We start from the raw sequence: 46,745 nt of genomic DNA, 5'->3' as shown, positions 1-46,745 counted from the left end.
GGTTTTTAGCTGGCATTTTTGTAGAGATTGACTAAACTCATTTTTTATTATACCCTATTTAAAGGTACAACAGCTTACCCAGCAGATTGACTAAGACTTGATACAGTTTTTTCTCATCGCTATGTACAAATTGGGGCAGATTGGGTTCTCGCTCGACAATTAGTTTCAATCTTTTCGATTGGGCTTTAACTTGCAACATTTCTTCAAGAGAACTCAGCAATTTTTTTAGGTCAAAGTCAGAAAGATAGAGTGTTATCTGTCCGCTCTCTATTTTGGATAAATCTAAAATGTCGTTAATCAATTCCAATAAATGTGTGCCACTACGATTGACGATCCCAAGATCTTGTTGGAGTTCGGGAGTCAGAACAGGATCATAACTCATCAATTGCGTAAATCCCAAAATAGCATTGAGAGGAGTACGGAGTTCGTGGCTCATATTGGACAGGAACATACTTTTGGCTCGGTTTGCTGTTTCTGCTGCTTCTTTAGCTTGCTTAAGTTCCAACTCGGCTTGTTTACGATCGCTAATGTCTATTAAATATCCCAACATTTCCACTGGTCTACCTGCACGATCTCGAATTAGTCTGAGTTGACCGAGTATCCAGCGATAAACCCCATCAGAGCGACGAAGACGGTATTCATGGAAATAAAAATCATTGACGAATAGATTGTCTAAGCCATTAAGCACTCGTTCTACATCATCTGGGTGTAAGTTATGCACCCAAAATTCACCATCTTCTAAAAACGCCCTGCTTTCATAGCCCAATACATCTTTGATATTTTCGCTGATGAACGTTGCTGCATAATTGCCACCAGGTTTACAGCTAAAAATAACGACGGGGCTGTAGTTCAGGAGAAAGTTGAGGCGACTTGTGGTATCTCGCAAGGCTTGCTCAGCTTGTTTCAGCTCTGTCACATCCTCCTGAACCGCAACATATACGGTTCCATATTCAGGATGGTCAAACCTAGACGTATGAACTCTGCACCAAAAGAGAGTTCCATCTTTTTTCTTATTGTATACTTCATATTGTGCTTCTCCCTTCTGATCAATTTCAGTGACAATATCTAGCACGCTTGCGTCTGGTGTTAGCTGTTGATCGACATAATTCAAGACACCAACGGGTTGACCTGCGAGTTCGCCATCTGTGTAGCCAAACATAGAGTCAAATTTGGGATTGGTGTAGACGATCGTGAGGTCTGAGGCTTTAATTAAACACACTCCACCTGCCATGTTGTGGATAATAAGACTCTGAAGATCTAGCGTCTTTTGAGCTGCTTTGCGATCGGTAATGTCTTGGATCTGAGCAATAAAATGCAGTGGATTTCCCTGTTCATTTTGTACTAGCGAACCATTAAGAAGAATCCAAATTATATGTCCTTGTTTATGGAAATACCGTTTTTCCATTTGGTAAGTTGAAATTGTTCCTGCTAATAGCTGATGTACATAACTAAGATCCAGGTCTAAATCGTCAGGATGGGTAAGGTCTCCGAAAGTTAACGCTAACAACTCTTCTGAGGAGTAGCCAATAATTTGACATAAGGCAGGATTGGCTTTAACCCAGTACCCATCAAGTGAAACGATCGCCTTTCCAATAGACGCATTTTCAAACGCAGTGCGAAACTGCTCTTCACTATTTCTTAATGCCACCTCAATTTGTTTCCGTTCGGTTTCAACCCGCTTGCGATCGTGGATCTCCTTCTCTAAGGCTTGATTTGCCGCAATAAGTTGAGCTGGACTAGGTAAAGCTAAGGCTGATGGAATTAAAAACACTAGCTCAAATGCAGTATATATAGAAATCAGAGCAGTAATAGCTTTAAGTCCTCCCGAAAGCCAATAAGTAGGAAACCAAAGCGTCCAAATTTCCATGATATGAGTTGTACCACAGGCAATTATGAAGAGGCCAAACAGCAAAAAAACTTTCTGAAATGGAGTATCTTGGCGCTGTCGCACAAAGTAGATTAGCATGATGGGGATGGAGTAGTAAGCTAAAGCAATTAAACCATCGGATAAAATATGTAATCCTACTAAATTTGTTTGCCAGAGATAGCAGTGACCATGAGGAATGAATCCTCCCGTCTCAAAAAATTGTGTAATCATACCTAACCTGGATTATTCATGAGTGCTGAAGTGCTTAGCGATTGAGTTCTGCCATTGCCCGCTTCATCGTCGAAGTCTTACCGGGAAAAACGCTTTTGAGTAGGGAGATGTCAAATTGCCAACCCAGCAGCACGAGACATCCGATCGCAATGAGGAGTAGACTTGCCCTGTAAGAAATGTGGTTGTCCATAAACCGGCTGCTTGGGAAAAAAGGTTGTCCTGATGTTACGCGGAACGAAGAAAGGCAATCACGGAGGGATTATCCCTACCTGAACAAGTCAGATTTTGTAGCGGCTGTGCCACCGTGCCAGTCCTCGAACTCTGCGATCGCAGAACTTCTTTGTGCGTCAAGTGAGTTTATAACCTAATAATTCAACTATACTCTTATTCATAGGCTTATAATCCTCTGGTAAGGAAGTATGGAAAGCAGTAGGATTCTCGATAAAACTAGCGATAGAGTTAGCGATCCAGCTACCAACTACCGAGGCAATATTTTAATTGTTGACGATCTCCCTGATAACCTGCATCTTCTCAGCCGTACTTTGAAGAGACATGGTTATAAAGTTCGCAGTGTCACAACAGGCGCAATGGCGCTCCGAGCCGCCCAATCGCCATCGACGGAACTAATCTTACTTGACATTAAATTGCCTAATATTGATGGCTATGAAGTTTGTAAACAATTAAAATCTGACGAGCAAACCACAGGCATTCCAATAATTTTTTTGAGTGCTCTCAATGAAACTTTTAATAAGGTTGAGGGGCTTGCTGTGGGTGGGGTAGATTATATTTCTAAACCGTTTCAAGCCGAAGAAGTAATAGCTCGTGTCGAAACTCACCTAACCATCCGACGGTTGCAACAAAGCCTCCAAGAGCAGAATTTACGTCTCTTGAGAGAAATGGAAGAACGCCAACGTCTCGAAGCATCCCTCTTTGCCGAAAAAGAACTCGCTCAAGTGACTCTCCAATCGATTGGTGATGCAGTTATTACTACCAATGCTCAAGGTAAGGTGCGATTTTTCAATCCTATCGCTGAGCAACTGACAGGCTGGAAGGCTCATGAGGCTAAGGGACTCCCCCTGTCTACAGTCTTTGAAATTGTCAATGAAGTAACGCGAAAGCCAGTAGAGAATGCGATCGGCAAGGCTCTGTTTGAGAAGCGCATTGTGGGCTTAGCTAACCATACTATTCTCATTGCCCGCGATGGGACTGAGTATGCCATTGAGGACTCAGCAGCACCGATTCGAGACCGCCAAGGTCAAATTATCGGGGCAGTAATCGTCTTTCATGATGTTACCGAATCGCGCAATCTTGCTCGTCAACTCTCTTGGGAAGCCAGTCACGATGCTCTGACGGGTTTAATCAACCGTCGAGGATTTGAGCAGCTACTAATTGAGGCGATCGCCTCTGTTCAAGATAGCAATCAGCAGCACGCTCTCTGTTATTTAGATTTAGATAAGTTCAAAGTCGTTAACGATACCGCAGGTCATTGTGCTGGCGATGAGCTACTGCGCCAAATCACTACACTTTTACAAAAGGGAGTCCGCGCTAATGACATACTGGCTCGCTTGGGAGGTGATGAATTTGGTCTTTTGCTTACTAAATGTCCCCTCTCTAAAGCAGCTCAGATTGCGGAAAACCTCAAAGACATAGTGCATCAGTTTCGGTTTATTTGGGATAGCAAAACCTTTATCATCGGGATCAGTATTGGAGTTGTTGCCATTAACCAAGCCAGCCAAGATTTGAGGGAGGTTATGGGGGTGGCTGATGCAGCTTGTTATGCTGCCAAAGACAAAGGTCGCAACTGTGTTCATGTTTATCGTCTAGACGATGGCGAACTAATATAATTAGACAATGTGGTGAGAGGCACTAGATTTCCAACATCCGCCGTGCGTTACAAACCAATCGTTTTTGTCTCTACTCCCAAAAGATTGCCTCTATTACCTCTAACCCCTCATTAAAGCATTATGAAATTTTGTTAAGAATGCTCGACGAAAACGAAGAGAACGTGGCTCCCAATGAGTTTATTCTCACCGCCGATCGTTAGGGCTTAATAACCAAGAGCGATTGTTGTTGGGTAATCGAAACTTTTTGATTGAATTATCATAATTTATCGGGGCTAAAAGTTGTTAGTAAAGACTTGTATACGATCAATATTTCTGGCGCTAGCAGTCGAGTTTTTTTTTAATTTTTCTGGTTCCATTTTATCCCGTTTTCGATGTTGAGGTCGCAATCTCTAGTGTGAGTAACCGCACTTTTTTAGGTATTCCGATCCTCAGAGTTTTGCGACTTGTTCGATGTCGGTTTTTTGGGCGATCGCACCCTGTTCCTTCAGAATTACCACGGCGAACCGATCATGGTAAAAGCAGCCCAATAATAAGGATGCGACAAATTTCGATCGCCCCTGGCGGCCAACTCCGACGGTAAAGGCAGAGCTTGATTGTTGCCCGATCGTACCAAATAACCATCTTGCAACCGTACTTCACCCCGCAACATAGCCAACTGCGCTTGTCGCAAAGCCTCAGCCTTAATCGGCGCTGTACGCAACTGCTGGTAAAACTCAGTCATCAGCCCCAAAGTACCGACATCGCTGACATACCACAAACTCGCCAAAGCCGATTTTACCCCCGCGTGCACCGCCAACCCCGCAAACCCCAACTCAGCTTGTTCGTCTCCCACCGCCGTAGTACACGCACTCAAAACCAACAACTCCACCTGCGGGTTAGATAGCTTCAACTGATCCAACTGATTCAACCGCAACTTAGTATCCCAAAACTGAATGTAAGAATTTTCCGCCCCCCCAGGCTGAAAATCGCCGTGAGTAGCTAAATGAATAATTTTGTATTGCGATTGATTGCGCTTGTCCTTCAAATTTGCCAAAGTAAAAGCTTCGTTGAGAAAAGACGAACCCGGCCAAATCTTGCCCACAATTGTCGATATTTCCAACGGCACCGCAGGCAAAGGATTTTGATCGTATTTGGCAGGAAAATTCGACGCACCCATTGCTAACACTTCAGAACCCTTAACATCGGCATAGCGAGTATCAGTTAAACTCAAACTCGGAATCAGCCCCAAACTGTACTTTTCTACCAAAAAGTGCTTGCCGTCGTAAAGAGCAGCCAAAGGCAAAGTTCGCAAACCGGCATCCATCGAAAACACCAAAGTGTCAATCTTGTTAGCTTCCAATTCCGGTTGCAGCGGTGCAATTAACCACTGGTAAAGTTCCTCGGCAGGTTGCTTGTAGTCAGCAGCATTCAATCTCCTGGGAGATCTGATAGCATTAGTGAATTCTTTAGCAACTTGCAGCACTGTTTCGCGGCTTGCAGGCACGCTTTTAAAAACACTTTTGCCGTCTGGCAATAACAACACAAGTTCTAAATGTTTCTCTTTCGCCCACACGTAAAGGATGGCGGGTTTAACCCCAGTCAACCGATTGACGCTGCTGAGAGTATCTCGAATACTTTGCTGCGTCACTGACTTTTGACCGAGATTGCCCCCAAAGTAACGTTCAAATTCCCGTCCCTGAGTTATATCCCTTTGCTGCACTGCGTCGATCGGATTTATTTGCGCGATCGAACTCGATCGAGAAATCTCAGGAACCCTCACATTCCCAATACTTCCTGTACTCACCCCACTCGCAGGCTTCTGTGCAGTTGCCGCCCCGCTGCCGTTTTCTGTCGCCGTCGGTACACCCTGATGGTCTGTTAACACCGACTGCGACAGCAATACCGAGCCTGCCGCAGTCTCGCTCGAACCCGCCTCAACAGACGCACCAGCAGGTTCTGGCGAGACATTTGTGGTACTGCTCTTCGGCGTAGACGCTGCGGGGGCGAGACTCACCTGAGTCACAATTTGTTGAGAATTTGTGGTAGTTTTCAGTTCCACGGTGGTAGTTGGTGCCGGACTCGACACGATCGCCAGCGGCCCGATAGTAGTTGACGAGGTGGCAGTGTTCGACTTCCAGTTTCCCGTCCCAACAGTCGCCGCCGTGCAGGTTCCCGACGGGCAAGTGCTTTGAGAGAGCGTCAGCGAACCCGATCGAGCCAGCCCGTCTGTAGAAATGCTGACCTCGGCGCGATCGGCAGCCGTTCCAGTTCCCGCAGCCCGAAACGCTCCCCCAGCCTCGATTGCCACATCGCCGCCCGTATTGCCACGAGCTTTGATCGAAACAACTTCAACGTCTTTCTGCCCGGTAATCTTGCTCGAACCGGCACTTCCCGACTGCGAACTCGAGTTGATCACCCCTGTAACGATCCGGCCCGGCGCTGCAATCGAGATATCTCCCCCGCTTCTGGAACCAAAAGCATCGATGTTGCCGGTTGCTACCGCAGCGGCGCTGTCGATGTTGATATCGCCTGCCCCGGAAGCCGATCGAGATGAAAGCGTACCAGCGCTCAAGTTGCCTTGAGTGCTAGTGATGTTAATCCCTGCAGTCGAGGTAACGTCTCCGACGGCTACAGTACCGCCCATCAGAGCGATCATGGCGTTATCAGTTCCGACGATCGCACCCGTTCCCACGATCGCGCCGGAGCCCTTGGGCGATTGAATCGTCGTCGGATCTTGAAATGTCACCGCCACTGGCGTTGAATTCGGCGTTGAATTTTGCGTTGGAGAAGCAATCGAGATCACACCGCTACCGTCAGAACGGCCGATCGTGATCGAAGCAAACCCATTCCGAAAAGTGTTCAATTCAGCAGCCGTCAATTTCAAAGCTTCTGTATCGCCAGAACCTTGAATTATAATATTTTGACTTGGATCAGCCGGTTGCAGCACAAGATTGCCGTTGCTGGCGATCGAATTGTTGCCACCCGTCAAGTCAATTTCGTTGCCGGTTAAAGTAATATTTCCCGGTGTTTTCGAGCCACCAGCTTCGATCGCCCCTGCGGTAACTCCATTGAGGCCCGTCAGCGTCACATTCCCTGCGTGAGCGGCCCTGGTGTCGATCGCCCCTGCCGTCACCGTGCCCTCTGCAGTAACGCTAACATCTCCCGCCTCCGAGCCTGGCACTTTGGAAGAATTGACAGAAGAGTTGATGGTGCGGGCCGGAACAGTGCGTAGCTGAGCAGTTGTGACATTGCCCCTTGTGCTGGCGAGGCGAATTTCCTCACCGTTAGTAGAAATATTGCCAGTTCTGATATTGCCGTCAGCTTTGAGAGTAATTGAGGCATTGTCGGCCCCTGTCAAGGAATTTGTGGTAGTGATTGTTCCCAAACCCGCCGGCGATTGAATAATTAGCGGATCATAAAATGTGAAATCGTTGGCAATCAGAATTGAACCGATACCGTTGCTGCGGCCGATCGTAATTCCAGCAAACCCATTTTCCAAACTTCCGAGTTCGTTTGCCGTCAGATTCAAATAAATATTAGTGCCGACATCTCCAGAACCGCCGATGGCAATATTTTGACCGGGACTCCAAGGTTGCAGTACCAAAAAGCCCGTACCCCTGACTGAATTTTTGTCGCCTTTAAAATTAATTTCATCACCAGTCAAAGTAATGTTTCCCGACCCCCCTGCGACGAAGCTCACTCCCAGAACATTCCGAGCCGTCACAGTTACATTTCCCGTCGCTTCCCGACCGCTGGCATCAAGTTTTTGGGCCGTTACGTTCATGCCTTCAAGCAAAATATTCCCGCTGCTGCCGCTGCTGGGATTGGATGAAGAAATATTGTTGGCAACAGTCACACCCGGACTAATCAAACTAATATTTCCGCCGTTACTCGACAAATTGCCCGCAGTAATTTGACTTCCAGAAATGGCGATCGCACCGCCAGCCGTGCTAATTGTATCTCCAGAATTCATCGAAAAAACACCCGCGCCACTGCGATCGGCATCTGCTCTCAATGTTACCGAACCAGTAGTTGCTTGAAAGCTCAACTGATTGTCCGCCAAATCAGCAATTGTAATATCATTGAGCGCTTCGAGAACCACATTGGACGTAGCCGACAGACTTTCCAAAGCTCTCGCCGAAATTGTCAGCGAAGGCTCAGAATTCTTTTCCGATCCAGGTGGCGTTCCTGTTGCCAAAATATTATTGTTGGCAATAATTGCCGCATCGCCCGCAGCTTCTGGGGAATCTGTAATTAAGATATTGTCTGGATCTAGCAGCAAAGTCCCCAAACCGTTTGTCCCGGAAGTATCGACAGTACCGTTAAAAATCAATCTTTGCTTGCCCGAAACTTCCACAAACCCCCCAACACCTGCGGTTCCCGTTGCAGAAACGCCATTCGCGCTGATGCTGCCTAAAAATGCTGTTGTGTTGTCCGCCCAGACAAAAACTCTACCGCCGTTGCCTGATTCAGTTGCGTTGGCTGCGATCGAGCTTTGGCCATCCACGTAAGTCATCCTGGCATTCGGCACAGTTCCCTCGCCGCGGTAATCTCCCCCGATCCGCACCGTGCCGCCGCCGTCGGGTCCCGAAGCCTCAATCTTCGCTCCAAACAGCCCTACCTTGTCGCCCAACACGTTGACAGTTCCTCCCGCGCCCTCCCTGGCAGACACCTTCGCCTCACCCGATAACAGCGCAGTTCCAGCACCTGCAGGCACTGTTTGACCACCTGTGAGCACGACTTCACCTTGAGCGTTCGTAGTTATACCCGTAGCGTTAGCCACGCCGGGGCCCGAAAGCAGCCGAGGTAAACTCTGGGGAGAGAAGGGAAGAGTTTCCGAACCCGACACTCCCGCAGCCGGAGAAACTTCTAAACTTAGCAAAAGTCCGTTTTGGCTCAACCGCACCAGATTTTCGCCCGGGACAGCCGCCACAGTAATTTGACCGCCCGGGGCGGAAAGTTGCCCTGTACTGATGACCGTACCGCCCAGCAAAGTCAAATTTTGCCCTGTGCCGACAGCCAAGTTACCGGCATTGACAATACTCCCTGGCTGTGAGCCAAAAACAAAAGCATTCGGCGTTCCGACTAGGGCTGCGTAGTCGTTCGCCCCTGTACTGTTGAACCAACGGTCGTCAAAACCGATACCGCTAGCGGTGGTAGCAAAAAAAGACCCCGACACATCGAGTCGGGCATTTGCTCCGAAGATGATGCCTGCGGGATTCATCAGCAACAAGTTAGAATTGCCCCCGCTAACTTGAATTAGACCGTTAATTAAGGAAGCGTCGCCACCGACAACGCGGCCGAGGATATTTTTAACGGTTGGGTTGGAGATGAAATTAGCAGTTTCGCCAGAATTCAGATTGAACCGAGTAAAACTGTGGAACAAATTTGCTCCGTCTCTGGAGGTAGTGCCGCCTTTAATGTCGTAGCGAGGAGGCGACCCTGTACCTGGGGCGCTGACAGCGGTTCCGGTGCCGTCTGGGGCTGGAATAATAGATTGTGCGGCAGCAATTTGAGATTGGGGATAAATTGCCACGAGTACCCATCCGTTGCTGTTTTCTTTGAGGAAAACCAGGTTGGGGAAAAAATCTAATATCAAAAATCCAGCCAGGGGAATTGCTGCCAGAATCGACCGCACAGCACGTTGAGCCTTCATAAGTTTGCCTCGGTCTAGACCTTAATTCGAGTTTAAAATTGAGATTTTAGGTAAAAAAGAGTCGATCGCACCCCAATGCTGACACTTCCTAACGCGAACTCTCGATCGCAAATCTTAAATTTTAAGTCTAAATTTGATTGTGTCACCAACATAGCAAAGACTGACAGTAAGTGTCGAAACACAGGAATTTTCAACAGATAAAATTATGAGCGATCGAATTGTCCGTCTGATTGGTTTAACTGGGGGCATCGCCACCGGTAAAACCGCTATATCTAATTATCTGGCAGATGCCTGTGGATTTCCGATTTTAGATGCCGATATTTACGCGCGCGAAGCTGTGAACCCCGGTTCGCCAATACTTGACTCTATTGTAAAACGATACGGCGCGGGTATTTTGCTCCCGGACGGCAATTTAAATCGGTCCGAGTTGGGAAGTATTATTTTTTGTAACGCAGACGAGCGGCAGTGGTTGGAACAACAGATTCACCCTTACGTGCGCCACCGATTAGTTGAGGAAACTCAAAGCTGCATTGCTGCATCGAGTTTGGTATCCCAGCACACACAGAATTTAGGTACAAAGACTCAAGAAACCGGGTTTTTTCACCCTCATCAAAAGCTAGAACGAAGTATTGTTGAAAAAAAACCCGGTTTCTGCGCCCCGACTGACACGTTGACTTTGGTTTTGGTAGTGCCGCTGCTGTTTGAAGCTAATATGACTGACTTGTGTACCGAAATTTGGGTGGTGTACTGTTCACCCGAAGTGCAGTTAGAACGACTAATGCAACGAGACGGCTTGAGTTACGATCGAGCTAATGCCCGCATTAACGCCCAGTTGCCACTAGCTCAAAAATGTCAACAAGCTGATGTTATTTTGGACAATTCGTCCACCCTCGACGCGCTATTCCTGCAGGTAGATGTGCAAGTCAGTCGCTTTGAGATTTGATATTTGAGATTGACTCCACGATAGCGGTTTTAAAACCAGGTTTTTTTACTTTCTGCGGGCCAGTTCGATTTGAGAGTTGAGATTGAAGATTGACTCCACGATTTTGTGAACGGGCTTTTTCCCCCAACCGCTTTCGACTCCTCCTTCGGAGTGGCGCGTAAGCCCTCTTGTCACAAAGCAAAATCAGAAAAGTCAGAAAAGATCAGAAAAAATAAGAGCTTCACAATTTATTTAAAAATACAATAGCAACCATTTATGAAGTTAATGTAAAAAATTAGGCATTGCCCGCTTTAAGAAATCTCATTCACCAAGATATTTATATGTAAGATGCTGAGGGCGCGCCTCGGTACTCTTATGTTGTGTCTTTAATCCCCGGGTTGCCGCGTCACATCAATAAATTATGAACTTAATCATAAAAGTAGTAAAACTTTACAATTAGCGGTTTTTGTTTCCTTGTTGGAAGACTGTTTCAAGAGAATTCCAGGGGTGATACCCTTTTAGATTTTAGATTTTAGATTGGGGAATGATTTATAACTACCAGGGTTGGGAATATGGCCATAGAAGAGTAGCATTATTTTTTGGAACATGGTCTTGAATTCGGCTGGTTGCCCGCCAGTAGCAGAGAACTAGAAATTACCAGCGAACAAGCGAGCTAGAGTATGGATTTCACCAGCTTTTAACCACAAATAAAAAAAATTGTAGGGCCCATCACTTACTAATGGATGATTTCGTCACAATTATTTTTTTTATCCTGATAGCAGAGTAGAGACTGCGTATCAAGAGGGGGAAAATACAAACACCAAAATTTATGATGCGCGTTTACTCTTCCATCCTGATGTCAAGCCTTTTACTGAGCGGCACCGCAGTTAACGCTCAAAGCTTAGAAACTCGATCGACCTTTTTTGATCAAGACAACCCTACTCCAGATATTTTAACCACTCTAGCTGGCACTCCGACCTTTGACGCAGATACCGGTAAAGATGAGCCGCCACCACGAGGCGCCGGGAGATAAAGCCGAAAAAAGCGATAATTGCAGGGAATTAAGGGGATGATGGGAGAATATAAAATTGGGAGAAAAAGAGAAAAATTGAAGATTTCGAGCCCTTAATTGGGGAATTACGTACTGCGTACCAAAAAACCGATTTTTTAGCCGTATTTGACGACTCCAGACATAATTTTTGGCTATTCCGGTTTTTTTGCCCAATATCCTCAAAATATCAGACACCACAAACGGGCGCGAAATGTTGCACTCAAAAAATAAAGGTAAAGCGCGAGTAGGCATCTGGCGCTTTACCTTTATTTTTTAAACTTTTACACCTTTAATCTTCTTCCGCAGCTTCGCCACCAACAACGACATCGCGAATCCGCAAACTCGGGCCGCCACAGCCGACGGGCAAACCGCTTTGCCCTGCCTTGCCGCAGCCGCCGGATTCATCCCAGTAGAAATCGTCGCCGATCGCCTCAATATCGGCTAAAGTGCTGAAAACATTACCCGAAAGAGTAACATCCCGCACCGGATTGTCTAGTTTTCCGTCGCGGATCATCCAAGCTTCGCCGGCACTGAAAGTAAACATTTCGCCGTTAGTCATGCCGCCTTGCCAATTGCGCGCATAAACTCCTTCTTTGATACCAGAAAATAAGTCAGCAACTGGCGTGTCACCCCGTTCGATCCAAGTATTCGTCATGCGGACGATCGGCGGATAATGATAATTCAAACAGCGAGCATTGCCAGTAGGCGTTTCTCCCAACTTGCCCGCCGTTTCCCGCGAGTGCAGCCGCCCGACTAAAGCGCCGTCTTTTATTAACTGAGTAGTAGTCGCGGGAGTGCCTTCGTCGTCGTAGAAATAACTGCCCCGGTGTCCCTCTGGTGCTGCACCGTCAAAAATTTGCAAGTTTTTGGGGCCGAACTGGCGCCCAAGGGTCATAATTTCCAAGATGTCTGGATTTTCGTAGGCCATGTCGGCTTCGGAAAGGTGTCCGAAGGCTTCGTGGACGAATAATCCGGTCAAAATTGGGTCGATGACGACGGTGTAGGTGTTGCCTTGGACGGGGGGTAAGGCTAGGGAATCTACGGCTCTCTGCGCGGCGCTGCGAACTTGAACATCGAGATCGGTTAAGTCTTCGTAAGCTTTGCGGGAACCAGTGGTTTCGCGGCCTGTTTGTACGGTTTCCCCGCTGCGGGCCGTGGCGGCAAACCGCATTTCCATGTCTGCCCAACCTTGTTCGAGCATGGTGCCTTCGGAGGTTGCGAGGATCATCCGCTGGGTGCTGTCGCCGTAGCGCACGGAGATTGTGGCGATGCGGGGGTCAATGCTGCGGAGGATGGCCGCGTAGCGATCGCACAATTGCTTTTTGTCAATTAGGGGAACCAGACGGGGGTCTGTTCCTGTCAGCGGCAGCAAGCAAATGTCTTGTACTGGGGTAACAGGCGCGAGAATCGTTTCTTCTTCGCCGATCAGTTTGGCCGCGGCGATGGCTTCTTCGATTCTTTCGGCGAGGGTGGAAAGTCGGTTAAAACTTGCAAAGCCCCAGCCACCTTTGTGACAAGCTCTGACTTGGCCGCCAATTGAGACTCCTTCGCTGAGGGTTTCAATTTTTTCGCCCCGCAGCAGGATGTCGGTGCCTTCGGCTTCTTCCAGTCGAATTGCCAGATAATCGACTTGGTTGCGATAGCGTGCCATTAAGTCTGACAGCAGATTTTTCGAGTCGGCGATCGAGGTGGGCATAAGGAAAGCACGGTGTTTAACTTACTTCATTTTGCACTTTTGTCAGGGCGATCGTGCAAAATATCGCCCCAAGCGCGGAGATTGCGACTTATTGGTACGGTTCTGCCAATATCGTTAGTTGATAAATGTGGATATCCTGTGAGTTAGGAGGAAGGTGCAAGAAATTATGCGGGATTTTTTGATCTTGCTGGTGCTTGACTCCTAACTCCTGAACTTTCCTATACATAAATACTTCACCCTTCAGGCCTCCGAAGGTGGGTTTATAACTGTGAATACTTACTTTTTACCGACAATAAGCGAAATTTTAGCCTCCGAAGGCCAAGAAAATGACCTCAGTCTCTTTGATGCTAAGTTGGCGGGAGAAAACAACCGCCATCGGTGTCCTGGAAGCCGTGGGGCTTCTCGGCTGAAAGCTGAACAGGAATGGTACGGGGCGATCGCAGCTTTGAATCAAATGCTTGATCGGCAAAAAGCAGGACAAAAAACAGATGCCGATCGACAATTTGGTCGATCGACAATCCCCAATTCCTGTCAGGGATTAGTTTTGTCGGGCCCGTCTTCCGTTTTGACTGACCCAGCTTTGGCTTCGGGCTTTACCAATTGGATTTTTACCAGTATTCCCGACAACGATGCTGCTTTGTGGTCTTTTCGTGCTAGACAAACTTTAGCTTTACTGCCGGCGGCCCAGGTGCAAACATCACCGCCTGCGGCAGCCCCGGCTTTGGCTTTGGCGAGTGGCGATCCTTTGGCGAACGAGCAGTTTTGTTTGGTTTTAAGTGCTAGTTTTAGCCTGGTGATGGTTTTGGGTGAAAATTCGGCAGGAATTCCGGCTTTTCTATTTTCTTTCGATCCCCAAGTAGTGGCGAAAGCGTGGGAAGTTTTGCGGCGCAGGGTGACTGAAAGCGAATGTTTGCTTGCCAATTCTGACGGCAGCTTCAATTTACCAGTTAGCCAATTAACTAATAATTCTACTAAATTAGACGCGCTGTTCCAGCAGTTTTCGCCTGTTGCTCCAAATTATCAAACAGTGATGCAGTTCAGCCGCCTGCTGTTGAATAATTTGCCGCTTGGGAAAGAGGAAGCAGGCCGGGTAAAGGATGAAAGAATTGATGATGGTTTGAACCAGAGACATCAAAAGTTATCGGCTACGGATATCAACTGCAAATCTCCAATTCCTCTGGCTACTAAAGAGGTGGAATTGCTACAGGCGATCGCCCACGAAGTCCGCACTCCTTTGGCTACTATTCGCACGCTGACTCGATTGCTGCTGAAGCGACCCAAACTCGATGCCGTAGTGGTCAAGCGTTTGGAAATGATTGATGCTGAGTGTACCGCTCAGATCGATCGCTTCAGTTTAATTTTCCGCGCCGTGGAATTGGAAATGTCGCAAGCTAAAAATTCTGGTGTGCAGCTAACAGCAATGTCCCTCGGTGAAGTGCTGCAAAATAGCATTCCCCGCTGGCAAAAACAGGCGAGTGTTCGCAACCACACTTTGGAAGTTATTGTGCCGAAAAAATTGCCTGCGGTAGTCAGCGATCCGACGATGTTGGATCAGGTTTTAACTAATTTGATTGAGAATTTTACTCGAACTTTGCCCTCGGGGAGTCGCATTCAGGTGGAGGTGACGTTGGCGGGCGATCAGTTAAAGTTGCAGTTGGAATCGGAACACATACCTGAAGGTAATGGCGCATCGACTTTTGCAGCTAAGGCGAATGGTCCTTTGCGATCGATCGGGCCTTTGTTGATGGTGCAGCCGGAGACGGGAAGTTTGAGTTTAAATTTGAGTGTGACTAAGAATTTATTTCGGGCTGCTGGCGGGAAGTTGGTAATTCGCCAGCGGCCCCAAAAGGGTGAGGTGATGACGGTATTTTTGCCGTTGCAATAGTCAGTTGTCATATCATTTCCGGTTACACCGGAATGATGTTGACGGTTGACGGTTGACGGTTGACGGTTCACTGTTGACGGTTGACGGTTGACAGTGAACAGTGAACTGGAATTTACTATTCCGATGCTAACGGATTTGATATCAGTTGTTGGTTGTCAGTTGTCGGTTGTCCTATCAATTCCGGTTGAATCGGAATGATTTAACCGCAGAGGACGCAGAGAACGCAGAGGAAGAGAAGAGAGAGATCAATAATATCGCTTAACAACGGACAACTAATCTTTAATCAATTAAAATCTCAATGACAAACTTGGTTCCTTCTCCCAGTGCAGAAATACAACTCAGTTTTCCGCCGTGTTTTTCTTCTACAATTTGACGCGCGATCGCCAGTCCCAACCCAGTCCCTTTGCCCACGTCTTTAGTGGTAAAGAGATGGTCAAAAATCCTATTTTTTACCTCTTCCGACATTCCATTGCCGTTATCGGCGATGGAAATTTTTACAGTTTCACTTTCTACTTTTGTCCGAATAGTGATTTGATTGGGATGGGCTTCAATTTCGGCAAAATTCCGTCCTTGATTGGAGTCTTCTAAGGCATCGATCGCATTCGCCAGCAGATTCATAAATACTTGGTTTAATTGTCCCAAATAACATTTGACTTTGGGAATATTGCCGTACTCTTTAATGATTTTAATTTCAGGATGCTTGTCGCTAGCTTTCAGGCGATGCCGTAAAATCATCAAAGTGCTATTGAGTCCTTCATGGATATTGGCCTCAACTTTATTGGCGGTATCGGCGCGGGAGAAAGTGCGGAGGGAGGTGCTGATGTTTTTGATGCGCTCGCACCCTATTTTCATGGAACTCAACATCTTGGGTAAATCTTCTACTAGATAATCTAAATCTATTTCCTCTGCTTTCTCAATCAATTCTGCTTCCGGTTGAGGAAACTTTTCTTGATAGAGCCGCAAATAATCAATTAAATCTTGGACTCCAGCATTAGCTTCGTTAAGGTTCCCGGCAATAAAACCAACGGGGTTGTTGATTTCATGGGCCACCCCTGCCACCAGATTACCTAATGCTGACATCTTTTCGCTTTGGATCATTTGCATCTGAGTTTGCTGAAGTTCATTCAAAGTCTGCTGCACTTGGTGATAGAGGCGGGCATTCTCTAGAGCGATCGCCGCTTGACTAGAAAGAAAATTCAGCACTAGGAGGCGATCGCGACTAAACACCCCACTGGTTATCCGATTTTCTAGATACAAAATGCCGACCAGATTCCCCTGATTTAGAATTGGCAAACCCAGCAAACTCTCTGGTTGGTGGTGCTCTAAATAATCGTCAATCACAGGCAGATCAGTTTTGAGGCGATCGATGACAACTGCTGCTAGGGTGTTTTTGACATACTGGATGAATTTAACGGGAACGGTGGGATTGTTCTCTAGGGGTTCCGTTTGCAGGCTAATGTGTTCCCCGGTAGCCATCGCCCGCACTTGCCATTGTCGATCTTGGCAGAGCATCAGTGCACAGCGATCGGCTCCAGAGTTTTGTAACATGGTTTGGGTGACAATTTGCAGCAACTCATCGAGGTCGATCGTGCTGGAGATGACTTGGGAGATTTGCAGCAGGGTTGAAAAATCTAGAGCCTGGTTGATGGAGGTGCTTGAGGTACTGTGGGAGATGCTCGAATGAATTGAGTAGGTGGGATTGGTGAGTGTGGATAGAGTTTCTAAAATAGAGACGGGTTGGGCTGCCTGTAATAAGATGGGGCGCAGCAGATCGGGATAACGTTTTTCTAGGTCATCGGTTTTGGCTTTTGCTTTCCAGCGGGCGTAGCAGTAGTAAGCTTGCTGCATATAAACCTGAGCGACTTTTTCTTTGCCCCAGTCGAGGTAGAATTTAGCGGCGAGTTCGTTGGCTAAGGCTTCTTCTTGCAGGTATTCGTTATCTTTGGCGAGGGAGATGGCGCGATCGTAGTATTCCATTCCCTGCGCTAGCTTGTTCAAGATACGGTAGCGTTCTGCTTCGATTAGGCACCACTTATGTTGATTATTCATCGGGGCATAGTGCGCCCATTGTTTCATCTTTTTCTGGTTGCCAGCCACTCGCTTTAAACGATCGCGCCGTTCAGACTCGCTAGCCTGTTGGAATTCTGCTAAACAAGTCAATGAATCATAAAAATAGAAAACAACTAAACCGGGCGATCCAATTCCTCCGTCCTCATACTGTCTAGCTTGTTGAAGGGTTTGGCGAGCCTGGGCAAAGTCGGCAAACAAATATCTGAGCGTGGCTTGATTTGTGTAAGCGAAAAACAGTCCCGTCTTGTCGCTGCTAGCCTGCTGTTGTGCCTCCCTCTGGCTCAGGCAATAAACCTCACCCTCTAGCGCCGTCGCCTCTGCCTCGCCCAATAAATTGAGTGCTGTTTGATGGAAAATTTTGCAGTAAAGCTCACCCTTTTCTTGGTTGATTTTGGCGATAGATTCAGTATAAAATTCTAGCTTTTGACTCACTTCAGACAGATTATGTCCGGCATAGTAAGAGTTGGCACACCAGATCAGTCCCGCCCAAGCCGCATATTCTGTATCGCCTGTTTCTAGTCCGGTTTGATAGCTTTCTAGAAGCGGATCGAGCGTATCTTTGAGGTGGTTTTTCCAATGGAATACAAAATAGTAAATGATGAAAACTACCCTGGATTTAATTTCTTTGGCATCAAATTTATCCAAGAGCTTGAGAGCCAATTCACCAAACTGGTAGCCGGTTTGAATATCTCGCACCACACCACACAAAATTAGCCCATACCAGGCATAGGTGAAAGCAGCCACACTGGTATTGCCATACTTCACAAACAGATTCACCTGGCGAAATACCAGCAGCGGCAGCAAATCTGGGGCGGCAATGTAGGCTGCTGAGAGGGTTTTTGCCAAAATTTGCGTCACCGCCATTTTATCCGGGGCGGTCATCGCTGGTTGGTTTTCTAGGGTTTGGATAGACTTGCCGAGTAGGGCAATTTTAGTTTCGGCTAGACCCAGCAAAACCTGTGGTGTGGTGGGCTGGGCTGGAAACTTGATGCCTAGCTGTTCGACTAGCGACAGAGCCGTTTTGAGCGCGCCTAGGAGCTGCCCCTGCACAATCAACGCCTGAATTTTAATTTCATAGACAGTGACTTGTTCCAGGAGCGATCGCGTCTGAGCCACGACTTGATTGATCGTCTGCTGCATTTGCTCGAAATCCCCGGCCAAATAAGCGGCTAGAGCAAGCTGGTTGGCGATTTCTAAGCTAAGCGAGTATTGACTTTGCCAAGCATCGGAGTTTAATAGCTGCTGGCTAGTGAGCAAATAGTCTACTGCTGCCCGATAGGCTGTTGAGGCGTTAGCTTTTTGACCGGCCTGCAAATTTAGCCGTGCAATCGTCTCTCGCTCAGTCGATTCAATCAGCTTCAGCCCCTTGTTAAGCTGGTTGACGATCGCAAAAAGTTGCTCGTCGTCTCCTGTTGCCGTATTCGCCAGCAGCAGTCTGCCAATTTGCAGGTGAACGCTTTGTTTTTGTGATTCGGGAATCAACGAATAAGCAGCTTGCTGGATGCGATCGTGTAAAAATTTATAGGGAACTTCAATATGACGATAACGATTTGTCTCGTGTGATTCATTCGATTGAAAAAATTTGTAAGTTTCACTAATAGGCAAAATCAACGCTTCTTGTAATGCTCTCCATAAAGCCACTGCTGTTTCTATTTCTGACTGTTCAGAGACGATCGCCAAAGTCGCCAAATCAAATTGATTGCCAATACAAGCCGCTAGTTTGAGAACATCTTGCGTGTCTTCTGGCAATTTTTGCAACTGCAACGCCATAAACTCAACGATATCATCCGTCAGTGCTAATGATTTTACTTTGGCAATGTCGCAGTGCCAATTGCCCCCATCCCAGTCAAACTGAATCAGCCCATCATGGTGCAGCATTTTCAGGAATTGCGCGCTAAAAAATGGATTGCCTTTGGTTTTTTGATAAATTAGTTGAGTTAATGGTAGCGCGATTTCTGGCGAACAGCTAAGCGTATCGGCAACGAGTTGATTTAAACTCGTTTCACTCAGTGCGGCTAATGTAATCGTTTTGATTGCAGCTTGTGCTTTCCCAATCTCCTCTAGCGCCAACATCAAAGGATGAGCGGCAGAAACTTCATTGTCGCGATAAGCTCCAATTAATAATAGATATCTGCCGTCTGACTCGCTCATCAACAACTGCATCAATTTCAAGGATGCCGAATCAGCCCACTGCAAATCATCTAGGAAAATTACTAAGGGATGTTCTTTTGTGGTGAATACTTGGAGGAATTTTTGAAACAGTAAATTAAAGCGGTTCTGTGCCGCCGTCCCAGACAGTTCTGTTGCGGGTGGCTGTTGAGAGATAATTTGCTCTAGTTCAGGAATTACCTCAATAATTACTTGCGCGCTGTCACCAAGCGCAGCTAAAATTTTGGTTTTCCAAGCTGCTAATTGAACCTCGCTTTCACTCAGCAATTGACCCATTAATTCTCGAAATGCTTGCACAAAAGCTGAGAATGGAATATTGCGATTAAATTGGTCAAATTTGCCTTTGATGAAGTAGCCGCGCTGGCGAACAATTGGTTTGTGAACTTCGTTAACAATGGCAGTTTTGCCAATGCCTGAAAAACCCGCCACCAGCATTAACTCGCGCTTTCCCTCGTTCCCAGGAAGAGTCTCGGAACCAGAGATGCGATCGAACGCTGCCAATAATTGGGCAACTTCGACTTCTCTACCGTAGAGTTTCTCTGGTATGATGAACCGATCGCACACATCCCGCCGCGCGATCGCAAAAGTTTTTATTTTACCACTTTCTTTTAGTTGACGCAAACAAAATTCTAAATCAAATTTCAGCCCCAAAGCACTCTGATAACGGTCTTCGGCATTCTTCGCCATCAATTTCATCACGATGTCGCACAGAACTTGAGGAATTTCTCCCCTTTTTTTTTCGCCAAGCAGCGGGGGTTGTTTGGCAATATGAGAGTGTACCAATTCCATCGGATCGTTAGATTGAAACGGCAACTCTCCCGTCAGCAACTCGTAAAAGGTGACACCGAGAGAGTAAAAATCCGTCCGGTAGTCAATCCCGCGATTCATCCTTCCCGTTTGTTCGGGAGACAAATAGCCTAGTGTCCCTTCGAGCACGTTGGGACTCATCAGAGTTTGAGTTTCTCGCGGCAGCAAAGATGCAATACTAAAGTCAATGAGCTTGATTTGTTTAGTCTCAGGATTAATCAGAATGTTGGCCGGTTTAATGTCTTTGTGAATGATGCGGTGGCGGTAAAGTATATCTAATGTATTGCTTAGGTCGATCGCAATGTGGAAAAAATCAACCAGAGATTGCACCGTTTTTCCTTTCCCAGTCCATTCCTTCAGAGAAATGCCCCCGAAGTCTTCCACAATCAGCGCATAGCCGTTGCGGTAGGGTTCCAAGCTGTAGGTTTGGATGATTCCGGGCAAATTCAGGTTTTTGGCGATCGTGTATTGATTGCGAAAATGCACGAGTTCGCTGAAGCTGGGATACTCGTTCCGCAAGACTTTGATGGCGACAGGTTTTTGGTCGCAGAGGCGAGTTCCGCGATAAACTAGGGTGCGAGTGCCTGAGTAAACTCGATCGAGAATTTGATACCCAGTTAGTTCTATCATAGCAATAATTATTTTTTTATAAAAATATTTGGTCTTACTATTATAATCTAGTGCAAATAAGATTCTAGCTTCGTATTAATACTTAAAAATATAACAAATTTCGCAGCCCGCGAACAGCTAACCGTTAACGGTTAAGTAAATTCACTTAACCGTTAACAGTTAACCGAATTCACTTAACCGAATTCATTCTGGCTTTCAAGGCATCTCGCGCTTGTTCTCGATCGTCAAAATGGACTTTTTCGGTGCCCAAAATTTGATAATCTTCGTGTCCTTTCCCTGCAATCAGCACACCATCTCCCGGTTTAGCGTCCATAATAGCAGTGCGAATTGCAGCGGCTCGATCGCACATCACGATCGGCTTTACTGTGGCGGGAATTCCTGCTAAAACATCCTCCAAAATGCGATCGGGATTTTCCGTGCGCGGATTGTCGGAAGTAACAACAGCTAAATCGGCTAATTCTGCAACGACTTTACCCATGATCGGGCGCTTAGTGCGATCGCGATCGCCACCGCAGCCAAACACACAAATCATCTGACCCGGAATAAACGGCCGCGACGCCTTCAACAAGTTCTCCAAACTGTCTGGAGTGTGCGCGTAATCGACAATGACGCTAATATCTTGGTCGGGACTAATCTGCACCCGTTCCATCCGTCCCGGTACTCCCGAAAACTGAGATAATTTCTCCACAATTGCGGACAAATCTAAACCCAATTCCAAAACAGCACCGACAGCCGCCAACATATTTGATAAATTGAACTGACCGACTAAAGGCAAAGAAAAAGCAGTTTCGCCCTTGGGAGTGTGCAGCATTCCCTTAACTCCATTGGGCTGATATTGCAAATCAAAAGCATACAAATCGGCCGTTTTCAGAACAGTGCTGTAACTCCAAACTCGGTCAGAATTTAAACTTTTAACTATCCGCTGCCCGTAGGGGTCGTCAATATTAATAACAGCGCGATTTTTGAGGTAATCCGAACCAAATAAAAGCGATTTTGCCTCAAAATAATCCTCCATATCGCGGTGATAATCGAGATGGTCTTGAGTCAAATTTGTAAAGACAGCAACTTCAAAACTACAGCCCAAAACTCGCTGCTGTGCTAAAGCGTGGGAACTGACTTCCATCACGCCGTGTTTGCATCCGGCTGCTACAGCTTCTGCTAATTGCTTTTGCAGGTCAACCGCAAAAGGTGTGGTGTAAAGTGCAGTTTGTTGGAATCCCGGCCAGCGAGTATAAAGCGTACCGAAAATCGCCGTCGGCAACTGCATTTCATTGAGCAAAAATTCGATTAAATGAGTTGTGGTAGTTTTGCCGTTAGTCCCGGTAACGCCGACAAGTTTTAATTGGCTAGCTGGATTGCCGTAAAATGCGGTTGCTATTTGACCGCAAACTTGAGCCATATCGGCTGCTGCGATGACGCAACTACCCCCGTCTTCGGAAGGTGTTTTCTCGGCTGCTTGGGTGGAAATTATGGCGGCAACTGCACCGCTGGCGATCGCACTTTGCCAAAAATCTCCCCCATCTACCCGAGTTCCCGGCATTCCCAAAAACAAATCGCCCGCCTGACAAGCGTGGGAATTAGTGGATAAACCCTTGACTTCGGCATTGAGGGCGGGATGTTGGGCGTCAAAGGAAATGCTGGGAACTGCTGCTAATAATTCTCTCAATTTCATCTGAAAAACTCCTCACTTGGATGTCTTGAATATGACTGGCGGAACACATTGTTTGAGTCACTATCTACAAGCTTTTGCTGTTCGCGATGCAAACTCTACGGGTTTTTCTGTGCGCGGTGCACAGCCTACAAGCCTAAAATAAGGTGCAGCGCAGCCCGCTGCCCGGATTAATACCTGAGTTTTTGCGTAAATCGTATTATTGTGACCGATCACTTTGCAAATATTTCTGTAACATTTGCTCCAATTGGGCGACACTACAGCGGGGAGAAGGACGGGGTAACAGTTCTTCAGCGGAGAATGCAGCCTCGCCAACAGAATTTTTTGGCTGGGGCTGCACTTTAAACAAAACTGGAACTTCGTACTGATAAGCTTCAAACCAATCGTCGCGTTCAGTAATATTTCTGATTTCGAGTTGAAACTTGAGGCTTTCAATCAGTTCTAGTTTTTCTTGCAACCCTTCGCACAAGTGGCATCCGGGTTTGCTGTACAAAATCAATCGCATCATAACAGTAAGATTAAACTAGATCTTAAATTATCGAACGTGCGATCGCAAGTTGGCGAACCCAACGCGAGTAAGACGCAACTCACGGCTTTATTGGTCGCAATGCGCGATCGAAGTTATCTTAGCATTGGCGGCGAACAGATTGCCGCGCTTGACAATTAAAACACTACAACCCCATCCCTCTCTTTCTTCTCTTCCTCTGTACTCTCTGCGCCTCTGCGGTGAAAAAATAAATCTAGTTCACAAATGAAAGAGTTAAATTTATTCACACCACCTAATTGTCTAATAATACTTGACTAATAAATCAATTTTGAGTATAGTATATAAATAGCCCTACAGCAAGGAGGCAGTATGGACTGCACCGAATACGCCGAAGCCAAGCGAAAAGCCGCTAAGAAAATTAGCGCCGACATTCGAGAACGCTGGAACAATCGCATCGTCACGCGAGGATTGCACTTGATGGGTGAAGCGGGGGCCGTGCAGTATTTATCTGATTATGGGCGCGGCATCGGTACGGCCAAAGTTATCGGTTTTGCACTGTGTGCGGAGTCGGAAGGATACCCGGAAATGGCGATCGGCTTTTGGAAAAGAGCGTTTGAATTGGAAATCGGAGAAAAGGCGATCGCACTCAATACTCCAAACAATTCTACCGCCGATTTTGCCCCTGCTAAAAAATCAACTTCCGCCCCAATAATAGAAACTTCCAACAATCCCATTGTTGCCGAATTGCCGCATTTGCAGCCGGGAAGGATTGTGACAATGCAGCCGGTGGACGCGCCGAGTGAACGTTCTTACTATATCGAAAATCCCGATTATTGGGGACAGCCAAAACGCGACGGCAATCGAGTAGTGGTCATTGCGACGCAAGATAAAGTATACTACCAATCGCGATCGACTAACCTGCGGCAGCAGGCATCGGTTGAGATCGATCGCACTTTAATCGACACAGCCGCTAAAATTGGCACCTTTGTTTTAGACGGGGAACTATATTACAAAAGCTGTACGGGCAGCGAACACCGCACCGGCGCGCAAGCTGCTACAGTTAATATTGAAAGCGGTTTTGCGACAACCCAGCCCAACGCAATTTATGCCATTTTTAAAAGTTTGTTTTTCAAAGGCAATGATTTAACTACCGTGGCAGAATCCGAACGAATTGCAGCGGGAGTTGAAGTTGGCGAAATGCTGGCGAATTTATCCCCAGGCTTTGAAGTTGTACCGACATTTCGCACCACCGCCGAAAAAATCGTCCTGGCAAATCAGCAGGAATCTGAAAATAAAGAAGGCGAAGTTTGGGTGTTGCACACCTGTCACTATGTCGGCGGCAAAGATGTTAAGAAATATCCGATGGTGAGGACTAAATACTGTCAAGAACACGATTTGTTTATTGTGGGTTTGACGGCGACAAAAGTGGCGGGGCGACCGTTTAGCGCGGTCAAAGTAGCCCAAGAAATTGATGGCAAATTAGTCCCTGTAGGAAGCGTGGGAACCGGGTTTAGCGGGGAGGAAATGCAGGAAATTGCCCGACTCTACGAGGCGAACCCCAAAAATGTCAAAATTAAAGTGCGATCGCAGGGTTTGACGGAAAGTGGCAAATTATGGCACGCACGATTTCTGGAGTTTTGTTAAATCTGTAGGGAAACGGCAGTGCCGTTTCCTTCCCAGAATATTTGAGTTCCAACACATAGTATCAGATAAAATCAGCGGAGTAAAAATCAATGGTTATCAGCAAAAACAATTTCTACATTTCTCCAGAAGAGTACCTAGAAGGCGAGCGAGTAAGCCCTATCAAACACGAATACAGACGCGGATACGTTTATGCAATGACAGGGGCAAAAAAGCCTCACATTATTATTGCGAGTAATTTAGTTCGGCTGCTGGGAAATCATCTTCTGAATACGCCATGCTTAGTTTTATCGTCAGATATAAAAGTCCGACTGGAAGAGGCAAATTGCTATTACTATCCTGATGTAGCGGTGACTTGCGACGAAAGGGATACCTCAACTACTGAAGATTTCATTTTATATCCATCTTTAGTTGTTGAAGTATTGTCGCCCTCAACAGCAGCTTTTGACAGAGGCGATAAATTTGCCGATTACCAAACTTCTCCGATTTTGCAGGAATACGTGCTCATCACTCAATCTGAGATTAAAATAGAGTGTTTTCGACTCAATGCTGAGGGAAATTGGGTTTCTCAGACTTACCGACAAGGAGAGGAATTAGAGTTAATGAGTATAGATTTTCGCTGCCCGATCGCACAAGTTTATCAAAAAGTCCCCGGCATTGTATTGTAATGTATGAAACAAAATTTTTAGTAGTAATCTCCTCTCGTCTGTACTTTGACAAAAACCTTAAACCTAGTTCTTAGTAAAGACTTTAGTTTTTCTGCCGAAGCTAAAGGATGGCTGAAGTCCTCACTACGAACCGATGAGGACTGAAGTCCTCACTACTAACCCAAAAGATAATTTACTAGGCACACAGGCAACAAATTGAAGCAAAAGGATAAGAAATAAGTTCGCCATGTTGTACTCCTACTCGATGCAGGGTTTATCAGTAAGCCCTATTGATTTTACTGGGTTGTAGCCCAACATTCGGTAATAGAACCCCTGCTGGGTAAGGAGTTCGGCGTGAGTGCCAGACTCCTTAATCTCGCCCTCTTGCATCACAAAAATCCGATCGCAGTCTACGGCTGTTTCGAGTCGGTGCGTGACCAAGATGATAGTTCTTTTGCGCCGCAGACGTTGCAGAGTCTCTAGTACCCACTGCTCGTGCTTCAAGTCCAGCGCATTCGTGGGTTCGTCTAGGATGAGTATGGGAGCCTCAGTGACGAGCGCCCGCGCAATAGCTAGGCGCTGCCGCTGTCCGCCCGAGAGGTTTTGACCGCCCTCAGCGATTAAAGTATCGTACTGCTCCGGCAAGGTTTCGATGAACTCGGCTGCCCCGGCTTCGATCGCCGCTTCCCGAATATCGGAGATCAGAGCGTCCGGGCGGCCGTAGGCGATATTCTCTGCGATCGTTCCGGGGAAAAGTGGGCTGCCTTGCGAGACGATCGCCATGTGTTTGCGGACATCGGCAATTTTAAGGGTGCGGAGGTCAAAGCCGTCGAGAAGAACGCTGCCCGATGTCGGGTCATAGAAGCGCGGCAAAAGATTGAGCAGCGTACTCTTTCCGGTTCCGCTAGGGCCCAAAAACGCCACCATCTGACCAGGCTCGATACTAGCGCTGATGTTCCGTAAAACTGCTTGCCCAGCGTTGTACTCGAAGCTCACGTCGGCAAGTGCTAGTGTGCGGGGATAAACGGGAAGCGATCGCGCATCAGGCTCATCTTTTATGGCAGGCGGCTCGTCAATGACCGCAAAGACGCGATCGCATGAAGCTACAAACGTCTGGATCTTAGTAGTGAACCCCAACACCCAACCTATCGGGTCCCAGAACTGCCCCAGGTACGCCATGAATACTAGCAAATCGCCGATGCTCACGCCGTTCGGCACTGGACGCAAGAACTGGTCGCGATAAACTAGGTATCCGCCGTAGCCTAAGATTACCCCGCTTCCCAGGGCGAAGACTACCTGAACCGCTAGCGGATAGAGGTTCTCTTGCCAATTGAGCCGCATGGATGCCTTGACGCTGCGTTCGACCATCTGCCCGAAGCGCCGCGACTCCGTTGCTTCTCGACCGAAGGATTGGATTAGCCCGATCGACTCTATAGCTTGCTGCATGGTTGAGGTCATCACCGCATCGGTCTGCTTCGATTCGAGGGCTCGACTTCTAATCCTTCCCTCGAAGTACCAATTCGCCAGTATTAGAAGCGGAGTAAACGAAAGCGCAAACACGGTGAGAAGGACGTGGCGCGACAGCATGATCCAGACCATCGCCGTCAGCGTCACCGATGCGGCGGTGGAGCCGATGAGCGTATCGATCACCCCCCAGGGGCCGAGGCTGTCGTAGCTCAACCGATAGATTGCGTCACCCTGCGATCGGGAGCCGTGCCAACCAAGACTCAGCGCCTGCATTTTGTCGTAGAGTTCGGTACGAACGCGCAAGGTTCCGTTGTACTGGATGCGGTAGTTCAACATCCTGCGGAGCATGAAAACGGTCTCGCTCAGGATTCTGATAATCATCGCGACGAACGCCATTCCGAAAATTCGGTTCAGCGTGCTTTCACCGAACGGAGCAAGAAACAGCGTATGAATCCAGTTGGATTTCGGAGTTGGTGACAAAACCGTATCGACTAGAATCGCTATCGGCCAGGCGTTGAGAAGGTTGAAAAGCACCGATCCTCCGATCAAAAGCAAGAGCGTGACGATCAGCCATAAGTCTTTGCGGAAGTAGGAAATAGAGCGCAGGACGATCGGCACCAACCAATGTTGGTTAATTAACGGCATCACCATTTTTGGTGAATTCTTCTGGCTCTTTAAACGTGCTTTGAATGGAAAATTCATAGATGTGCTCACTGTCTATAAGTAAGACAATGCACCAATTAGGAAGTTTCACCCCAGTCAGAGAAGCCAGAAATTAACTTTGGGTTTTATCGCCTGTTGTCAAGCAGGGCAGATGGAATGTGAGATTATTCGACTGATGCCCGATTTAAATAGAGTTTCGCTGTTTAAGGGTAGCTAGATAGAAAGCGAGAGCGCGCGTGCTTCCTGGTGTGATGCAAAGCGCGTTGCTTTCCCGAAAACGGTTGCAAAGTTGAGATTTTCTCAACTGTTCTAGCGGAACTTCCCCCTGTGGTCGATCGCATCGAGCGCAAAAACCCCATCAGTCGGGCAATAGGGCTAACACCCTCGCCCATAGATGACTACAATATTAGGAAACCTTCAGTAAATCCAAAGTTCTCTGCGTTGCTAAGACGACTGCATCGTCAGCTTGTCGAAACTAACTGAAACCCGACGCAATTTAGGCTAGACTCGGTTTTTAGCGATTGTCGATAAGTTTGTTATTAACGTCCGAAAACTTTAAAGTGGAAAACTCTCAGAAGTACATTTTGTTGAAGCTTTCCCTTTTGCTAGAGTGGATGACTTAACTGGAACAACCAGCGACCCTGAATCAGAAGCATTCAACCACTCCTCATCCTCGAACAACGACGGCGGACGGTAATCGTTGACACATATCCCTTTCTAAGTAATAAGCTAACACACATAAAAACAGGTGTGCAAGCACTACCATTTGTTGTATCGTTAGCAACAACACCCACAGCATCACTGATAAGGGAAACACCACCCACACAACCAACACAGGAAACTGCATTGTCAAGTGCAACACCACCTGGGCCGGAAGCATTAGCACCAGAACCACTTTCCATTCAATCAAAGGAGCCTAGCCTAATGAGCAAGCTGCAAGCACCGGATAAAGAAGCGATAATTAGGTTTACGGTAGATATGTCCGAATAACCGCACCGTAAACTGTACCGCAAACTGTCGATGTTGGCAGCCAGGAGAGGGCGCAATAAAGTGAACCAGAGTGCGGGTGGGTAGTGCCAAAAATGTAATGATAGGAAAGTGGAGTTTCTTGTTGGTGTTTTCTAATGATGCCTGGTTGCCCAACCTGTGCGTCATGCCAAACGGTCAATCGATTTTAGATTTTAGATTTTAGATTGAAGCATTGAAGCATTGAAGCATTGACCCCACGGATAAATTCGGGGGGCAAGTTTCATCGGATAGAAGGTTTTTATTTATGGACGGATGAATCCGGGGGCTTGTATCCTGGATGCTGTCGGTCAAAAATGCTCGCATCCACAACGCTAAACAACGGTTTAAATGCCATAAATGTGGGCGACAGTTTGCCGGGACCACCCGCAGAAAAAAGTAATTGATTCAGCTTGCGCGTGAACTGATTGATAGATTGTTGCTAGAACGGATTTCCCTAGCTGGAATTGCTCGTGCCACGCAGGTGTCTGAGCAGTGGTTGCTTTCGCTACCTCAATCAGAAATATGCTCTGGTGTCTGGCAAAGTTCAGGTGGTACAAAAAAAAAGGGTAGACTAACGATGCAATGTGACGAACTGTGGTCGTTCGTGGACAACTTGGGCAATAAACAATGGGTGTGGCTCGCCATTGATGCAGACAAAGACTGAAATTGTGGGTGTCTACATTGGCACACGTAACTCCGTCACTGCTGGTGGGTTGTGGAATTCCTTACCCCCCACTTTATCGCCAATGCGCCGTTGCCTACACCGATTTTTGGGCAGCTTACGCCGGAGTGCTACCGGGAGCAAACGACATCGAGCAGTCGGCAAGGAAACGGGCTCTCACCACTTACATTGAACGATTCAAGAACACCCTTAGACAACGTGTGTCTCGGTTAGTGCAAAAAACCTTATCCTTTTCTAAGTCCTGGGAAAATTACATTGGTGCCATTTGGTATTTCATCCCTCACTACAACACATCATTACTTGTTTAGCACTACCTAAAAAACAATGATTAAAATCTTACACCTTTCAGATATTCACATGGGAAGCGGCTTTTCCCACGGCCGGATTAATCCCGAAACTGGTTTAAATACACGCTTGGAAGACTTCGCGGCGACGCTGAGCAAATGTATGGACAGAGCAATTTCTGAACCCGTAGATTTAGTCATATTCGGTGGCGATGCTTTCCCGGATTCGACGCCTCCACCGTTTGTAAAAGAAGCTTTTGCTCGCCAATTCAGCCGCTTGGTGGACGCGCAAATTCCGACGGTTTTGCTAATAGGAAATCACGACCAACATTCTCAGGGACAGGGTGGCGCGAGTTTGGGTATTTACCGGACTTTGGGGATACCTAAGTTTATTGTAGGCGATCGCCTGGACACTCACCTGATTCAAACTCGCAGCGGGCCCGTACAGGTGGTAACATTACCTTGGTTGACTCGATCGACCTTAATGACACGTTCCGAGACTGAAAACCTGTCTATGGGCGATGTTAACCAATTGTTAACCGAAAAACTGACGATCGCAATGGAAGGCGAAATTCGCCGCCTCAATCCCGACATACCAACTGTACTTTTAGCCCATTTAATGGCAGATAAAGCAAGTCTGGGTGCAGAGCGTTTTTTAGCAGTTGGAAAAGGTTTTAACATTCCCGTTTCCATGCTAACTCGCCCTTGTTTTGATTATGTTGCTCTCGGCCATGTACACAAACACCAAAATCTCAATGCTTCTAATAATCCGCCCGTAATCTATCCTGGAAGTATCGAACGAGTGGATTTTAGTGAAGAGAAAGAAGATAAAGGTTTTGTGTTAGTTAATTTGGAACGGGGAAAAGCTGAGTGGGAATTTTGCACTTTGCCAGTGCGGGTATTTCAGACTATTAAAGTGAATGTTTCTGAATCGGACAACCCGCAAGCCGAGTTAGTTAAAGCTATTGGCAAGAAAGAGATACAAGACGCGGTGGTGAGATTAATTTACCAATTGCGATCGGAACAATTAGATATCATTGATAACGCAGAATTGCACGCACTTCTCGGCGCAGCCCACAGCTACACAATTCAACCGGAATTAGTCAGTCAGTTAGCGAGGCCGCGGTTGCCCGAATTGAATGCTAATAATAGTATAGAACCGTTAGAAGCTTTGAAAACTTATCTGGCAAGTCGGGAAGATTTGAAAGATGTTGCTGAGAGTATGTTAGATGCCGCGCAGGGTTTGTTGGGTGGTGTGGAGGAAGTTTTGGTGGAATTTTAGGTCAAGAATCGCGCATCTAATTACAGGATGATTTTGCTGCCAAATATTGTAGGGTGGGTATCTTGCCCGCCCTAAATATACAATTTAACTCCCAAAAACTTCCCCGACAGCCAACCGAGTTCCATTCGCAAAATCCATCCCAGACTGCACCTTTTTCCCCGCTAACTGCACCTCCCGCAATAATAATAAACCATCGCCAGTTTGGACGATCGCCCCCAAGCCCTTCACAACCTTGACAACTGCCCCATTTTCCCCCGACAACTCGCCTAAAACAGGCCATTCGCGTTCCAAAACTCTCAAATCGGCTGGCATTTGCAGCCAATATTCCGGCCCGACGGGCACTGTCGCAATCACCTTCAAAGAATTGCCCCGAAAAGTCGTCGTGCAATCCGGGAAAAAGCCCCTAACTTGATTGTGAAGGTCGATCGCACTTTTCGACCAATCCAGCACATAATCCGCACTCTTAATCATCGGCGCATAAGTCGCCTCAGCATCATCTTGAACAACAGCTTTAACTTCGCCATCCCTCAATTTCACCAAAGTTTCCACCAACAAATCGGCCCCAAGTTCCGCCAACCTGTCACCCAAAGAATCAACATTATCCAACAGCGTAATACCCGCAAAAGCCTTCAACAGCATCCCGCCAGTATCCATACCAGCATCCATCAGCATAGTAGTAATTCCGGTCGCCTTTTCCCCGTCATAAAGACAGCGCTGAATCGGCGCGGCACCGCGATACTTCGGCAAAATTGAACCGTGGACGTTAACGCAAGCCAAATTAGGAATATCCAGTATTTCTTGAGAAAGAATCTGGCCGTAAGCTACCACCACGAAAATATCAGCTTCCGCTTCCCGCAAGTGGGCAATTGTTTCAGAATCTTTCTTGATTCGCTGCGGCTGCCAAACCGGGAGATGGTGATTTAAAGCCGCCATTTTTACAGGTGAAGGCATCAATTGATTGCCTCTTCCCCGACGTTTATCTGGTTGAGTCACCACAGCCACTACCTCGAATTCGGGATGACTTAGCAGACTGGATAAAGTAGGAACAGCAAATTCCGGAGTGCCAAAAAAGACAATTTTCATAGATTTTTAGTTATTAAGCAATTATTAGTCATCCGTCATCACTTATAGCCTGTAGGCGTGAATTAACTATGAGTCCTCTCGATACTGTCTGGAACTGTCAAAACAAGAAATCTAAGCATCCAGCGGGTTTCTAGCTCCCCATGCGCCCAGGACTCCAATAATCGTAGTTTCCTCCTAGATTATACACTTCGACAATAGTTCCGAGTTGTGCGATCGACAAAAAAGCTCTCGATTCCTACTTAGGTGCAGCCCGACTCAAAGGCTCCAAAGCAATCGGTTTGATAGATGCAACAACCTTTCCCTCCATTTTTTTCAAGTTAACTCTAACTGTTCTACATTAGGAATTTTCATCGAATCTACCTTTATTACTGCTAATCTCAATCTTATCAGATCTCGCCGAACCTGGAAAAACTGTCGAATCTCTTGGTTAAACTCAGCCGCAGCTTATTTGCCAACAGCGCAGAACAAAAAATATTCAGGCTATTATCAATCCCCAACCTTTTAATCCTGCCATCTTGTGGGGGCAACCAAAATCAATAGAAAACCCATTGATCCTCGCAATTTCTGTCTTTTGGTAAGCGGAATTTGTAGATATACTGGCATGATAATTCCAGCGGGGAAAACATTCCTTATATCAAGCAGGACATTACTACTGTCTCGACTTTTCCTCAATTTTCGCCGCCTCCACACTGTTAACAATACCGCAACTCGTCAAACTAATCTTAGATATGTGCGCCGCCCCCGGAGGAAAAAGTATATTTGCTTGGAAAACCTTAAACCCAGAATTGGTGTTGTGCAAGGAAGTCATAGGCAAACCCATGGGAATGCTTATCTCGAATTTAAAACGCTGCCAAATTCAACCATCCCTCGCCACTAACGTCGATTCAAAAATACTTGCCGAAAAGATGTCACAAACGGCTAATTTAGTAATAGTAGATGCTGCTTGTACTGGTCAGTCACTCTTAGCAAAAGGAGACAAAGCACCCGGAGGCTTTCATCATGTCACCATCAACAGCAATGCCAACCGCCAAAAAAGAATTTTAGCCAATTCTGCTAAAATTGTAGTACCCCAAGGTTATCTTGCATACATGACCTGCACTTATTGAACCGCAGAAAAGGAACAAGTCAGCGAATGGCTGTTAAGCAAATTTCCCGAATTTCAGCCTGTCACAGTTCCTCATTTAGCAAAACATCGATCGCACCTGACAGCAATTCCTTGCTATCGGATGTGGCCGCAGGATAAACTAGGAACAGGAGTTTTCACCGTTTTGTTTCAAAACACCTCGAATGGATAGAGCAATCAGCTACTACCAGATTTGCTAGATTGAGCTCGTTTTATGTACCTCTAACTATCCGCCTCCATCCGCGCTCATCGGCGCTTAAACAAATATTCTTCCCTGAATGTAACTAAAAAATGATTCTATCCCAATTATTCCCAGCAATTAAAAGACCAATACAACTAGCTGTCTGCATTTTACTTACCTTAAATCTGCTAATATTAAGCGGCTGTCAAAACACCACAACACCCGCGTCCAAAAACGCCGAACCAATAAAAATTACACTGTGGCACGGCATTAATCCCCCGCCCAATCGCGACGTATTTAAAACTCTCATAGACAAATTCAACAAAACACATCCCAACATCCAAGTAGAACCAATTTACATCGGTCAGCCCGACCAACAACTACCAAAAATACTAACAGCAATCGTTGGAAATGCACCGCCGGATTTGCTTTGGAATGCTGCCACAATTTCAGGAAAACTAGCAGAACTAAACGCAATTGAACCATTAGAAAACTGGCTCGACAAATCGCCCCGGAAAGCCGAAATCTACCCGGCACTCTTCGAGTCAATGGAACTCGGCGGACACACTTGGTCAGTTCCCCTGGCGACAAACAACGTCGCCATCTTTTACCGTCCCAGCTTATTTGCAGCAGCAGGAATCAAAAAATTGCCGCAGAATTGGGCGCAATTAAAGCAAACAGCCCGATCGCTCACGCAAGACACCGACGGAGACGGCCGCACCGACCAACACGGCATAGTGCTCCCCCTAGGCAAAGGAGAATGGACAGTATTTACCTGGCTGCCATTCATGTTCAGCGCAGGCGGCGAACTCAAAGCCAAAACACCTCAAAGTCCTGTACCCCAAATAGATAATCCCGGTTCTCGCGCCGCCTTAGAATTGTGGGACGACTTGTTAAAAGAAGGTTCAGCAATATTGTCAGCACCCGAACGCGGTTACGAACTCGACAACTTCATCGCCGGGAAAGTCGCCATGCAAATCACCGGGCCGTGGACGCTAGCACAGTTGCAGCAAAGCGCGATCGACTACGGAGCAATGCCTTTACCGATTCTCAAACGCCCCGCAGCCGTCGTAGGGGGTGAAAACCTATTTTTAATGAAAACCTCGCCAGAACGAGAGCGAGCCGCCCTAGTATTCTTAGAATACGTTATAGGTGAAGAATTCCAAACAGCATGGGCATTGGGAACAGGTTACTTGCCCATTAACTTAAAATCGAGACAGAGCCAAGCTTATCAAAGCTTTGTGGAAAAAAACCCTGTTTTGCAAGTATTTTTAGAGCAAATGAACTCAGCCAGAGCGCGACCCATTATATCAGGTTACTCCCGCCTATCAGAAAACCTCGGTCGCGCTATAGAGGCAACCCTTCTGGGCCGCAACCCCCAAGATGCCCTTAAAGAATCTCAAGAGCGTTTGACACTAACCCTAGATATGGCTACAGCTATAGGGAAATAGATCAGAAAAAATATTTTTATTAGCTGTAAAATATCCGCTTTCACTGTATTCGAGCGAAAGACTGGAAGACTCGATTGATTGGTTGAAAATCTAGTGAAAATCACTACCGCCTGCACTTCTAATCAGAAACCGTGTTGCTTGCCATAAACTGACCTAAAAGCAGAGATTTTACGTGGCTATTATTGGTATTTTAGGTATTATTGAGCATGATGCAAGATGTTAGGGTGAATATAGTTACGATCGCCCGACACAAAAAGACACCCGCTGTCGGTCGGTAATAAATTTTCAACAAAAACCAAAAATTTACAAACCAATTGCTTAGCCATTAGAGATATATTTACAAAAAAGCGATACTCTCGAAATTCATGGGCAGATGTGATCCAACAAAAAAACCGAACCCTCAACGGCACCACAAAAAGTTAGCTCAAACGCTTCTCCCACTACTTACCACCCATTACCTACCATCACCTAATAGAAACATTTTCTCTACCCTCTGCCTGTCCCATGCCACCTACTGAGACCCCAACAACCGTCCACCTTTTCCCCAAACGACCATGCAGACAAAGTTCCTTAATGCAATCAAAGGACATTCCTGGCGGTACTTCCTCGCAGTAGGCGCGATCGCCTTGGTCTACTATGGGGCGTCGCAATTCGCAATTTCCACCCTCACCCTCAGTTCAGAAATTTACCCGATGTGGCCAGCAGCAGGAATTGCCCAAGTCGCCCTGCTGCTGTTTGGGCGACAACTGTGGCCGGGAATCGCGATCGGAGGCTTCCTGTTCAGCATGAGCGTACCGTCGGCCAACATCGGCACGGCATTGATCTCGGCCGGCGCCAGAACCCTGCAAGCGTGGACAGGAACTTATCTGCTACAGCGCATTAACTTTAGCGCCAAGCTCGATCGGCTCAAAGACGTTTTAGGAATAGTCGGACTAGCAGCCTTGGGATCTACCCTGATCAACTCCACCATCGGCAGCATCCTCGTATGCCTGACCAGTTTATCTAGCTGGAGCAATTTTGGCACGATTTGGGGGAGTTGGTGGGTGGGAGACGCTATGGGAATTTTGCTCGTCGCCCCGCTGCTGCTGACGTGCCAACAATTGCCCAAAATCCCCACCCATCGCAAACAGATAGCTGAACGAGCGATTTGGCTGCTGCTGCTACTAGCAGTCGGCTGGCTCGTCTTTTGCTCCCGCACCCGCGCCGCCTACGCGCGCTATCCCCTCGAATACTTACCATTTCCCCTAGTAGTTTGGGCTGCCTTTCGATTCGGTCAGCGCTACACGGCTCTCTCCAACCTCATCCTCTGCGGCTTCGCCATCTGGGGCATAGCCCGAAGCAGCGGCCCCTTTTTCAAACACGCCAGTAGCATCCCCCAAGCACTGTTATCCCTGCAAGCCTTCATCGCCGTCATAGCCGTCACCGGCTTAGTCTTAGCCGCCACCGTCGCGGAACGCCACCAAGCAGAAGCCTCCCTGCGCGCCAGCGAAGCCAGCCTCGCCAACGCCCAGCGCATCGCCCAACTAGGCAACTGGGACTTAGACCGCAACGCCCAGCAATTGCGGTGGTCAGAGGAAATTTACCGCATCCTGGGACAGCAACCGGGAAGTTTTGAACCCAGCCTGGAAGCCTTCTTGGAATACGTGCACCCTGAAGACAGAGAATTAGTCAAAACCTCGATCGAAGCCGCTTTATTTCAGCAACAGCCTTACAGCATCGACTACAGGCTCATACTCCCCGACGGCAGCAACCGCACAGTCTACGAACAAGCCGCCGTCACCTCCCTCTACATCACCAGCACCGTCCAAGACATCACAGACAGAAAGCAAGCCGAAGCCGCCCTGCGTTCTTCAGAAGAAAGATTTTCCAAGGCTTTTCACGCCTCCCCAGTTGGCATCAGCATCTGCACCCTCACAGACGCACGCTTCCTTGATGCCAATGAAAGCTTTTTGCGCTCCTTAGGCTGGCCGCGGCACGAATTTATCGGCTACACCCCCACCGACTTAGGAATGTGGGTCAATTCCGAAGACGGGCGGCGCCTCGCCCAGATTTTGCAAGCACAAAATTCGATCGGCAACCAAGAAATCAAAATTCGCACCAAAAGCGGCGAAGTGCGCGACTGGCTGCTGTCAGGGGAACTCATCGACCTCGGCACCACTCAATGCGTTTTAATCATGACCAGCGACATCACCGAACGCTTGCGATCCGAAGAATTCCGCCGGGCCGCATTAGCCGCCGAAGCTGCAAATAGATCCAAAAGCATTTTTCTCGCCAACATGAGTCACGAACTCAGAACCCCCCTCAACGCCATCATCGGCTACAGCGAGCTCCTGCAAGAAGACGCGCGAGACCTCGGTGCTGCAGAGTTCATCGACGACCTCCAGAGAATTAACACGGCCGGCCAGCACCTACTCGCGCTGATTAAAGATATTCTCGACTTGACCAAAATTGAAGCAGGCCACACCGACTTGCACGTCGAAACCTTCACCATTCCAACTCTGGTTGAGGAAGTAGTCGCCACGATCGCGCCGATGGCAGACAAAAATAGCAATATCCTAGAAATACAATGCCCCGAGGATATTGGCTCGATGCACACCGACAAAACTAAACTCCGGCAGTCTCTGCTCAACCTCCTCAGCAATGCCGCGAAATTTACTTGCTCCGGCGCGATTACCTTCGCCGTTACCCGATCCGTCGAAACCCCCGCCGACGCTGCAAAGAAAGGCAAAAAACTTGGATCGTATAGAGGAGGTGACAAAGCTGAAAATAGCTTGTCTCTCTTATCTTCTGCTCAAGAGGGGATCATTTTTACGGTCAAAGATACCGGCATTGGCATGAGTCCCGAACAGTTAGCCAGAATCTTTGAGCCTTTCACCCAAGCCGATTCCTCAACTACTAAGAAGTACGGGGGCACTGGTTTGGGGCTGACGATTACTAAGAAATTCTGCGAAATGATGGGCGGAGATATTACTGCATTCAGCGAGTTGGATAAAGGTTCTACCTTTACCATTCGGCTGCCAGCTATGTTCACCGACCTTTCGATCTCAACCGAAAAGTCTGACGAGTAATATTTTTTTTGACAGTTATTTTCGATGCCTGCAAATTTTCTTTGCCTCCGACAATTGCTGATTATTTCGCTAGCACTTAGGGAGATTGGGTAAATAATTTATCACATTATAAACTCAGTTTTTTTACTAGATTTTCTAATATAGAGTAAACTTAAATGAGTCGTAAAAATTTTACGACTCCTGCAAGGGTTGCTATATTATTTTTGAGCCTGCTGCCGACATTTAGAGGATTGGTTGGTTGATAATCCTTAAAAGTTCTGAAAATTAATATAATTAGCGCAGTTTGAAAGATTTTGGAGAGGAAACATGATCCCTCGGCTTCTCAATAAAACCTGTGATAGACTTCGATCGCGTACTTGTCCCCTAACGCTATACCTACGTATATATACTATTAATTAAAAAGATATACTGTAGAAAGTTGCCTACAAAGCGCCAGAAAATATGCACCCCCACCTCCAGCGCCAACTCGAACAGCTCGGTTTAGTCGGCGAGTCTCCCCCTCCCACTGCTGAGCAGTGGCAGCTTTTATTAGAGCAGGTAAGTTGTAGCTATGACCGAGTTCAGACTCAGCAAGAACTTCAGCAGGAAGATTGCTTTAACTTGGAGACGGTGGCATTAAAGGATTTAACTGACTCGCCCCAGTTCCCTCAAGAACCTCCAACAGCTTCAGAATTCGATCGACTGCGGGGGATTATCAACAGTTTGGGGGCGGGATTGTGTATCCTTGACGCGAAGGGCTGTGTAATCTCGGTGAATCCAGAAGCCGAACGCTTGCTGGGGTGGCGAGAGTCGGAACTTGCAGGCGTTTCCCTGCTAGAGCGCATCGGGAAGCAAAAGGAAGGCAAGAAATCCCAAGTTTTAAAGGCTCCGAAACAGTCGCCAAGCAAGACTGAAGATAGGCCGATCGCACCTACACTAGATCTACAAGAGGCGATCGCTTCCGGTCAACCTTGCAACAATTGGGACGACGAGTTTTTGTGTCGCGACGGCAAGATTTTACCGGTTTCCTATTTTTTCCATCCCGCAGTTGAGGGCAGCGAAATATCAGTCTTGGTGTTTTTTGACATTAGAGAACACAAGCAATCGCTCTCGATACTGCAAGCAGTTCTAAAATCTACAGATGCAGGAATTCTGGCGGTTGACATAAACGGCAATATATGTAATTATAATCAGAAATTTCTAGAGATGTGGGGGTTGTCCGCCAGCCAAGGAAAGTTGAGCCGATCGACCTTCGGCACTGTCAAAAAAACAATCAAAACAGGATTCCCCTTCGACAGGGAACAATTAAAAGACCCGCAAGGATTTCTCCAAAACGTGATCAAAGTGTCGGCAGATCCAGATACTCAAATCAGCGAATTATTAGAATTTAAAGACGGCAAAATTCTTGAATTAAATTCCTTGCCCTCAAAAGTCAGAGCGAAAACAGTCGGTAGAGTCTGGAGCTTTCGAGATGTTACCCAACTCAAAAAAGTGGAACAATCTTTGCAGTATCGAATAGAATTCGCTCAGTTGATTTCCCGTTTCTCAACCGATTTCATCAGCCAGCCCTCATCAGAAATAGACAAAGGCATCGATCAAACCCTGGAAGCGATCGCCACCTTGAGCGGGTTTGACCGCAGTTACATCTACCTGTTATCTCAAGACAAAACCCGTGCCGACAAAACCTACGAGTGGTGCGGCGAAAGCATTGTGGCAGTCAAAGACAGCACCGACAGCCAAATAGACATCGCACAAATCCCTTGGATCGCAGAAAAACTCGATCGCGCCGAATGCCTCTATATTCCAGAAATCGGCGAACTCCCGCCCCCAGCGAGCGCCGAAATTGCCTATTTTATCGGTCAAAATCAAGCCCAATTCCCGACAGAATCCCCATCCCAAACAGTCAATCAAACAGTAATCGCTTCAATTTCTTCGATTGGCGCTTCCCTAAATAATTTAAAATTAAAAAAACAGCTAAAAAATATCCAATCGCTGATAATTATTCCCCTAATTTGTAGTAAAAACCTAGTAGGATTTCTCGGATTCGATGCCTTAAAGCAAACAACAGGTCGAGGAACCGAAATATCCCCACAGCTAAAAATGGTAGGAGAAATGCTCGCCAATGTCCTAGAGCGTAAGCGAGCAGAAGCAGCCTTGAGACAATCCGAAACAAAATACCGCAGCATCTTTGAAAACGCAGTCGAAGGCATATTCCAGACAACGCCTTCAGGACACTACCTCAGCGGCAATCGCGCACTAGCCCGCATTTACGGCTACGAATCCTGTACCCAAATGCTCGCCGAACTCACCGATATCAACCGTCAATTTTACCTTAACCCCAATCGGCGCGCGGAATTTATGACCCAATTGGGCGCGCGCCGCGAAGTGTCAAAATTTGAATCCCAAATATACCGCCGAGACGGTAGCACCATCTGGATTTCTGAAAACGCCCGCAGCATCTGCGACGAAAACGACCGCGTTTTGTACTACGAAGGCACAGTCCAAGACATCACCGATCGCAAACAGGCAGAATCCGCCATGCAGTTGGCCCTAGAAGCAGCAGAATCAGCCAACCGGGCAAAAAGCACATTTCTCGCCAACATGAGCCACGAACTTCGCACGCCCCTCAACGCCATCATTGGCTACAGCGAAATGCTTAAAGAAGAAGCAGAAGAATTGGGCAGTTGCGAATCCGTCCCCGACCTCGAAAAAATCTGCAGCGCCGGCAAACACCTGCTGTCCCTGATTGACGACATCTTAGATATTTCTAAAATTGAAGCAGGCCGAATGGATCTCTACTTAGAAACATTCGACATTCATACCTTAATTGAAAGTGCTGTTGCCACGGCCAGGCCGCTGGTCGAGAAAAATGGTAATACCCTAGAAGTGTACTGTCCAGACAACCTCGACACCATGCACGCGGACATGACAAAAGTGCGGCAAGTGCTGCTTAATTTGCTCAGCAACGCTGCCAAGTTCACACAAAACGGGAAAATTGCGATCGGAGTGGAAAGAATTAAGAATGAACAATTAAAAATGAAAAATCAAGAAGAATCTTCCCAAATTTTAATTTCCAACTCCGAATTTTTAAGTTTCCGCGTCGCCGACACCGGCATAGGCATGACACAAGACCAATTGCAGCGAGTTTTCCAACCTTTCACCCAAGCTGATGCCTCCACTACCCGCGAGTACGGTGGCACAGGTTTGGGACTAGCAATCAGCCAGCGCTTCTGTCAGATGATGGGCGGCAGCATTGAGGTCAGCAGCACCTTGGGCGCAGGCACCACTTTCACCGTGCTTTTGCCCAGCGCCATCAAACAGCCGGAAATCCCCAACAAAGTCCATGACAGCACTAGCCCTCCGGACGCCCCCGCTGTCGGCACGGTGCTGGTAGTTGACGACGACCCGATCTCGCGGGATTTAATCCAGCGCGCCCTCAGTCGCCAAGGGCTGCACGTAGAAGTCGCCGGCGGCGGCGAGCAAGCTCTCCGGCTCGCTAAGCAACTACGGCCAGACGCCATTACCCTGGACGTGATTATGCCCGGAATGGACGGTTGGGCGGTACTCTCAGCGCTGAAGGCAGATCCTGAGCTTGCCGAAATTCCCGTAATCCTGCTATCCTTTGTGGGCAACAAAAGCCTCGGCTTTGCATTGGGTGCCTCGGACTACCTCACCAAACCAGTGGACGGCAAACGGCTGGCTGCCTTGTTGAACAAGTACCGACGCGACCAAGACGGCGTTGCAAGTAACAATTTGACCTGTCAGATTCTAATTGTGGAAGACGACGTTGCCACGCGCGAAATACTGCGATGCGTACTAGAAACACAAGGCTGGGCAGTAACGGAAGCTGACAGCGGACGCGCTGCTCTCGATCGGCTAAAAGTGGCTCGCCCGCACCTGATATTACTGGATTTGATGTTGCCAGAAATGGATGGTTTTGAGTTGATCGGGGAACTTCGCAAATCCCATTCGGGAGATCCTATACCGATTGTTGTGATCACGGGGAAAAACTTGACACAAGCCGAAAGCCAGCAGCTAAACGGCTACGTCGAGCGGGTGCTACAAAAAGGAGTCTACAGTTGCGATAGTTTGTTGCGCGATGTTCGCTCTATAGTCAATGACAGGTTCGATCGCAGGTACGACTCGAAAGGCAAGGAGAACACCAATGGCTAAAATCCTGTTGGTCGAAGATAACGAAATGAACAGGGATATGCTTTCCAGGCGTCTGGCCCGCAAGGGACATGAGGTCTTTATTGCTGTTGACGGTGCTGAGGGAGTGTCGATGGCGCTCGCGAAAGTACCCGATTTGATTCTGATGGATATGAGTCTGCCGGTTCTAGACGGGTGGCAAGCAACGCAGCAAATTAAGGCGGCTCCTGAAACTAGCAGGATTCCGGTGATTGCGCTGACGGCTCACGCAATGGCGGGCGATCGTGAAAAGTGTCTGGCTGCAGGCTGCAATGACTACGACACTAAACCGGTCGAGTTTCCCCGACTTTTGGGTAAAATTGAAACTCTTCTGAAAGAGGCCCTGACATGAAAGGTGATGAGGGCAGCGTGCTGGTTGTTGACGACAATGAGGTAAACCGCGATTTGCTCGCCCGCCGACTTCAGCGTCAAGGCCATGTGGTGACTGTTGCTGAAGATGGTCTGCAAGCTCTGGAAATGTTGCGAACAGAGCCTTTTGATTTAGTTCTCCTCGACATTATGATGCCGCAAATGAACGGCTATCAGGTGCTCGAAAGTCTGAAGGCGGACGAAAAGTTGCGCCATATCCCGGTGATTATGATTTCGGCGGTGGACGATATCGACAGTATCGTCCGGTGTATAGAGTTGGGGGCGGAGGATTATCTTTCTAAACCGTTCAATCCGGTATTGCTCAAGGCTCGGATTAGCGCTTGTCTGGAAAAGAAGCGACTGCGGGATAAGGAACAGGCGTATTTACATGAGTTGGCCCAGGAAAAGGAAAAGTCCGAGCGTTTGCTGTTAAATATTTTACCCAAGGCGATCGCGCAGCGCCTGAAACACGGGGAAATTACGATCGCAGACAGTTTCGCCGAGGTAACAGTGATGTTTGCCGATTTGGTCGGTTTTACTAAGCTTTCGTCTCATTTATCGCCGGCCCAATTGGTGGAGTTGCTCAACGAGATTTTTTCGGCTTTTGACGAGTTGGCCGAGCGCTACGGACTTGAGAAAATTAAGACGATCGGCGATGCTTATATGGTGGTTGGCGGTTTGCCGACGCCCAGCGACGACCACGCCGAGTCGATCGCCGAAATGGCGCTGGAAATTCAAGCAGCAATGACTAAGATACATACCAAGGGAGGTCAGCCGCTCAGCATTCGCATCGGCATCCACACAGGCCCGGTAGAAGCTGGGGTAATCGGTACTAAAAAATTTACTTACGATTTGTGGGGAGATACGGTAAATACAGCTTCCCGGATGGAATCTCAAGGCGTCCCCGGCAGCATTCAAGTGACAGTTGCTACCTACGAGCGCCTGCGGGATAAGTACGTTTTTGAGGAGCGCGGCGTGATTCCAGTGAAGGGCAAAGGCGATATGATGACTTATCTGCTTATGGGCCGAAACGCTTAATTAATCATTGGGCATTGGGCATCGGGTAGCGGTAACTAATGTCAACAGTCAACAGTCAACAGTCAACAAATCATCAAATGAGCGTAAATTCTAACCTTTTAATGTACGCCCAATGGGCGGGAATTCTGACAGTAGCTTTGGCTATTTTAACAGTTATAGCATTTATCTTCAAATGGGGTTTTCGCTTCCGATTGGTAGGAGTGACAAGCTTTATGGGCGTAATTGCTGCGAGTATATTCGGTCTCGGTTTGGGACTCTTTACTCGCACAGAAATTCCGGGTGCAGTTCGCTATTCTTTAGTTTACGATACTGGCGGCGCTCAAACAGTAGTTACTGTGCCACCTACGATCACCGAATCGGAATTAGAAGCAACGATGCAGCAAGCGGCTGCGGATTTGTACTCTCCAGGGCGCTCGGGGCGGGGCAGAGACTACATGACCATCCGGGTTCGTACTGTTGTACATCCTGAACCTGGGCTGTCGCAGCCGCTGTTTTTGGGCGAGGTGAGGCGATCGCTCGCGACTCGTGATGATGACAAAATGGCGATCGAAATCTTCCCCGAAAAAGTTGCTATTCTGAAAAAATATCAAGCTTAAAAATAGGGTGCAGCAGCATCCTTAGGACTTACGCATGGGAGATCCGAAACCGGGTTTTTTACAAAAATACTTCGTTGTAACGCGCAGATTTGGTAAAAAACGCGGTTTCTTTGGTCCTAGTGCGTAAGTGCTGAAAAAATACTTTAAAGTTATCAAAAAAATATCAGATTATGACTCAAGAATCAGAAAAGTTACTAACAAACCTCTACAATGCTTTTGACCCATTCTATCCTTTACCAGCAGGAGACCCGCAGTATGTTGACTGTCGGGAAGTGCGAGGAGATGGTGATATTACCGTAGATTTGGGCACAAAGATTCAGCGATCGCAGCGAATGACTTGTCAGTTGTATACTGGACATCGCGGTGCGGGAAAGTCAACTGAATTGCTGCGACTAGAGCAACATTTGCAAAACAAAGGCTGTTTTGTAGTCTATTTCGCGGCAGAAGAAGAAGATATCGATCCAGAAGATACTGAATATACCGATATTCTCCTCGCTTGTACCAAACATTTATTGAAAAAACTTAGCTCAAACTCTAAATCTCCAGCTTTATTAAATTGGGTAAAGAGTCGAGGGGCTGAATTGAAAGACTTAGCACAAATGGACGTTGCTCTTGACTCTATCACTCTAGAGTCTCAAATTACTCTGTTTACAAAACTCACAGCAAATATTAGAGCAGTACCGAGTCTGCGTCAAGAAATTCGCCAAAAAATTAACCCCCACACAACAACTTTAATTGCAGCGCTAAATGAATATATTGCTGATGCCAAACAGCACCTCCCTCCCGGCTATACTCAACTAGCAGTTATTGTAGATAATTTAGACAGAATTGTGCCATTAATCGTAGCGGAGGGACGCAACAATCATGATGAAATCTTTATAGATCGCTGCGGACAACTTAAAGGATTAGATTGTCACGTTATTTATACTTTGCCAATTTCAATGATGTATTCTAACCGTGCGAATGAGTTAGCATCCAATTACGATAACACGGAAATTTTGCCAATGATTATGGTGCAAACTCCTGATGGCAAGATCCATAAACCAGGAGTGAATATAATAAAAGAATTGATTCGTAAGCGAGTTAGCATTTTTTCTCCAAACTTATCTCTGGAAACTGGACTGTTTGAAAACAGAGAAATACTAAATCAAATTTGCTTGATGAGTGGCGGTCATGTAAGAAATATGTTGCAGTTAATGGAAGAAGCAATTCAACGTACGGAAAAATTGCCGATTTCTGCAACAGCCGTGCAAAGAGCTATTACGAAAATACGAGATCCTTTTCGCAGAACTGTGGACGATAGAGACTGGCCAATTTTAGCTAAGGTTTCACGCTCAAAAGAAATCAAAAATGAGGAGGAATGCCGCAAATTATTGTTTAACCGTTGTGTTTTGGAATACCGCTACTTTGATGAAGCAGGAGAAATACAGTATTGGCATGATGTTCACCCGCTGATTAAAGGAATCAAGCAATTTAAAGATAGTCTTGCACAAGTTGAGCCATGACGCCAGAAATAATTGATTGGGATGCCGACTTACCCGAAGCAGAACCAGAGGAAGAGTATCAAACTCTGGTACGCACTCTCAAACGGACAAATGGTTTCCGGTTGTTGTTTGTTGAGTGTTCGCCCGCGGAAGGTGAACGCTTGATTGCGAAAGTTCAAGCAGATGTGCCGCAGAAAAAGATTGAGGTGTTGCCGCTGGATGAGTCGGTTTATAATTTTTATAACATAATTAAAGATTTGCCAGAACGGGATGCAATTAATATCTTGTTTGTGAAAGGCTTAGAATATTCACTTTATGAATATGAGAAAGAAAAAAAGGATATCGGATGGGAAAGCAAGGATATTTATTCTTATAGTTGGCGGGGGGTGCCGCCTGTTTTAATTAATTTAAACCAGCAGCGGGAAAGGTTTAGAGATGATTTTAAGATGTGTTTTGTGTTTGTTTTGCCTCGTTTTGCAGTTAATTATTTGATCCAGCGGGCGCCGGATTTCTTTGATTGGCGATCGAGCTTATTTAAGTTGTCGATGGATCGAGAATTGCTGCAACTGGAATCAAGGAAAGCTTGTTGGGAAAGATTGAACCGAGAAGATTACCTAGCTTTGACTTCCCAAGAACGGAAACGGGAATTGGTGAGGATTCAAGTTTTAATTGATGAGGATGGGCAAACACGAGAACAACAAGCTGAATTGTTTTTAGAACAAGGTTTATTACATGGCTATGCTGAAGAATCTGCACAGGCGCTCGCCTCCTTCGACAAAGCCTTAGAATTCAAACCAGATGACGACAAAGCCTGGTACAATCGGGGCTATGCACTGGGTAATTTAGGAAGATGGGAAGAAGCGCTCGCCTCCTACGACAAAGCCTTAGAAATCAAACCAGATTATCACGTGGCCTGGAACAATCGGGGCTATGCACTGGTTAATTTAGGAAGATGGGAAGAAGCGCTCGCCTCCTACGACAAAGCCTTAGAAATCAAACCAAATTATCACGTGACCTGGAACAATCGGGGCTATGCACTGGTTAATTTAGGAAGATGGGAAGCTGCCATCGCCTCCTACGACAAAGCCTTAGAAATCAAACCAGATTCATACGAAGCCTGGAACAATCGGGCCACTGCACTTGGTAATTTAGGAAGATGGGAAGATGCCATCGCCTCCTGCGACAAAGCCTTAGAAATCAAACCAGATTCATACGAAGCCTGGAACAATCGGGGCACTGCACTTGGTAATTTAGGAAGATGGGAAGCTGCCATCGCCTCCTACGACAAAGCCTTAGAAATCAAACCAGATTCATACGAAGCCTGGAACAATCGGGGCACTGCACTTGGTAATTTAGGAAGATGGGAAGATGCCATCGCCTCCTACGACAAAGCCTTAGAAATCAAACCAGATAAACACGAAGCCTGGAACAATCGGGGCACTGCACTTGGTAATTTAGGAAGATTGGGAGCTGCCATCGCCTCCTACGACAAAGCCTTAGAAATCAAACCAGATAAACACGAAGCCTGGAACAATCGGGGCACTGCAC

Annotated in this window: 26 protein-coding genes; 17 read left to right on the top strand and 9 right to left on the bottom strand. The window is 47.1% G+C overall.

The features are described from left to right. Positions 1-58 precede the first annotated feature (58 nt). Both QT994_RS16275 and QT994_RS16270 read right to left on the bottom strand, forming a co-directional pair. Positions 59-2,098 carry a PAS domain S-box protein gene (locus tag QT994_RS16275; protein ID WP_333176149.1) on the bottom strand — a complete coding sequence of 680 codons (2,040 nt, stop codon included), beginning with the start codon at positions 2,096-2,098 and terminating at the stop codon, positions 59-61. Between the two features lie 34 nt (positions 2,099-2,132). Beyond that, entirely contained in the window at positions 2,133-2,288 is a 156-nt protein-coding gene (locus tag QT994_RS16270; RefSeq protein WP_333176147.1) for a hypothetical protein, read from the bottom strand. A 229-nt stretch (positions 2,289-2,517) separates the two neighbouring features. On the opposite strand from QT994_RS16270, the gene QT994_RS16265 reads away from it, so the two are divergent. After that, positions 2,518-3,942, top strand: coding sequence for a diguanylate cyclase (locus QT994_RS16265; RefSeq protein WP_333176145.1), 1,425 nt, complete (start codon positions 2,518-2,520; stop codon positions 3,940-3,942). 490 nt (positions 3,943-4,432) lie between these two features. On the opposite strand, the gene QT994_RS16260 is transcribed toward QT994_RS16265, so the two are convergent. Further along, positions 4,433-9,577 carry a CHAT domain-containing protein gene (locus QT994_RS16260; RefSeq protein WP_333176143.1) on the bottom strand — a complete coding sequence of 1,715 codons (5,145 nt, stop codon included), beginning with the start codon at positions 9,575-9,577 and terminating at the stop codon, positions 4,433-4,435. Between the two features lie 205 nt (positions 9,578-9,782). Between QT994_RS16260 and coaE the strand changes: the two genes are divergently transcribed. Both coaE and patX read left to right on the top strand, forming a co-directional pair. Further along, positions 9,783-10,520, top strand: coding sequence for a dephospho-CoA kinase (gene coaE, locus QT994_RS16255; RefSeq protein ID WP_333045806.1), 738 nt, complete (start codon positions 9,783-9,785; stop codon positions 10,518-10,520). Positions 10,521-11,328: 808 nt separating this feature from the next. Then, on the top strand, positions 11,329-11,532 hold the full coding sequence (gene patX / locus QT994_RS16250) for a heterocyst-inhibiting protein PatX (RefSeq protein WP_333176141.1): 204 nt from the start codon (positions 11,329-11,331) through the stop codon (positions 11,530-11,532). Positions 11,533-11,839: 307 nt separating this feature from the next. On the opposite strand, the gene QT994_RS16245 is transcribed toward patX, so the two are convergent. Then, on the bottom strand, positions 11,840-13,246 hold the full coding sequence (locus QT994_RS16245) for a TldD/PmbA family protein (protein ID WP_333176139.1): 1,407 nt from the start codon (positions 13,244-13,246) through the stop codon (positions 11,840-11,842). 268 nt (positions 13,247-13,514) lie between these two features. Between QT994_RS16245 and QT994_RS16240 the strand changes: the two genes are divergently transcribed. Next, positions 13,515-15,131: a HAMP domain-containing sensor histidine kinase gene (locus tag QT994_RS16240; protein ID WP_333176137.1), complete on the top strand. Its 1,617-nt coding sequence runs from the start codon at positions 13,515-13,517 to the stop codon at positions 15,129-15,131. 279 nt (positions 15,132-15,410) lie between these two features. Here the strand turns inward: QT994_RS16240 and QT994_RS16235 are convergent, their stop codons facing one another. From QT994_RS16235 to QT994_RS16225, 3 genes are all read right to left on the bottom strand, one after another. After that, positions 15,411-20,807, bottom strand: a complete 5,397-nt coding sequence (locus tag QT994_RS16235; protein WP_333176135.1) for an AAA family ATPase — start codon at positions 20,805-20,807, stop codon at positions 15,411-15,413. Between the two features lie 169 nt (positions 20,808-20,976). After that, the gene (locus QT994_RS16230; protein WP_333176133.1) at positions 20,977-22,479 is read right to left on the bottom strand and encodes a UDP-N-acetylmuramoyl-L-alanyl-D-glutamate--2,6-diaminopimelate ligase; all 1,503 of its coding nucleotides are present in this window, start codon (positions 22,477-22,479) and stop codon (positions 20,977-20,979) included. A 196-nt stretch (positions 22,480-22,675) separates the two neighbouring features. Next, positions 22,676-22,981 carry a glutaredoxin family protein gene (locus tag QT994_RS16225; RefSeq protein WP_333045897.1) on the bottom strand — a complete coding sequence of 102 codons (306 nt, stop codon included), beginning with the start codon at positions 22,979-22,981 and terminating at the stop codon, positions 22,676-22,678. Positions 22,982-23,332: 351 nt separating this feature from the next. On the opposite strand from QT994_RS16225, the gene QT994_RS16220 reads away from it, so the two are divergent. Both QT994_RS16220 and QT994_RS16215 read left to right on the top strand, forming a co-directional pair. Further along, entirely contained in the window at positions 23,333-24,607 is a 1,275-nt protein-coding gene (locus QT994_RS16220; RefSeq protein ID WP_333176132.1) for an ATP-dependent DNA ligase, read from the top strand. A gap of 89 nt (positions 24,608-24,696) precedes the next feature. Beyond that, positions 24,697-25,272 (top strand): Uma2 family endonuclease, encoded by a 576-nt coding sequence (locus QT994_RS16215; protein ID WP_333176130.1) that lies wholly within the window; start codon positions 24,697-24,699, stop codon positions 25,270-25,272. A 237-nt stretch (positions 25,273-25,509) separates the two neighbouring features. On the opposite strand, the gene QT994_RS16210 is transcribed toward QT994_RS16215, so the two are convergent. Continuing rightward, on the bottom strand, positions 25,510-27,363 hold the full coding sequence (locus QT994_RS16210; RefSeq protein WP_333176152.1) for an ABC transporter ATP-binding protein: 1,854 nt from the start codon (positions 27,361-27,363) through the stop codon (positions 25,510-25,512). Between the two features lie 1,815 nt (positions 27,364-29,178). Between QT994_RS16210 and QT994_RS27865 the strand changes: the two genes are divergently transcribed. Beyond that, on the top strand, positions 29,179-29,379 hold the full coding sequence (locus tag QT994_RS27865) for an IS1 family transposase (RefSeq protein ID WP_445243915.1): 201 nt from the start codon (positions 29,179-29,181) through the stop codon (positions 29,377-29,379). 16 nt (positions 29,380-29,395) lie between these two features. Then, on the top strand, positions 29,396-30,637 hold the full coding sequence (locus QT994_RS16200) for an exonuclease SbcCD subunit D (RefSeq protein ID WP_333176125.1): 1,242 nt from the start codon (positions 29,396-29,398) through the stop codon (positions 30,635-30,637). Between the two features lie 84 nt (positions 30,638-30,721). Here the strand turns inward: QT994_RS16200 and fmt are convergent, their stop codons facing one another. Beyond that, a complete protein-coding gene (gene fmt / locus QT994_RS16195; RefSeq protein ID WP_333176123.1) occupies positions 30,722-31,720 on the bottom strand; it encodes a methionyl-tRNA formyltransferase in 999 nt (332 codons plus the stop codon). 728 nt (positions 31,721-32,448) lie between these two features. Here fmt and QT994_RS16190 point away from each other — a divergent pair. The 9 genes from QT994_RS16190 to QT994_RS16150 all read left to right on the top strand — a co-directional run. After that, positions 32,449-32,826, top strand: a complete 378-nt coding sequence (locus tag QT994_RS16190; RefSeq protein WP_333176121.1) for a hypothetical protein — start codon at positions 32,449-32,451, stop codon at positions 32,824-32,826. A gap of 308 nt (positions 32,827-33,134) precedes the next feature. Continuing rightward, positions 33,135-34,475 carry an ABC transporter substrate-binding protein gene (locus QT994_RS16185; RefSeq protein ID WP_333176119.1) on the top strand — a complete coding sequence of 447 codons (1,341 nt, stop codon included), beginning with the start codon at positions 33,135-33,137 and terminating at the stop codon, positions 34,473-34,475. A 554-nt stretch (positions 34,476-35,029) separates the two neighbouring features. Beyond that, the gene (locus QT994_RS16180) at positions 35,030-37,543 is read left to right on the top strand and encodes an MASE1 domain-containing protein (RefSeq protein ID WP_333176117.1); all 2,514 of its coding nucleotides are present in this window, start codon (positions 35,030-35,032) and stop codon (positions 37,541-37,543) included. A 441-nt stretch (positions 37,544-37,984) separates the two neighbouring features. Next, complete coding sequence (locus QT994_RS16175; RefSeq protein ID WP_333176115.1) at positions 37,985-41,695, top strand: response regulator; 3,711 nt, start codon at positions 37,985-37,987, stop codon at positions 41,693-41,695. Continuing rightward, positions 41,688-42,062 (top strand): response regulator, encoded by a 375-nt coding sequence (locus tag QT994_RS16170; RefSeq protein WP_015177895.1) that lies wholly within the window; start codon positions 41,688-41,690, stop codon positions 42,060-42,062. The genes QT994_RS16175 and QT994_RS16170 overlap by 8 nt, the downstream gene beginning before the upstream one ends. Continuing rightward, positions 42,059-43,117: an adenylate/guanylate cyclase domain-containing protein gene (locus QT994_RS16165; RefSeq protein ID WP_333176113.1), complete on the top strand. Its 1,059-nt coding sequence runs from the start codon at positions 42,059-42,061 to the stop codon at positions 43,115-43,117. The genes QT994_RS16170 and QT994_RS16165 overlap by 4 nt, the downstream gene beginning before the upstream one ends. Before the next feature lie 77 nt (positions 43,118-43,194). Further along, positions 43,195-43,713, top strand: a complete 519-nt coding sequence (locus QT994_RS16160) for a Ycf51 family protein (RefSeq protein WP_333176111.1) — start codon at positions 43,195-43,197, stop codon at positions 43,711-43,713. A gap of 170 nt (positions 43,714-43,883) precedes the next feature. After that, complete coding sequence (locus QT994_RS16155) at positions 43,884-45,218, top strand: ATP-binding protein (RefSeq protein WP_333176109.1); 1,335 nt, start codon at positions 43,884-43,886, stop codon at positions 45,216-45,218. Next, a partial coding sequence (locus tag QT994_RS16150) for a tetratricopeptide repeat protein (RefSeq protein ID WP_333176107.1) occupies positions 45,215-46,745 on the top strand: 1,531 nt, incomplete at its 3' end. The genes QT994_RS16155 and QT994_RS16150, both read left to right, overlap by 4 nt.

It is taken from the genome of Microcoleus sp. S13_B4, assembly GCF_036700885.1.
Lineage (GTDB): Bacteria > Cyanobacteriota > Cyanobacteriia > Cyanobacteriales > Microcoleaceae > Microcoleus.
Note: the sequence above shows the minus strand (reverse complement) of the source record. Positions and strands in the feature narration are given on the sequence as shown.

Excerpts from the sequence above, each read along its gene's own strand:
- QT994_RS16170 (WP_015177895.1), top strand. The coding sequence starts at position 41,688 with ATGGCTAAAATCCTGTTGGTCGAAGATAACGAAATGAACAGGGATATG.
- QT994_RS16165 (WP_333176113.1), top strand. The coding sequence starts at position 42,059 with ATGAAAGGTGATGAGGGCAGCGTGCTGGTTGTTGACGACAATGAGGTA.
- QT994_RS16160 (WP_333176111.1), top strand. The coding sequence starts at position 43,195 with ATGAGCGTAAATTCTAACCTTTTAATGTACGCCCAATGGGCGGGAATT.
- QT994_RS16265 (WP_333176145.1), top strand. The coding sequence starts at position 2,518 with ATGGAAAGCAGTAGGATTCTCGATAAAACTAGCGATAGAGTTAGCGAT.
- QT994_RS16235 (WP_333176135.1), bottom strand. The coding sequence starts at position 20,807 with ATGATAGAACTAACTGGGTATCAAATTCTCGATCGAGTTTACTCAGGC.
- QT994_RS16270 (WP_333176147.1), bottom strand. The coding sequence starts at position 2,288 with ATGGACAACCACATTTCTTACAGGGCAAGTCTACTCCTCATTGCGATC.
- QT994_RS16245 (WP_333176139.1), bottom strand. The coding sequence starts at position 13,246 with ATGCCCACCTCGATCGCCGACTCGAAAAATCTGCTGTCAGACTTAATG.
- QT994_RS16155 (WP_333176109.1), top strand. The coding sequence starts at position 43,884 with ATGACTCAAGAATCAGAAAAGTTACTAACAAACCTCTACAATGCTTTT.
- QT994_RS16260 (WP_333176143.1), bottom strand. The coding sequence starts at position 9,577 with ATGAAGGCTCAACGTGCTGTGCGGTCGATTCTGGCAGCAATTCCCCTG.
- QT994_RS16200 (WP_333176125.1), top strand. The coding sequence starts at position 29,396 with ATGATTAAAATCTTACACCTTTCAGATATTCACATGGGAAGCGGCTTT.
- QT994_RS16230 (WP_333176133.1), bottom strand. The coding sequence starts at position 22,479 with ATGAAATTGAGAGAATTATTAGCAGCAGTTCCCAGCATTTCCTTTGAC.
- QT994_RS16180 (WP_333176117.1), top strand. The coding sequence starts at position 35,030 with ATGCAGACAAAGTTCCTTAATGCAATCAAAGGACATTCCTGGCGGTAC.
- QT994_RS16185 (WP_333176119.1), top strand. The coding sequence starts at position 33,135 with ATGATTCTATCCCAATTATTCCCAGCAATTAAAAGACCAATACAACTA.
- patX (WP_333176141.1), top strand. The coding sequence starts at position 11,329 with ATGATGCGCGTTTACTCTTCCATCCTGATGTCAAGCCTTTTACTGAGC.
- QT994_RS16220 (WP_333176132.1), top strand. The coding sequence starts at position 23,333 with ATGGACTGCACCGAATACGCCGAAGCCAAGCGAAAAGCCGCTAAGAAA.
- QT994_RS16275 (WP_333176149.1), bottom strand. The coding sequence starts at position 2,098 with ATGATTACACAATTTTTTGAGACGGGAGGATTCATTCCTCATGGTCAC.
- QT994_RS16225 (WP_333045897.1), bottom strand. The coding sequence starts at position 22,981 with ATGCGATTGATTTTGTACAGCAAACCCGGATGCCACTTGTGCGAAGGG.
- coaE (WP_333045806.1), top strand. The coding sequence starts at position 9,783 with ATGAGCGATCGAATTGTCCGTCTGATTGGTTTAACTGGGGGCATCGCC.
- fmt (WP_333176123.1), bottom strand. The coding sequence starts at position 31,720 with ATGAAAATTGTCTTTTTTGGCACTCCGGAATTTGCTGTTCCTACTTTA.
- QT994_RS16215 (WP_333176130.1), top strand. The coding sequence starts at position 24,697 with ATGGTTATCAGCAAAAACAATTTCTACATTTCTCCAGAAGAGTACCTA.
- QT994_RS16210 (WP_333176152.1), bottom strand. The coding sequence starts at position 27,363 with ATGCCGTTAATTAACCAACATTGGTTGGTGCCGATCGTCCTGCGCTCT.
- QT994_RS16190 (WP_333176121.1), top strand. The coding sequence starts at position 32,449 with ATGTGCGCCGCCCCCGGAGGAAAAAGTATATTTGCTTGGAAAACCTTA.
- QT994_RS16175 (WP_333176115.1), top strand. The coding sequence starts at position 37,985 with ATGCACCCCCACCTCCAGCGCCAACTCGAACAGCTCGGTTTAGTCGGC.